Origin of the sequence: Pantoea sp. M_9 (assembly GCF_008631385.1) — a bacterium.
GTDB lineage: Bacteria > Pseudomonadota > Gammaproteobacteria > Enterobacterales > Enterobacteriaceae > Pantoea > Pantoea eucrina.
The window spans coordinates 172,537-230,207 of the sequence record NZ_VWUF01000003.1 but is presented as its reverse complement, the minus strand read 5'-3'; the positions used below and the strand labels follow the sequence as shown (position 1 = coordinate 230,207).

Here is a 57,671-nt window from a genome sequence, read left to right as displayed (position 1 = left end):
TGCCGCAGCATCTGCAGATTGCGGTCAAGACCATCTGCGGCATTCTGTTCTTTATCTATCTTTCGCTGTTCTTTACGGAAGTGCTGGAGATCATCAACATCTCCTATACCAAAAAGTCGCGGCGTAAAAATCACTCGATCAAAGGCTATATCCAGATCGGTAAGATTCTGGTGCACATTCTCTCCGCGATCATGATCCTGGCGATTATGTCGAATAAGTCGCCGGTAATTATTATTTCCAGTCTGGGTGCGGTGGCAGCCGTTCTGATGCTGGTATTTCAGCACACGCTGCTGTCGCTGGTGGCCAACATTCAGGTTTCATCAAATGATGTGCTGCAGCTCGGCGACTGGATTGAGATGCCGGATAACGGCATCAGTGGTGAGGTCATCGATATTGCGCTGCACACCATTACTATTCGCAACTGGGATAACACGCTGTCGCGTATCCCCACGAAAAATTTTCTGACTGAAACCTATACCAACTGGCAGGCGATGTTCTCCTCCGGCGCGCGGCGTATCATGCGCAGCTTCTATCTTGACCAGACCTCCATTCGCTTTCTGGACTATGAGCTGGTGCAGCAGATGATGCAGATACGCGGGGTCAGTGAGCAGCTTTCCGTGCTGATGGATGGACGTGAACCCAGCGCGCCAGGCGACCGCTGGTTTGCCGAAAATGGCCTGACCAATCTGACCCTATTTCGTAAATATCTGACCGCCTGGCTGACGCAGCGCGATGATATTAAGAAAGATATGTATATCGTGGTACGGGCACTTAAACCCTCACCGGAAGGGTTACCGGTGGAGGTCTACTGCTTTACCTCTTCCGTCATGTGGGCTGATTACGAAGATTCACAGTCAGCGATATTTGAGTATATCTATGCCATCGTCGGACAGTTTGCCCTGCGGATTTATCAGCATCCGGGCGGCCACGATTTCTGGCGCCTGTCGCAGGCGCGCGATGAGACGCTGCGTCAGAACGATACAACAGGCGAATAAAAAAACGGGAGCCACTGGCTCCCGTTTTGCGCTCTGCCTGAAGCAGATTACATGTTGCTGATGATCGCGTCACCAAACTCTGAACATTTCAGCAGCTTAGCGCCATCCATCAGACGTTCGAAGTCATAGGTCACGGTTTTAGCCGCGATTGCGCCTTCCATGCCTTTAACAATCAGGTCAGCCGCTTCAAACCACTCCATGTGGCGCAGCATCATCTCTGCAGACAGGATCACTGAACCCGGGTTCACTTTATCCTGACCCGCATATTTTGGTGCAGTCCCGTGCGTGGCTTCAAACAGCGCGCACTCGTCACCGATGTTTGCGCCAGGTGCGATACCGATACCGCCAACCTGTGCCGCCAGGGCGTCAGAGATGTAGTCGCCGTTCAGGTTCATACAGGCAATCACGTCATACTCTGCCGGACGCAGCAGGATCTGCTGCAGGAAAGCATCTGCAATCACATCCTTAACGATGATCTCTTTGCCGGTATTTGGATTGTTAAATTTCATCCACGGGCCACCGTCGATCAGCTCACCACCAAACTCCTCTTTCACCAGCTGGTAGCCCCAGTCTTTGAAAGAACCTTCGGTGAACTTCATGATGTTGCCTTTGTGAACCAGCGTCAGCGAATCACGATCGTTAGTGATGGTGTATTCAAGCGCCGCACGGACCAAGCGTTTTGTTCCCTCTTCCGAGCACGGCTTCACGCCGATACCGCACTGCTGCGGGAAGCGAATTTTCTTCACGCCCATCTCTTCACGCAGGAATTTGATCACTTTATCCGCTTCCGGCGTACCCGCTTTCCATTCGATACCGGCATAGATATCTTCGGAGTTCTCACGGAAGATCACCATATCGGTCTCTTCCGGACGTTTGACCGGGCTTGGCGTGCCCTTGTAGTAGCGTACCGGACGCAGGCAGACGTAGAGGTCCAGCTCCTGACGCAGTGCCACGTTCAGCGAGCGAATACCGCCGCCAACCGGGGTGGTCAGCGGGCCTTTAATGGCAACGCGATACTCTTTGATTAAATCCAGGGTTTCCTGCGGCAGCCAGACATCCTGGCCGTAAAGTTCTGTTGATTTCTCACCAGTAAAGATTTCCATCCAGGAAATTTTACGCTCGCCGTTGTAGGCTTTCTTCACGGCAGCATCAACCACTTTCAGCATGACCGGGGAAACGTCCACGCCGATACCATCACCCTCGATGTAAGGAATGATTGGGTTATGCGGGACATTCAGTTTGCCCTGATCAAGGGTGATTTTCTGACCTTCTGCCGGAACAACTACTTTGCTTTCCATTAACCTCTCCTTCGAGCGATTTTTTGTTAATGATTTGTAAGATGCGGGTCAATACTACTTGAATATTTCCCCTACGCCAATCACCGTAATTTCGCGTTATAATGCGCTGATTGTTACTTACTGCAAAGCTCATGCGAAAAACATCTCAGAAAATTCACCCACCTAAACGCACCGCGGCGTCACGCCACGCTGCGCGCCGCCCGGCACGCCCGACCGGCCCGCGCCGCGTGATTTTATTTAACAAACCCTTTGATGTCCTGCCGCAATTCAGCGACGACGCCGGACGCCGCACGCTGAAAGACTTTATTCCGGTCAGCGACGTCTACGCGGCAGGCCGTCTGGATCGCGACAGTGAGGGGCTGATGCTGCTGACTAACGATGGTGCGTTACAGGCGCAGCTTACTCAGCCCGGCAGGCGCACGGGGAAAATTTACTTTGTTCAGGTCGAGGGCGTGCCGCAGGAATCAGATTTATCCCGGCTGCGCAGCGGCGTTGAGCTTAACGACGGCATAACGCTGCCGGCGGGTATCGAAGCGGTCAGCGAGCCGGAGTGGCTCTGGCCGCGCACGCCACCGGTGCGTGAACGCAAAACCATCCCCACCAGCTGGCTGAAAATCACCCTGTATGAAGGGCGCAACCGGCAGGTACGACGCATGACGGCGCATATCGGTTTTCCGACCCTGCGTCTGATTCGCTTTGCGCTGGGAGAGCATCAGCTTAATGAGCTTGCTCCCGGCGAGTGGCGCGATATCAGCGCTGAGTTTCAATAACCGCAGGTTAATCAGAGCGAGCGAACGATGTTTAAACCTCATGTAACCGTCGCCTGTCTGGTACAGGCGCAGGGTAAACTGCTGGTGGTTGAGGAGCGTGTCGCCGGACGCGTGACCTGGAATCAGCCAGCGGGCCATCTCGAGGCGGATGAGACGCTGCAGGAAGCGGCGCTGCGCGAATTGTATGAAGAGACCGGCATCCATGCAGAGCTGCACTATTTTCTTGGCGTGCAGCAGTGGATTGCGCCGGATAATACACCTTTTGTGCGGTTTCTCTTTGGCGTTGATCTGCCAGCGCCGTGCGTGACCACGCCGCTCGACAGCGATATCGATTGCTGCTGGTGGCTGGCACCCGAGCAAATTCTTGCGTCCGATCAGCTACGTTCGCCGCTGGTCGCGGAGAGCGTGCGGCTGTGGCAACAGGGCGTGCGCTACCCGCTACAGCTGGTGGCGCCGTTTAACTGGCCGTTTCACAAGGGTGCGCATACCGTGACTCCATGATAGAATGCGCCGCCTGTTTTACTGTAATCAAGAGTGCGTCATGTCTGACAACAGCCAGAAAAAAGTAATCGTCGGAATGTCCGGCGGCGTCGATTCTTCCGTTTCCGCGTGGCTACTGCAGCAGCAGGGCTACCAGGTTGAAGGCCTGTTCATGAAGAACTGGGAGGAGGATGACGGCGAGGAGTATTGCACCGCCGCAGACGATCTGGCTGACGCACAAGCCGTGTGTGACAAGCTCGGCATAAAACTGCACAAAATTAATTTTGCCGCTGAGTACTGGGACAATGTGTTCGAGCATTTTCTCGACGAATATAAGGCGGGGCGCACGCCTAATCCCGATATTCTCTGCAATAAAGAGATCAAATTTAAAGCGTTTCTTGAGTTCGCTGCTGACGACCTCGGCGCAGATTATATCGCGACCGGCCACTATGTGCGTCGGGCCGATGTGGCGGGCAGAAGCCAGCTGCTGCGCGGACTCGACGGTAATAAAGATCAGAGCTATTTCCTCTACACCCTGAGCCACCAGCAAATCGCCCAGAGCCTGTTTCCGGTCGGTGAACTGGAGAAGCCGGAAGTGCGCCGCATTGCCGCAGAGCTGGATCTGATTACCGCAAAGAAAAAAGATTCTACCGGCATCTGCTTTATCGGTGAGCGTAAGTTTCGCGATTTCCTCGGCCGTTACCTGCCTGCGCAACCGGGCGAGATTGAGACGGTTGAGGGTGACATTGTCGGTGAGCACCAGGGGCTGATGTACCATACGCTCGGTCAGCGCAAAGGTCTGGGCATTGGCGGCCGTAAAGAGAGCAATGACGATCCCTGGTATGTGGTGGACAAAGATGTCGCACGTAACCGGCTGATTGTCGCCCAGGGCGGCGCCCACCCGCGTCTGATGTCTGTGGGCCTGATCGCCCAGCAGCTGCACTGGGTCGATCGTCAGCCTGTGACCTCTCCGCTGCGCTGCACGGTTAAAACCCGCTACCGCCAGAGTGACATCCCGTGTGAAATCCTGCCGCTTGGTGACGATCGCATTGAGGTGCGTTTCGATGAAGCGGTTGCTGCGGTGACGCCGGGCCAGTCTGCGGTGTTCTATCTGGGTGACGTCTGTCTCGGTGGCGGTATTATTGAGCAGCGCCTGCCGCTGCCTGAGGCGTAAAACAGCGCCGCTGATTTTTCTGCAGGAGTAGAGCGTGGCTAAAAATTTTTATGATATTACGCTGGCGCTGGCGGGCATTTGCCAGGCCACACAGCTGACGCAGCAGCTGGCGCATCAGGGCCAGTGCGACAGCGCGGCGCTGCAGGTATCCATACGCAGCCTGCTTGATCTCAATCCCGCCTCCACGCTGGCGGTGTATGGTAATGACGAAGCCAATCTGCGCCCCGGTCTGGAGACCTTAATGGCGGTGCTGAACAGCGGCAGCCGTCAGGGTGCCAGTGCGGAAGTGACGCGCTACACGCTGGGTCTGATGGTGCTGGAGCGCAAGCTCAGCGGCAACAAAACCGCACTGGCGGCGCTGGCACAGCGTATCGGCCAGCTCGACCGCCAGCTGGCGCACTACGGCCCCGAATCCGACACCCTTACCAGCGCCATGGCGGGCATCTATGTCGATATCATCAGCCCGCTGGGCCCGCGCATTCAGGTTACCGGCTCACCGCAGGTGCTGCAAAATACTCAGGTACAAAACAAAGTCCGCGCGGCGCTGCTGGCGGGGATCCGTTCAGCGGTGCTCTGGCAGCAGTGTGGCGGTGGCCGCCTGCAGCTGATGTTTTCGCGTCAGCGCCTGCTGAATGAAGCCAAAGCTATTTTATCCCGGCTGGGTCCGGCGTATTAAACGCCGCCCTGCCCTCATCTGTTAACGTTTCAGGAGTTGCACTGATGGAATTATCCTCTCTGACCGCCGTCTCACCCGTTGATGGCCGTTACGGCGATAAAGTCAGCCCGCTGCGCGCCATTTTCAGTGAGTTTGGTTTACTGAAATTCCGCGTGGAAGTGGAAGTTCGCTGGTTACAGAAACTGGCTGCGACCGCAGAGATCAGGGAAGTTCCTGCATTTGATGCTGACGCAAACGCTTTCCTTGACGCAATTGTCAGCAATTTTAATGAAACTGACGCTGCACGCATCAAAACCATAGAGCGCACCACCAATCACGATGTCAAAGCGGTTGAATACTTTCTGAAAGAGAAAGTGGCTGATGTGCCTGCGCTGCAGGCGGTCTCTGAGTTTATCCACTTCGCCTGCACCTCTGAAGATATCAACAACCTCTCCCATGCGCTGATGCTGGAAACGGCACGCCGCGACGTTATCACGCCCTACTGGCAGAAAATCATCGCTGCGGTGAAAGGGCTGGCGCAGGAGTATCGCGATATTCCGCTGCTCTCCCGTACGCACGGTCAGCCCGCTACCCCTTCAACCATGGGCAAAGAGATGGCCAACGTCGCCTACCGCATGGAGCGGCAGCTGCGTCAGCTGGGCAACATTGAGGTGCTGGGCAAAATCAACGGCGCCGTCGGCAACTACAACGCGCACATCGCCGCTTATCCGGAAGCGGACTGGCATCAGATCAGCGAAGATTTTGTCACCTCGCTTGGCATAACCTGGAACCCCTACACCACGCAGATTGAGCCGCACGACTACATCGCAGAGCTGTTTGACTGCATCGCGCGTTTCAACACTATCCTGATCGATTTTGATCGCGATATCTGGGGCTACGTTGCGCTGAACCACTTCAAACAGAAAACCATCGCGGGCGAAATTGGCTCCTCAACGATGCCGCACAAGGTCAACCCTATCGACTTTGAAAACTCTGAGGGCAATTTAGGTCTGGCAAACGCGGTGATGCAGCACCTCGCCAGCAAGCTCCCGGTGTCACGCTGGCAGCGCGATCTCACCGACTCAACCGTTCTGCGTAACCTCGGCGTCGGCGTCGGCTATGCGCTGATTGCCTATCAGTCCACGCTGAAGGGCATCTCAAAACTGGAGGTGAATCGCGATCGCCTGCTGGATGAGCTGGATCACAACTGGGAAGTGCTTGCCGAGCCGATTCAGACCGTAATGCGCCGTTACGGTATTGAAAAACCTTACGAAAAGCTTAAAGAGCTGACGCGCGGCAAGCGCGTGGACGCGGCGGGCATGCAGACCTTTATCGACAGCCTGGCGCTGCCGGAAGAGGAGAAAGTGCGCCTGAAGCAGATGACCCCGGCGAACTATCTGGGCCGCGCGGTGCAAATGGTCGATGAGCTGAAGTAATTCCGCCTGCACAGGCGCGCACCGCGCGCCTGTTGCGTTGTTCTCTGGTTTAGCTCCCTTCACGTATACTCACTTTATTATCACTGAGTTTGCAGGTAAGGAAAAAGTATGCGTGTTCTGGTTGTGGAAGATAATGCTCTGCTGCGCCACCATCTCGCCGTTCAGCTGCGTGATATGGGGCATCAGGTTGATGCCGCTGAAGATGCGAAAGAAGCTGACTACTTTCTTCAGGAGCATCTGCCTGACATTGCGCTGGTTGATCTTGGCCTGCCCGACGAAGATGGCATGTCGCTGATTCGCCGCTGGCGCAGCGACGCGGTGCGCCAGCCGATCCTGGTACTGACCGCGCGCGAAGGCTGGCAGGCAAAAGTTGAAGCCCTGGAAGCTGGCGCGGACGACTACGTTACCAAGCCTTTTCATATTGAGGAGGTTGCTGCCCGCCTGCAGGCGCTGATGCGGCGCAATAGCGGCCACGCATCGCAGATCATCTCCCTGCCGCCGTTTCAGGTCGACCTGTCACGTCGCGAGCTGGCGGTGAACGACGTGCCGGTGAAGCTGACAGCATTTGAATATACGATTGCAGAAACGCTGATCCGCAACGCGGGTAAAGTGGTCAGCAAAGATTCGCTGATGCTGCAGCTCTATCCTGATGCTGAACTGCGCGAGAGCCATACCATCGATGTGCTGATGGGCCGCCTGCGCAAGAAAATCCTTGCACTGCATCCGACCGAAGTGATCAACACGGTACGCGGTCAGGGCTACCGTTTCGATCTCTGACCTATGAACTGGTTTCGCCAGCTGCGCCCGCTCTCGCTCCGTACCCGCTTTCTGCTGGCGACCGCCGCCGTGGTCCTGTTTATCTCTCTCTCCTATGGCATGGTCGCGGTTATCGGCTATGTCGTGAGTTTCGATAAAAATACCTACCGCGTGCTGCGTGGTGAAAGTAACCTCTTTTTCACCCTGGCGCAGTGGCAGGATAACAAACTCACCATCGCGCAGCCGGAGCGCATGACGCTGAATTTCCCGACCCTGGTCTTTATCTACGATGAACGCGGCAAGCTGCTGTGGCAGCAGCGCGACGTGCCGGAGATCCGCGACAAGATCCAGCCCGAGTGGCTGCTGAAGCCTGACTTTTATGAAATTGACACCAGCAACCGCACCAGCCTGACGGCATTAGGCGATAACATCCAGGCGCAGCAGCAGCTGCACGCGCTGGACAGCAACAGTAACGACACCTTTACCCATTCGGTTGCGGTGAATCGCTACGATGCGACGGTTAATCTGCCGGCGATGACCATTGTGGTGGTGGATTCCATCCCACAGGAGCTGCAGCACTCAGACGTGGTCTGGTCATGGTTCAGCTATGTGCTGGCGGCTAACCTGCTACTGGTGATCCCGCTGCTCTGGCTGGCCGCTCACTGGAGCCTGCGCCCGATTGGCGATCTCACCGCGCAGGTGCGCGAGCTGGAGACCGGTCAGCGGGAAAACCTGGGCGACAACCCGCCGCAGGAGCTGAAAAGCCTGGTGCGCAACCTCAACCTGCTGCTGACCAACGAGCGCCAGCGCTATACCCGCTACCGCACCACGCTCTCAGATTTAACCCACAGCCTGAAAACACCGCTGGCGGTGCTGCAGAGTACGCTGCGATCGCTGCGCAACGGCAAATCGCTCACCATCGAACAGGCTGAGCCGGTGATGCTGGAGCAGATCAGCCGTATTTCACAGCAGACGGGTTACTATCTGCATCGCGCCAGCATGCAGGCCGATCACAATCCGCTGCAGCGCGATTTTCACTCGGTTTCCGCCCTGCTCGACAGCCTCTGCTCTGCGCTCAACAAGGTTTACCAGCGCAAGGGCGTAGAGATCACGCTCGACATCCCTCCCGAGCTGGTATTTGTCGGCGATCAGAACGATTTTATGGAAGTGCTCGGCAACGTGCTGGATAACGCCTGTAAATATTGCCTGGAGTTTATTGAAGTCAGCACGCGTCAGACTGACCAGGCGCTGCATCTGTTTATCGACGATGACGGGCCGGGTATTCCTGAAAGCAAGCGCGATCTGATTTTCGTCCGCGGCCAGCGGGCCGATACGCTGCGGCCGGGACAGGGGCTGGGACTGGCGGTGGTGCGGGATATTCTTGAACAGTATGCCGGAACCGTCAGCGCCTCTGCCAGCCCGCTGGGCGGCACGCGCATGGAAGTGGTGTTCCGGCGGCAGGAAGTTACACATCACCGCGAGTAGAACCGGCTGCGGACTGTTATACTTGCCAGCAATTATTGCTCCAACCGGAACGCTTCGTATGGATTATCAGCTCGATATCAACCAGACCGACTTTATTCAGCGCTACTGGCAGAAACGCCCGGTCGTGCTTAAGCGCGGCTTCAAAAATTTTGTGGATCCCCTCTCGCCGGATGAGCTGGCGGGACTGGCGATGGAGAATGAGGTGGACAGCCGCCTCGTCAGCCACCATAACGACAAATGGCAGGTCAGCCACGGCCCGTTTGAAAGCTATGACCATCTGGGTGAAAGCAACTGGTCGCTGCTGGTTCAGGCGGTTAACCACTGGCATGAGGGCTCTGCTGCTCTGATGCGCCCGTTCCGCTTTCTGCCCGACTGGCGCATTGACGATCTGATGATCTCGTTTTCAGTACCGGGCGGCGGTGTGGGTCCGCATTTCGACCAGTATGATGTCTTTATCATTCAGGGTACCGGCCGCCGGCGCTGGCGCGTGGGTGAGAAGGTTCCGATGAAGCAGCACTGCCCGCATCCCGATTTGCTGCAGGTTGCGCCGTTTGACGCCATCATTGACGAAGAGCTGGAGCCGGGCGATATTCTCTACATTCCGCCGGGCTTCCCGCACGAGGGCTACTCGCTGGAAAATGCGCTCAACTATTCGGTCGGGTTCCGGGCGCCAAATGGCCGCGAGCTGATCAGCGGCTTTGCTGATTATATGCTGGCCCATGAGCTGGGCAGCTATCGCTACAGCGATCCGGAAGTGCCTTCGCGCAGCTGCCCGTCGCAGATCCTGCCTTCAGAAGTTGAAGGCATTCGTCAGGTTATGCTGGACGTGATCAACCAGCCGGAGCAGTTCAGCCAGTGGTTTGGCGAATTTATTTCGCAGTCGCGCCATGAGCTGGACGTGGCGCCGCCGGAACCGCCGTATCAGCCGGATGAGATTTACGATGCGCTACAGCAGGGTGACACGCTGACGCGGCTTGGCGGCCTGCGCGTACTGACGCTGGGTGATGCCGTCTATGTTAATGGCGAGCAGATCACCAGCCAGCATCCGCAGGTACTGGCCGCGCTGGCGCACCAGCATGAGCTTGCTCTCGCAGATTTTGGTGACGCGCTGGATGACCCGTCACTGCTGGCGCAGCTGGCCGGTCTGGTAAACAGCGGCTACTGGTTCTTCGCTGATTAAAATCATGCGCCTCTCCCGCTTCCGGGAGAGGCGCTCTCCTGCGTTATGTCCGCTTCTCTGCCGCCAGCGCAGCGAGCCGCACAATCACTTCTGTCGCCTTTTGCATCACATTCAGTGAGGCAAACTCATGCTTGCCGTGGTAGTTATAGCCACCGGTAAAGATATTCGGACAGGGCAGCCCTTTCCACGACAGCGCGGAACCGTCAGTGCCGCCGCGAATCGGCTTCACGTCAGGCTCAATGCCGCAGTCGCGCATCGCCTGTAGCGCCAGCTCAATAATATGCGGATGCGGCTCCACTTTTTCGCGCATATTGCGGTAGCTGTCGCTGATCTCGACTTTAACCGAACATTCGCTCTGCAGCCCTTTGCCCACCCGCTGTCCGATGTTCTCCAGCAGCTGTTTGCGCTGTTCATAGCTGTCTGCATCAAAATCGCGGATCAGGTACATCAGCTCAGCGTGCTCCACCGTGCCTTTGATGGAGTGCAGATGGAAAAAGCCTTCGTAGCCGTCGGTAAACTGCGGCTTCTCCTGAGCAGGCAGCTCAGCGTGAAAGCGCATCGCCAGATCCAGCGCATTCACCATGACATTCTTTGCGCTGCCGGGATGAACGTTATTCCCGGTGATATAGACCATCGCGGTTGCGGCGTTGAAGTTCTCAAACTCAAACTCGCCGAGACCGCTGCCATCCATGGTGTAGGCCCAGTCAGCCGCAAATCCTTCCACGTCGAAGTGCGACGTGCCGCGGCCAATCTCCTCATCCGGCGTAAAGGCAACCCGGATAGCGCCGTGCGGCACGTCACCCTTTGCCAGCTCCGCCATCGCCGTCATAATCTCCGCAATGCCCGCTTTATCATCCGCGCCCAGCAGCGTTTTGCCGTCGGTCGTGATCAACGTATGTCCGGTCAGCTTATGCAGCACCGGGAACATCACCGGCGACAGCACGTCATCCCCGTTACCCAGCGCAATGTCGCCGCCGCGATAGTTCTCCACAATCTGCGGATTGACGTTTTTCGCCGTATAATCGGGCGAGGTATCCATATGAGAAATAAAGCCGATAACCGGCACTGGCCAGTCGACGTTGGCCGGTAGCGTACCCATTACGCAGCAGTGGTCGCTCAGCGATACATCGACAAAGCCCAGTGCAATCAGCTCTTCCTGCAGCTGACGCGCCAGGATCCACTGCCCCTCACTGCTCGGCACCTGCCGCGCCTGCGGTTTAGCCTGCGTCTCTATTGCTACGTAGCGCAGAAAGCGTTCCAGTAACTGTTCCATCTGTTATCCCCCTGTTTAAGCCAGTGTTATTATTGTGGCGGCAGCTGGCCGCCGTGTTGCGCGATATCACTCTTCTTTAGGTTAGCCTGCCTGCTATAGCGTGTACCAGGTAAATTATTGCCGGCTGATCTGTTACGCACAGTTCGGTAGTTTGCCCTCTTTTCCAGGTAATTCAGCGGTAAATTATGGCATTAGATAAATTTTCAGGTATTATCCCGCCTTCACTATGGCTCGCTGTCGCCGGCAGCGAGCCGCTATCCTGATCCCTTCAGACTGAGTGACAAAAATGACGCAAACATGCGCGCAACAGGCGCTGGTTACGCTTTCTGGCATCAGTAAAGCTTTCGATGGGAAAACCATCATCTCTGATTTCGACCTGCATATCGGACACGGGGAGTTTATTACTCTGCTGGGTCCTTCAGGCTGTGGAAAAACCACCATTCTGCGTCTGCTTGCCGGACTGGAAACCACCGACAGCGGCCGTATCACGCTGGATGGCAGCGATATTACCGATACGCCCGCCGAGCAGCGTCATATCAATACCGTGTTTCAGAGCTACGCGCTGTTTCCGCATATGTCCGTGTTCGAGAACGTCGCATTCGGTCTGCGCATGCAGAAGCGTCCCGCCGATGAGATTGTTCAGCGCGTTGATGAAGCGCTGGCCATGGTGCAGCTGGAGAGTTTCGCCGACCGGCGCCCGCGTCAGCTTTCAGGGGGACAGCAGCAGCGGGTCGCTATCGCCCGCGCCGTGGTTAACCGGCCAAAAGTCCTGCTGCTGGATGAATCTCTCTCGGCGCTGGATTATAAGCTGCGTCGTCAGATGCAGAACGAGCTGAAAGCGCTGCAGCGCAAACTGGGCATCACCTTTGTTTTTGTCACCCACGATCAGGAAGAGGCGCTCTCTATGTCAGATCGTATCGTGGTGATGCGCGACGGTCGCATTGAGCAGGATGGCACGCCGCGTGAAATTTATGAAGAGCCGGGCAACCTGTTTGTGGCGCGTTTTATCGGTGAAATCAACGTCTTTGACGCCGAGGTAATCGCGTGCGATCGCGCGCCCACCATCCGTGCTCGCGTTGAAGGCATCGCCTGCGATCTGCACTGCCCGTTTCCGGTAGCGCCCGGTGATAAACTGCACGTACTGCTGCGCCCGGAAGATCTGCGCGTTGAGGAGATCGCCCATGACAGCCGCAGCGAGTATCTGACCGGTTTTGTTCGCGACCGCAGCTATAAAGGCATGACCCTGGAGTCCTCGGTGGAGCTGGAGAACGGCAAGCTGCTGACGGTCAGTGAATTCTTCAACGAAGATGACCCCGATTTTGACCACTCGCTGAATCAAAAAATGGCTATCCGCTGGGTGCCGGACTGGGAGGTGGTACTGCCCTATGAAACTGATGCGTAATCGTCTGCAGAAAGCGATTGTTGCCCTGATTGTCAGCTGGCTGACGCTGTTTGTGCTGCTGCCCAATCTGATGATTATCGTCACCAGCTTTCTGACGCGCGATGATGCGCACTTTGTCAGCATGGTACTGACCTTTGATAACTACCGCCGCCTGCTCGACCCGCTCTATGCCAGCGTGCTGCTGCATTCACTGAATATGGCGTTTATCGCCACCCTGTGCTGTCTGCTGCTGGGCTATCCGTTTGCCTGGTGCCTCACCCGGCTCTCTCCCCGGCTGCGTCCGCTGATGCTCTTTTTGCTGATAGTGCCCTTCTGGACCAACTCGCTGATCCGCATCTATGGGCTGAAGATCTTTCTCAGCACCCGCGGCTGGCTGAACGACTTTCTGCTCTGGCTCGGCGTGACAGATAAACCTTTTCGCATCATGTTCACCTCTGAAGCGGTGATTCTGGGACTCATCTATATCCTGCTGCCGTTTATGGTACTGCCGCTTTACTCCAGCCTGGAGAAGCTCGATCGGTCGTACCTTGAAGCGGCGCGCGATCTCGGTGCCGGTAAGCTCCAGACGTTTGTACGCATTATTCTGCCGCTGACCCTGCCCGGCATTGTCGCGGGCTGCCTGCTGGTATTTATCCCGGCGATGGGCATGTTTTACGTTGCCGACCTTATGGGCGGCGCCAGAAATCTGCTGATCGGAAATATTATCAAAAGCCAGTTCCTGAACATTCGCGACTGGCCGTCAGGCGCAGCAACCAGCGTGGTGATGACGCTGCTGATGGGCATTATGCTGCTGTTTTACTGGCGGGCGGCGCGGCTGCTGAATAACCGGATGGATCTCTCATGATGGCGCGTCTGCTACGCGGCGGCTTTATGGCCGCAATCTATGCCTGGTTCTATATTCCGATGATTATCCTGATCGTAAACTCCTTCAACGCCTCGCGCTTTGGCATTAACTGGCAGGGATTCAGCACGCGCTGGTATCAGCTGCTGCTGAACAACGACAGTCTGATTCAGGCTGCGCAGCACTCACTTATCATGGGTGTGATCTCCGCAACCTGCGCCACGCTTATCGGCGCGCTTACGGCCGTCGCGCTCTACCGCTACCGTTTTCGCGGTAAGCCCTTTGTCAGCGGGATGCTGTTTGTGGTGATGATGTCGCCGGATATCGTTATGGCGATCTCCCTGCTGGTGCTGTTTATGCTGCTGGGGATCTCGCTCGGCTTCTGGTCGCTGCTGTTTTCGCATATCACCTTCTGCCTGCCTTTTGTGGTGATCACCGTCTACTCGCGGCTGAAAGGATTTGATGTGCGCATGCTGGAGGCGGCAAAAGATCTCGGTGCCAGCGAGGTGACGATTCTGCGTAAAATCCTGCTGCCGCTGGCGATGCCGGCCGTGGCAGCGGGCTGGCTGCTGAGCTTTACTCTCTCTATGGATGATGTGGTGGTCTCATCATTCGTTACCGGGCCGGGTTTCGAAATCCTGCCGCTGAAGATCTACTCCATGGTGAAAGTCGGTGTTTCACCCGAGGTGAACGCGCTGGCGACGATCCTGCTGCTGCTGTCGCTGCTGCTGGTGGCGATCAGTCAGCTACTGCTCCGTGATAAAACCCAATAGAGGATACCCCATGAAAAAACACGCTTGCTGGCTGATAGCGGGAGCAATGGCGCTGTGTATGCAGAGCGCACAGGCTGACAATAAAACGCTCTACTTCTACAACTGGACGGAGTATGTGCCGCCGGGTCTGCTGGAGCAGTTTACCAAAGAGACCGGGATCAAAGTGATCTACTCCACCTATGAATCCAATGAGAGCATGTACGCCAAGCTGAAAACCTGGAAAGATGGCGCCTACGATCTGGTGGTGCCTTCGACCTATTTTGTCGCCAAAATGCGTAATGAGGGGATGCTGCAGAAGATCGACAAATCGCAGCTGAGCAACTTTAGAAATCTCGATCCCGACCTGCTCAACAAGCCGTTCGATCCCAATAACGACTACTCCATTCCCTATATCTGGGGCGCGACCGCTATCGGTGTCAACAGCGATGAGATCGATCCTAAAACGATCACACGCTGGGCCGACCTCTGGAAGCCGGAATATAAGCAGAGTCTGCTGCTGACGGACGATGCGCGCGAAGTGTTCCAGGTGGCGCTGCGCAAGCTCGGTTATTCCGGTAATACGCAGGACCCGGCGCAGATCGCTGCCGCGTCGGAAGAGCTGAAAAAGCTGATGCCGAACGTGCTGGCGTTTAACTCCGATAATCCGGGTAACCCGTTTATGGAGGGTGAAGTCAACGTCGGCATGATCTGGAACGGCTCCGCTTACGTGGCGCGTCAGGCGGGCACGCCGCTGAGCATTGTCTGGCCGGAAGAAGGCGGCATTTTCTGGATGGACAATCTGGCAATCCCGGCCAATGCGAAAAACCGGGAGGGGGCGCTGAAGCTGATCAACTTCCTGCTGCGCCCTGATGTGGCAGCTCAGGTGGCGGAAACCATCGGTTACCCGACGCCAAATCTGGCGGCAAAAAAGCTGCTGCCTGCCGCCGTTGCGCAGGATCCGTCACTCTATCCGCCTGCTGACGTCATCAGAAAAGGCGAATGGCAGAATGATGTCGGGGCCGCCAGCGTACAGTATGAAACGCTGTTTCAGAAGCTGAAAGCGGGCCGCTGAAGGGCGTAACGGGCGCCGCGCAGGCGCCCGGTTTAGTGCTCCAGGCTCTGCAGCAGGCGCTGCACAAATGCCGGTACCTCTTCGCTCGCCAGGCCATATTTTCCTTCGGCAAACTCATTGCCCACCTGACTTGGCTCCAGGTTCAGCTCGACCGTATGCGCGCCCTGCAGCGTGGCTTCATGTACAAATCCGGCGGCAGGATAGACATGGCCTGAGGTGCCGATGGCGATAAACAGATCGACCTGCTGCATCGCCTCATAGATCTCTTCCATGCCGAGCGGCATTTCGCCAAACCACACCACGTGCGGCCGCAGCCGCGCCGGAAACTGGCAGCAGGTGCAGCGGTCGTCGGCGGTCACGTCGCGGTACCACGTCACCACCTGGCCACTCTCCTCACAGCGTACTTTCAGCAGTTCGCCATGCATATGCAGCACGCGCTGGCTGCCGGCACGCTCGTGCAGATTATCGATGTTCTGTGTGACCAGCAGAAAGTTATCGCCCAGCGCCTGTTCCAGCTCTGCCAGCGCCAAATGCGCGGCGTTAGGCTGGATCTCCGGCTGCTGCAGCTGCTGGCGGCGGATATTATAAAAGCGCTGCACCAGCGCCGGATCGCGGCGAAAGCCCTCCGGCGTAGCAACATCTTCAATACGGTGCTCTTCCCACAGGCCGTCGGAGGCGCGAAAAGTACGAATGCCCGATTCAGCAGAGATGCCGGCACCGGTCAGTACCACCACGCGCGGCAGCGGATGCGCGGCGAGTTCAGCGCTGCGATCGCGCTCAAAAATGCGCTGGCGAAAGCGCTGATGCACTTTACGGCGGTTTTTCCGGTCGCGGGCGAGCCGCAGGCGGCGGCGCTGTATGCGCATAAAAACTCCTTGATCTGCGGCGCAGTACGCCGTGTTTCGGGTGTTGTAGTGGGCAATGCTGTCCCGGTAATAGCGACTGCGCGGCCACACCGCCGTACGCAGTCGCTGAAACCGGACGCAGCCGCCGGAGCGGCTGCGTCAGGGCGGTTACTGACCGCTCAGCACGCGGGCCGGATCGAGGCGGCTGGCGCGACGCGCCGGGTACCAGCTGGCGATCAGGCTCAGCACGATAGCGGTTGCCAGTACAATGACAACATCCAGCCAGTGCAGTTCCGACGGCAGGAAGTCGATAAAATAGATATCGCCTGCCAGCAGCGTATGCCCGGTCAGATGTTCGATGCCGCGCATCACCGGCGTCAGATTCAGCGCCACCAGCACACCGGTAATAACACCGCTGACGCTGCCCAGCAGGCCCGCCAGCAGCCCGTACCAGATAAAGATAGCGCGGATAAGCCCATCTTTCGCCCCCAGGGTACGCAGCACGGCAATGTCTGCGCTCTTATCTTTGACTGCCATTACCAGCGTGGAAACGATATTAAAACAGGCAACGCCGATCACCAGCACCATCGCCAGATACATAATGGCGCGGATCATCTGGATATCGCGATACATATAGCCGTAGGTGCCAATCCAGCTTTTGATATAAACATAGGCGTGGGTTACCTCACCGGCCGTGCGCACCAGTTTTTGCGCCTGAAACGGATCGCTCATCTTCAGTGCGATACCGCTGACGCTGTCGCCCAGGCCCAGATAGCGCTGCGCATCCGCCAGCGGAACCAGCGCCAGGCTGTGATCGAGCATGCCGCTCAGCTGAAGAATGCCGCTGACCTGCAGCCGGATGCGCTTTGGCTGCTGCAGCTTATTATCCGCGCTGCTGTTCGGGATCATGATGGTGATCCAGCTGCCCTGCTTTACGTTCAGTGATTTGGCAATACCGCCGCCTAAAATAATCTGCTGCCTGCCGGCGGCAAACTGTGCCCAGGCGTCGCCAGCGACAAACTGCGGCAGTGCGCTGAGACGCGACTCCTGCTGCGGATCAACCCCTTTGACCTGCAGCGCCTGCAGCCTGGCTCCGCTCTCAATCAATCCGGTAAAATTAACGTAGGGGGCCGCCGCCGCGATGCCGGGCACCTGCTCCATCGGGGCGATCAGAGATTGCCAGTCGCGCAGCGGCCCTTCGACCGGCTCAATTTCACCATGCGGAACGACGGCCAGAATGCGGTTATTCAGCTCACGCTCGAAACCGTTCATGGCGCTGAGGCCGATGATCAGTACCGCCACGCCCAGCGCAATTCCCACGGTGGAGATCACTGAAATCAGCGATACCATGCCGCCGCGCCGCCGGCCCCGGCTGAAGCGCAGCCCCAGCAACAGCGAGAGTGAAGAGGTCATGCCTCTGCTCCCAGCGTCAGGCGATCGCTCAGCTGTCCGTCACGCATCTCCATCTGCCGCGTCAGCCGTTTTGCCAGCTGCAGATCGTGAGTCACCACCAGAAACGCCGTACCCTGACGCACGTTAAGCTCGCCCAGCAGCTCAAATATCGCGTCGGCGTTGCGTGCATCAAGATTGCCGGTAGGCTCATCCGCCATCACCAGACGCGGACGGTTGACCAGCGCCCGGGCAATCGCCACGCGCTGACGCTCGCCGCCTGAGAGCTCAGAAGGACGATGCGCGGCGCGCTTCTCCAGCCCGACCGCCGCCAGCATTTCGCGGGCGCGACTCTCAGCTTCCGCTTTGGCCGTTTTGCCAATCAGCAGCGGCATCGCCACGTTCTCCAGCGCGCTGAAGTCAGGCAGCAGGTGATGGAACTGATAGATGAAGCCCAGCTCGCGATTGCGCAGCTCCGCTTTTGCGGCGGCGCTCATGGCATTAAGCGAACGGCCATCAAACACCACGTCGCCCGAGGTCGGCGCATCCAGCCCGCCCAGCAGATGCAGGAGCGTACTTTTACCGGAGCCGGAGCTGCCGACAATCGCCGCCAGCTCGCCGGGTTGCAGGCTGAAAGCCACGTTGCGCAGCACATCGGTCTGCACGCTGCCTTCCTGATAGCGTTTGCACAGGTCGCGGCACTGCAACAAAGGGGTATTACTCATAACGTAAAGCCTCAGCGGGTTGAACGGCGGCAGCGCGCCAGGAGGGATAAAGGGTTGAGAGCAGCGCAACCGTCATTGAAATCAGGGCGATAATCACCACCTGCCAGGGATTGATGTCCACCGGCAGCGCCGCGCCATCGAGAAACAGGCCGATGACCGGCATCAGCGTGTTCAGCTGGCTGGCAAGCAGCACGCCAAGCAGCGCACCCAGCAGCGCGCCAATAATACCGGCACTGGCGCCCTGCACCATAAAGACCGCGACAATCTGCCGCCGGGTTAAGCCCTGCGTCTGCAGAATCGCCACTTCGCCCTGCTTCTCCATAATCAGCAGACCCAGCGAGGTAATAATATTGAACGCCGCTACGGCGATAATCAGACTCAGCAGCAGCCCCATCATATTTTTTTCCATGCGTACCGCCTGGAAAAGATCGCCTTTGCGCTCGCGCCAGTCTTTCCACACCGTGCCCTGCGGCAGCGGCTGGGTGCTCAGCGCATCCACGCTCAGCGGCTTTTCCAGCCAGAGCCGCCAGCCGGTGATGCTGCCTGCCGGATAGCGCATAACGCGTGATGCATCCTGCTGATTGACAAGGATCTGGTACCCATCTACTTCACTGTTTGCCGCGTAAGTGCCGGCAACGGTAAAGATGCGCTGGCTGGGCAGGCGCCCGACCGGCGTAAACTGGCTGACCGAAGGCACCATCAGACGCAGCGCATCGCCCCGCTTCACGCCGAGCTGTGCGGCGAGCTGCTCACCGAGGATCACATTATATTTGCCCGCCTGCAGCACCTGCTGCTGCGTGTTGACCAGGTAAGGCGTGAGCGGATCGGGTTCGTCCGGATTAACGCCCAGCATCACGCCGACCGAGACGTTGTGCGCACTCTGCAGCACCACATCGCCCGTGGTCAGGGGAGCGATGCGCGTGACGCCCTGCAGCTTCAGGCTGTCAGCCGGCAGCTGCTGCGGATCGATACTGCCTTTGTCGCTGGTGATAAGCGCCTGCGGCATCAGCCCCAGGATGTTCCCCTCCAGCTCACGCTCAAAGCCGTTCATCACCGACAGCACGGTCACCAGCGCCATCACGCCCAGGGTAATACCGATAGTTGAGAGCCAGGAGACGAAGCGACCGAAGCGGTCTGAAGCCCGTCCACGCATGTAGCGTAAACCGATAAATAGCGCAACTGGTTGATACATGAGTTCCGTTCTGGCCATTGCCTGATAATAAGGTAGAGGGATGATAATGGAGCCGCCTGCTTTATGAAACCTCTAACCCACTGAGTGTTGAGCGAAGTTGCATCAAAATGCGTCCCTGCCGCGCCACAGGAGAGATTTCTGTCACCGCAACGGTTCCGCCCCGCCGCGCGGCCGGATAAAAGCTGTACGAACGGTTGCCGCTGGCGGCGCGCGCATACCATCACTGGCATATCGGGACTATTATATCTCTCAGGCTGATAGCGCGGAGTCGCTGTCGCTCCCTTCCGGCCTGCCTGCGGGCACAATGGAGAGATGATCATCAGGGCGGTTTATGGAATGATGACGCCCTGAAATACAAGGAGAGCACGTCGAGACCCTATGTCGGAACAGCACCGTTATACCCTGCCTGCCAAAGCAGGAGACCATCGTCAGCTCGGCCAGCTGGTCGGCGCCGCACAGGCGGTTGAATGCGCCAGTATCACCGAACGCCATCAGGGTCCGGTGTTGATGATCACCCCGGATATGCAGTCCGCGCTGCGGCTGCAGGAGGAGATCCGACAGTTTACCGACCTGCCGGTAATTAATCTGCCGGACTGGGAAACGCTGCCTTACGACAGCTTTTCGCCCCATCAGGATATTATTTCTGCGCGCCTCTCTACGCTTTACCAGCTGCCGATGCTGGCCCGCGGTATGCTGATTCTGCCGGTCAATACGCTGATGCAGCGCGTCTGCCCGCACAGCTTCCTGCACGGGCACGCGCTGGTGATGCAACAGGGACAGAAACTGTCACGCGACGCGCTGCGCGAGCAGCTGGAGCAGGCGGGTTACCGCCACGTCGATCAGGTGATGGAGCATGGCGAATACGCCACGCGCGGTGCCCTGCTCGATCTCTTCCCGATGGGCAGCGACCAGCCCTATCGCATCGACTTTTTTGATGATGAAATCGACAGCCTGCGCCTGTTCGACGTCGACAGCCAGCGCACGCTGGAGTCAGTGGATGCGATCAATCTCCTGCCGGCGCACGAATTTCCCACAGATAAAGCGGCGATCGAGCTGTTTCGCACCCGCTGGCGCGAAATTTTCGACGTGCGCCGCGAGCCGGAGCATATCTATCAGCAGGTCAGTAAAGGCACGCTGCCCTCCGGCATCGAATACTGGCAGCCGCTGTTTTTTGAGCAGCCGCTGCCCACGCTGTTCAGCTACCTGCCCGCCAGCACGCTGGTGCTGAACTGCGGCGATCTGGCTGGCAGCGCGGAGCGCTTCTGGCAGGATGCGAACGCGCGCTTTGAAAACCGGCGCATCGATCCGATGCGCCCGCTGCTGGAGCCGGCCACGCTCTGGCTGCGGCCCGATGCGCTGCTCAGCGAACTGAAAGCCTGGCCGCGCATGCAGCTCACGGCAGAAACGCTGCCGGAAAAAGCCGCCAATGCCAACCTGGCTTATGAACCGCTGCCGGAGCTTACCGTGCAGGCCCAGGCGAAAGCCCCACTCGACCTGCTGCGCCAGTTTCTGGAGCAGTTCAGCGGCCAGGTGATTTTCTCGGTAGAGAGTGAAGGCCGCCGGGAAAGCCTGCAGGAGCTGCTGGCGCGCATTAAGCTACGCCCTCAGCCGGTTGAACACTTCAGCGAAGCGGCGGCTCAGCCGTACAGCCTGATGATTGGCGCCAGCGAGCGTGGCTTTATCGATACGCTGCGCGATCGCGCGCTGATCTGTGAAAGCGATTTGCTGGGCGAGCGCGTCAGCCGTCGCCGGCAGGATAATCGCCGCACCATCAATCCGGACGTTCTGATCCGCAACCTGGCGGAGCTGCATCCGGGGCAGCCGGTGGTGCATCTGGAGCACGGCGTCGGTCGTTATATCGGACTCACCACGCTTGAGGCTGGCGGTATTGTGGCGGAGTATCTGATGCTCTCCTACGCCGGCGACGCCAAGCTTTATGTGCCGGTCTCCTCACTGCATCTGATCAGCCGCTACGCTGGCGGCGCCGATGAAAATGCGCCGCTGCACAAGCTGGGCAGCGACGCCTGGTCACGCGCACGGCAGAAAGCGGCGGAAAAGGTACGCGACGTGGCGGCGGAACTGCTGGATATCTACGCCCAGCGTGCTGCGAAAAGCGGCTACGCCTTTAAGCACGATCGCGAGCAGTACCGGCTGTTCTGCGAGGGCTTCCCGTTTGAAACCACGCCGGACCAGGCGCAGGCAATTAACGCCGTGCTGAGTGATATGTGCCAGCCGCTGGCCATGGATCGCCTGGTGTGTGGCGACGTGGGCTTTGGTAAAACGGAAGTGGCGATGCGCGCGGCGTTTCTGGCCGTGGAGAACACCAGGCAGGTGGCGGTACTGGTTCCCACCACCCTGCTGGCGCAGCAGCACTATGATAACTTCCGCGATCGCTTTGCCAACTGGCCGGTGCGTATCGAGATGCTGTCACGCTTCCGCAGCGTGAAAGAGCAGGCACAGGTGCTGGAGCAGGCGAGCGAAGGCAAAATCGATATTCTGATCGGCACGCACAAACTGCTGATGAGCGATCTCAAATGGCGCGACCTCGGGCTGCTGATTGTGGATGAAGAGCACCGCTTTGGCGTGCGGCATAAAGAGCGCATCAAGGCGATGCGCGCCGACGTCGATATCCTGACGCTGACCGCTACGCCTATTCCGCGTACGCTGAATATGGCGATGAGCGGCATGCGCGATCTGTCGATTATCGCCACGCCGCCTGCCCGTCGCCTGGCGGTAAAAACCTTTGTGCGCGAGTATGACAGCCTGGTGGTGCGTGAAGCGATTCTGCGCGAAGTGCTGCGCGGTGGTCAGGTTTACTACCTCTATAACGACGTGGAAAACATTGAGAAAGCGGCGCAGCGGCTGGCGGATCTGGTGCCGGAAGCGCGTATCGCGATTGGTCATGGCCAGATGCGCGAGCGCGATCTGGAGCGGGTAATGAACGATTTCCATCATCAGCGTTTTAATGTACTGGTCTGTACCACCATCATTGAAACCGGTATCGATGTACCCAGCGCCAACACCATCATCATTGAACGTGCCGATCACTTTGGTCTGGCGCAGCTGCACCAGCTGCGCGGTCGCGTTGGCCGCTCGCACCACCAGGCCTACGCCTGGCTGCTGACACCGCACCCGAAAGCGATGACCACCGATGCCCAGAAGCGGCTGGAGGCGATCGCCTCGCTGGAAGATTTAGGCGCCGGCTTTGCGCTGGCGACGCACGACCTTGAAATCCGCGGCGCCGGTGAACTGCTGGGCGAGGATCAGAGCGGTCAGATGGAGAGCATCGGCTTTACGCTCTATATGGAGCTGCTGGAAAATGCGGTGGATGCCCTGAAAGCGGGACGCGAGCCGTCGCTGGAAGATCTCACCAGCAATCAGACTGAGATTGAACTGCGGATGCCGGCGCTGCTGCCCGACGATTTTATTCCCGATGTCAGCACCCGTCTTTCACTCTATAAGCGGGTTGCCAGTGCCGCCGACGAGCAGGATCTGGCTGAACTGCGGGTAGAGATGATTGACCGCTTCGGCAAACTGCCTGACGCCGCGCGCAATCTGCTGGATATTGCCGCGCTGCGCCTGGCCGCGCGCGAGCTGGGCGTGCGCAAAATTGAAGCCAGTGACAAAGGCGGCTTCTTTGAGTTTGCCCCACAGAATCAGATCGATCCCGGCTGGCTGATTAGCCTGCTGCAGAAAGATCCGGCACAGTGGAAGCTGGATGGCCCGACGCGGCTGCGCTTCACGCGCGATCTGGCTGAACGCAAGCTGCGCATGGAGTGGGTTCAGGACTTTATCACTGAACTGGCCAGGCACCGGCTGCCGGCGGGCTGATGCAAAAGAAAAAAGCGCCTTACGGCGCTTTTTTTATCTGGTTTGCTGTGAAATAGCTTTGCCCAATCAGGCCTGATTCGAATTCAGGATGAGCTGACCATTGCGGTCAAGCGGGATGCGGGTGCCAGGGTCATTCTCCATGCGGATTTTGCCCTGCTGGTCGCCTATTTTATAGGTCACATCATAACCCAGCATCTTTTCCTGTTTACTGTATACCGTTCTGCAGCGCTGTTCGCTGGTGGTGTAGGTGTCCCGCTCCTGCAGAGCGCCCTGCACCTGATTACCGCCGTAGCCGCCGGCCAGTGCACCCGCTACGGTAGCCACATCGCGACCGCGACCGCCGCCGAACTGATGACCCAGCACGCCGCCCGCGACGGCACCCAGCACCGAACCGGCAATGCGGTTCTCATCCTGTACCGGACGACGGTGCGTCAGCGTAACGTTACGGCACTCCTGACGCGGCTGTTTGATACTCTCTTTAATCGGGGTGGCTGACAGCACCTGAGCAAATTGCGGACCGCGATCAAACACGTTCATGCTGGCGACCGCCGCCACGCCCAGCGCTGCTGCTACACCGATTCCGATACCCGCAAGCATTGATTTATTCACAGGAATATCCTCCTGACAGTGTTACCGCGCATTCCCGTCGCTACAGGCTTGTAGCGGAGGCATAACCGGCGTGCGCGCCGCGCCGTGTTCCTGAAGATAAGTTTTGCAGATGGTCCGGAATTGCAACATCAGATTAATGGAAGAAACGCGGCGTAAGCGCAGCAGGGCCAGCTTTTAGGAGAGTTCCGAGCCGCGGGTTTGGGGCAGGTAATGTTGCGGTGAACTGATGATTATCAGCAGCTTATTGCGGGAGAAACAGGAGCGGGCGACATTATGTCGCCCGCTATTGATTAGTGCAGTTTAAGTCGCGGACGCAGTACGCGGTTCAGACTGCCAACCAGCATCATCAGTCCGGTCTTGAAGTATCCGTGGAGCGCAATCTGGTGCATACGATACAGAGAGATATAGACAAAGCGCGCAATGCGCCCTTCCACCATCATTGAGCCGCGCATCAGGTTACCCATCAGGCTGCCTACGGTGGTAAAGCGCGACAGCGAGACCAGTGAGCCGTGATCTTTATAGACGTACGCTTTCAGCGGCTTGCCTTTACGCTGTGCGAGAATGTTATCCAGCACCCGTGACGCCATCTGATGCGCCGACTGCGCGCGCGGCGGTACAAAGCCACCACCAGGCAGCGCACAGGAGGCGCAGTCGCCGAGCGCGTAGATATTTTCATCGCGCGTGGTCTGCAGCGTCTCTTTAACCACCAGCTGGTTAATACGGTTGGTCTCCAGACCGCCAATCTCTTTCATAAAGTCAGGCGCTTTGATGCCTGCTGCCCACACCATCAGATCGGCAGCAATATACTCACCCTCTTTGGTGTTAAGCCCTTTCGCATCGGCGCTGGTCACCATGGTCTGCGTCAGAACGCGCACGCCCAGTTTGGTCAGCTCCTGATGGGCCGCCGCAGAGATGCGCGGTGGCAGCGCAGGCAGGATGCGTTCACCCGCTTCCACCAGCGTGACGTTGAGCGCGCTGCTGTCGAGACCTTTGTAGCCGTAGCTGTGCAACTGCTTCACCGCATTGTAAAGCTCAGCAGAGAGCTCCACGCCAGTGGCGCCGCCGCCAACAATGGCGATATTGACCTTCTGCAGCTCGCCTTCGCTGGCAGAAAAGCGCAGAAACTGATTCAGCATCTCATTATGGAAACGACGCGCCTGATGCGGATTGTCGAGGAAGATGCAGTGATCTTTGACGCCCGGGGTGCCGAAATCATTGGAAGTACTGCCCAGCGCCACCACCAGACGGTCCCACGCCAGCTCACGCTGCGGCACCAGAATCTCGCCCTGAGCGTCGCGGATTTCCGCCAGCTCAATGGTTTTGCGATCGCGATGGATCTGCGTCAGCGAACCCAGCTGAAACTGAAAGCCGTGGTTGCGGGCGTGAGCCAGATAGCTCAGCGCGTCAATGCCCTCATCCATAGAGCCGGTCGCCACCTCATGCAGCAGCGGTTTCCAGAGATGACTATGGTTGCGGTCAACCAGAATAATCTCCGCTTTTTTGCTGCGCCCCAGCTTATGCCCCAGCTGCGTTGCCAGCTCCAGGCCACCGGCGCCTCCGCCAATTATGACGATCTTTTCCACGGTTGTAGTCAATGCAGACCCCCTCAAAGTTGTAAACCAAAAGTTAATTAACGGTTAAATAAAACCTTAATAAACATAGGGTTGGCGATGTTTAATCGCACGCTGAGGGCAGAATATCACGCCGGTCTAACCAGATCATAAGGAAATTGATGCAGATCAATCTTTCGCGGGGATTATCAGAATGTTACACGTTTTGTGAATAGCATCACACGACAAACGCCGCATTCATATAGGGAATGCGGCGCTTCACAACGCTTACTGCTGTGCAGTATGCGCCAGCCAGCGCGCCTGCAGATCGCTGAGCTGACGCTGATTCTGCCGCCAGCGCGCGCTGCTCTGCAGCTCATCCAGCGTATGCTGCCCGCGATGCCAGAGCCGCGTAATGCGTTCTGCCGGACCCGCCTGCAGATTATCCAGCACGCTGATGGCGCCCGCCCGCTGGTTGCAGACCAGAATCATATCGCAACCGGCATCCAGCGACTGCTGCGCCCGTTCGGCGTAGCTGCCCATCACGGCGGCGCCCTCCATTGAGAGATCGTCGGAGAAGATCACGCCGTCAAAGGCGAGCTCCTGACGCAGCACCTGCTGCAGCCAGTAAGGCGAGCCGCTGGCGGGCAGCGGATCAACCTGGCTGTAGATAACGTGGGCCGGCATTACCGCATTCAGCAGCTGTTCACTGATGAGCTGCTGAAAAATAGCCATGTCGTGCTGGCGCAGCGTGGCGGCATCGCGCGTATCGCGCGGTGTTTCTTTATGCGAATCCGCGCTGACCGCGCCGTGGCCAGGAAAGTGTTTACCGGTGGTTTTCATACCGGCTTCGCGCATGCCGTTAATAAAGCGCCGCGCGATCTGCAGCGCAATAGCCGGATCGGCATGAAACGCCCGATCGCCGATTGCGGCGCTGATGTGGCCGATATCAAGCACCGGCGCAAAGCTGATATCGATATCGAGCCCGGTGATCTCCGCCGCCATCTGCCAGCCCGCCTGCTGCGCCAGATCGCCTGCCGCAGCCAAATCGTGCAGGGCAGCAAAGGACTGCATTGCCGGCAGCTGCGTGAAGCCTTCACGGAAACGCTGCACGCGTCCGCCTTCCTGATCCACCGCCACCACCAGCCGGTTACGGGAAGCGGCGCGGATCTGACGCACCAGCTCGCGGAGCTGAGCAACGTCATGAAAGTTGCGCGTAAACAGAATAAGTCCGCCCACCAGCGGGTGCTGCAATATCTCGCGCTCTTCTGCGTCCAGCGTGTAGCCCGCCACGTCCAGCATCAGCGGGCCGGGTGCATTGATTGTCATAACTCGGTTCCTGAATTAAATATCCTGCCAGCTGGTCTGCGCCAGCTGCTGTAAAGTCGCCTCGCCGCTCTGCTCGGCGCGCAGCTGATACCAGCTCGCCATCAGCAGCTGCAGCCACGGCTGCCAGCGCGCGATCTGACGCGCCAGCACGGTCGCATCCATGTGCGTCCGTGCGGCATACTCTTCCGTCCACGCCGCTGCCTGCGTCGGCGCCCATGCGCAGATAGCAGCCAGCTCCAGCGCCACGTCGCCATCGGCCGCATACTCCCAGTCAATCAGCCTCAGCCCGGCTGGCGTCGCGATCACATTGCCTGGATGAACATCCATATGCAGCGGCGCAAGGCGCAGCGGGCGCGGCTCCCCCTGTCGCTGCAGCCGCTGCAGCCGCGCCAGCCAGCGCCAGTGCCGCTGACGGCAGCGCTGCCAGTAGAGCTGCAGCAGCGGCAGCAGCCGCAACGGATAGCCGGTCAGCGGCTGCCGGTGCAGCGTACTGACCAGCGCCACTATTGCGCTGCGCTGTGCGTCAAAGGCGGCAGGCGTCAGCGCCTCACCCGGCAGCCAGCGCTGCAGCAGCCAGGGAGAGCGCCAGCTGAGCGGCTTCGGCCCCAGACCGGCATTGCGCAGCTGGCGCAAAATACGGTATTCGCGCTGCCGGTTAACAAAAGGAATGGGCTGCGGAGGCGTGCGCCGGGCCAGCAGCGTCTCCTGCTCGCCGGCAATCTGAAAACTGTTGCCGCTCAGACCCGGCAGCGCGAAAAAATAGCCGGCGGCAGATGCCGTCGGCCACTGTTGCTGCACCAGGTCAACCAGTGCGGGATCAGGGTTGTGTTGCACCATTACCTGACCAGATGATTTCGCCGGTCTGCACCAGCATTAGCTGCATCTGCAGCGTGGGTGACTTCACCTCGCCTTTCGCATTGCTATAAAGCACATATTGCGCGTTTACGATGCGCGCCAGGCCGATCGCTTTGCTGCGCGAATTCAGACTATCTTCTGGTGAGAGGCCCAGCGTCTGGCGCGCCTGATTCAGCTGGTCATCAGACACCAGAGTAAATTTGCCGTTGTTCGCCAGCGCGCTCTGAATGGCACCGGTGGCTTTTTCGGTCTGCAGCGCGCCGTTAGTGCTGTTTTTAAGGCGATCGACCAGCAGTACGCTGCCCGGATTCACCCCGGCAGACTGCACCATATTGGCCACCAGCGGCGAGACGCTGGCGCTCCAGTTTATGGTTTTCAGCTTGGGCGGCTGCGGCACATTTTGCGGCGGCGGTACGGGTTGCGGCTCCGGCTGCGGTTCCGGCTGAACCGGAGTCGTCGGCTGCGTCGGTTCGACCGGTGCCGGCGTCTGCTGTTTTACCACACAGCCGGTAAGCATCAGCGCAAACAGTAGCGCGCCAGAACGTTGAACACTGCGGATCACGGGTTACTCCTTAGAGATAAAGATAAAGCCGCACTTTGCTGGCGGTGAGATTGCCCATTTGCGAAGCCACCATCACGCTGCCGTGTGCGGGAACAGTTTGCGTCTGTGCCGGCTCCTGCGGCTCAATTTCCAGTCCTTTATCGTCATACCAGTAGAAACGATAATGAACCGTAACAGGCGCTTCACGCAGATTCTGCAGCGTGCTGGCCGCCTGCAGCTGACCGTCGCGGCTGGTAAGCTGGGGCTCGTCAGTAATGATCCCCGCTGACAGCACGGATGACTCCATCACCAGCGATTGTGAAGTATTGATCATCGGTTTATCACTACTGCAGCCTGCCAGAGTCAATAATAGCAGGCCGCTCAGCCATCGACGCATATCAGGTCCGCCTGAGGTTAATAAGCAAGCATCGGGCCCAGGGGTTCACCACCCACCAGGTGCATGTGTATATGATAGACCTCCTGACCGCCGTGGCGATTACAGTTCATGATCAGGCGGTAGCCATCTTCAGCAATGCCTTCATCGCGGGCAATTTTTGCCGCCACGGTGATCATCCGCCCGAGCGCATGTTCATGCGCAGGCTTAACGTCATTGGTCGTGGGGATCAGGACATTAGGGATAATCAGCACGTGAGTGGGCGCTTTGGGTGCAATATCACGAAAGGCGGTGACCAGTTCATCCTGGTAAATAATATCGGCCGGAATTTCACGGCGAATGATTTTACTGAAAATAGTCTCTTCAGCCATGGTGCGGTTCCTTTTTACCTGAGTCAGTCTGGCAGTATGCGCGAGAAAATCCGCTTCTTTCAACCTTCTCCCGGCTTTTCTTCACTGACTGGCTGCTTTTACAGCGGCGCGCTGACAAACAAAAACCCCCTCGCGGGAGGGGGTTTTTAGCCACGGTGCACAATCCTGCTGCAAAGGCGTTACATGCTGCGGATGTAATCATCCATTTCCGTTTTCAGGTTATCTGATTTGGTGCCAAAGATAGCCTGCACACCGGAACCAGCAACCACCACGCCGCGGGCGCCCAGGTTTTTCAGCTCAGCCTGATCAACTTTTGCCACATCGGCCACGCTGACGCGCAGACGGGTAATACAGGCATCCAGATTGGTGATGTTCTCTTTGCCGCCAAAGGCGCTGACCAGCTTGCCCGCCATTTCGCTGCCGGTGGCGCTGCTCTGCTCAATCGCGGTATCTTCACGGCCCGGCGTTTTCAGATTCAGTTTTGCAATCAGCACGCGGAAAACGGTGTAGTAAACCAGGCCGTAGATGATACCGACAATCGGGAACAGCCAGATTTTGCTGCTGTTACCGCTCAGGACGATAAAATCGATCAGGCCGTGCGAGAAGCTGGTACCGTCACGCATACCCAGCAGGATACAGATAGGGAACGCCAGACCTGCCAGAATCGCGTGGATCACGTAGAGGATCGGTGCCACGAACATGAAAGAGAACTCAATCGGTTCGGTAATACCGGTCAGGAACGAGGTCAGGGCGGCAGAGATCATGATGCCGCCAACTTTGGCGCGGTTCTCAGGCTTCGCCGAATGCCAGATAGCAATAGCAGCAGCTGGCAGACCATACATTTTAAACAGGAAGCCGCCTGAGAGTTTACCGGCAGTCGGGTCTCCCGCCATGTAACGCGGAATATCACCGTGGAATACCTGGCCGGCCGCATTGGTGAACTCACCAATCTGCATCTGGAAAGGAACGTTCCAGATATGATGCAGGCCAAACGGCACCAGCGCACGCTCAATCACGCCGTAGATGCCGAAAGCGACAACCGGGTTCTGATACGCAGCCCACTGGGAGAAGTCCTGAATTGCCGTACCCACCGGTGGCCAGATAAATGAGAGCACAATACCGGTAAAGATAGCGGTCAGGCCAGAAATGATCGGAACAAAGCGTTTACCGGCGAAGAAGCCAAGGTACTCCGGCAGCTTGATACGGTAAAAGCGGTTAAACATATAGGCAGCGATCGCACCGGCAATGATCCCGCCCAGTACGCCGGTGTCCGCCAGATGTTTCGCTTCAATCTCTGCCGCAGGCAGATGCAGCACCAGCGGCGCCACGACCGCCAGCGTTTTAACCATAATGCCGTAAGCGACAACTGCCGCCAGCGCTGATACGCCGTCGTTATTGGTAAAGCCCAGCGCCACACCGATCGCAAAAATCAGCGGCATATTGGCGAACACTGACCCGCCCGCCTCGGCCATGACGTGGGAGACCACGGCCGGCAGCCAGCTGAAATTTGCAGAACCAACACCTAGCAAAATACCGGCAATCGGCAGAACCGATACCGGCAACATCAGCGATTTACCTACTTTTTGCAGGTTCGCAAATGCGTTCTTGAACATAGAAGCTCCTGAGTATGAGTGCATAGTTGCGCGATGCGCGTGGCAGCGGGGGAGGTTCCGCAGCCGGATGACGCTGAGCGTCTTTTGATTTATTACGAAGAGTAAAATAAATGGGGGCGCGTTACTTTGACGGCTATCACGTTTCCTCAATGAGAGCCGTCAGCTTTCAGCACTTTCTGACTGACCTGCCGGATAATAGCGCAATAAAACACTGCCTGCGTCGGGAATAACCTGACGCAGGCAGTTCATTACGGATTAATTACAGCGTTTGAAATAAAGGTCAGACACCCAGACGCGCCATGGGGATGTGAAACAGGCGGGAGAAATTCTGCGTGGTGGTCGCGGCCAGGGTTTCAATATCCACCCCTTTCAGCACCGCCATATAATCGGCCACGTCGCGGGTAAATGCAGGCTGGTTCTCTTTACCGCGATGCGGCACCGGCGCGAGATAGGGAGAATCTGTCTCTACCAGCATCCGATCCAGTGGCACAAAGCGCGCGGCATCGCGGATCTGCTCCGCATTGCGGAACGTCAGAATCCCGGAGAAGGAGATATAAAAGCCGAGATCCAGAAGTTTTGCTGCGGTTGCGCGATCTTCGGTAAAACAGTGCAGCACGCCGCCGCACTTTTCGACCTGCTCTTCACGCAGGATCGCCAGCGTATCGTCACGGGCGTCCCGGGTATGTACGATAATCGGCTTATTCAGCGCAATACCGGTGCGAATATGTTCGCGGAAGGCGGCCTGCTGCTGCGCTTTGGTCTCCTGCTGATAGAAGTAGTCGAGGCCGGTTTCACCCAGCGCTACCACCTGCTCTTCCGCTGCCAGGCGGCGAAACTCCGCCACATCCCAGGGTTCCTCCTGGTTCAGCGGGTGAACGCCGCAGGCCAGCGCAATATTCTGCCGCTCGCCAACCAGCGCTTTGATGCGATAGTAATCCGGCAGCGTGGTGGCAATTGCCAGCATAAATTTAACGTCGCGCGCGGCGGCTTTGGCGATAACGTCATCCAGGTCGCGGTGCTGACTTTCGTAGTCAAGGCCATCAAGGTGGCAATGGGAATCAACGATAAACATAATTTTCTCAGGTAATTACGGGCTGATGACAGGCGGTGCCAGTAAACGGCTCCACGCCAGCAGCCGGTCGGTCAGAATAAGTTCGCGGTTAAGCGATGCCACGTGCAGCAGCTGCTCACTACAGGCGAGCCACTGCTGTGCGCTGCTGTTCAGGGCATTGCTGTTCAGCTGCCGGGCCAGCGCGGTCACGACATCAGGCCGGTCACCATTGCTCAGCCACGCCGCAGCACCCTGCTGCATTTTCATGGCGTCCACCAGCAGCGAGATAAGCCAGCTGAGGCGATCGGCCACGTCATCACTGTTCAGCGCAGGCAGCAGCTGCAGAATGTCATCATTCAGCGCCGCGATCAGCGTATCGCACAGCGTCTGACGCGTCTGCCAGCGCGCGGGCTGCAGCAGCGCCAGCGCTGCGCCGGGCGCACCGCCGCTCAGACGCAGCGCAGCGCGCCGCGCCGCTTCCGGCTGTGTTACTTCACGGCCCAGCCAGGCGAGGCTCTGCGACTCCTCCGGCGGGATCAGTGGCCAGCTGAGACAGCGGCTGCGCAGCGTAGCCAGCAACCGGGAGGACTCACGCACGCTGAGAAAAAACCAGCAGTTTGCCGGTGGCTCCTCCAGCGTTTTCAGCAGCGCATTGGCAGCCGCTTCCGTCAGCTGCGCGGCGTCCGGCAGCCAGACCACTTTCGCACCGCCCTGCTGCGCAAAATGATAGAGTTTTTCCGTGACGTCGCGCACGGCATCCACGCCCAGCGACGCCTTTCCTTTTTCTGCTTCCAGCCGATACCAGTCCGGATGCGTATGCGCCTGCATCAGTTCACAGCCGTGGCACGTGCCGCAGCTTTTAGCGCCTTCCCGCCGCTGACACATCAGCCAGCGGCTAACGCCCCATACCAGCGCATCATCCCCCATCCCTTCAGCTGCCTGCAGCAGCAGCGCATGATGCGCTGCGCCCTCCTGGTGACGGGCAATAATCTGCCGGTAGGGCTGGTTCAGCCACGGATACCAGTTCATGGGCGCTGCCCGGCCAGCCAGCGATGCAGGGCCGCCTTGAGTGACGTTGTCACCTCATCGATAGCCTGCGTTGCATCAACAGTGACGATGCTGGCGTCCGCCTGCGCCAGCGCCAGATAGCGCGCGCGGGTCCGCTCGAAAAAGCGCAGCGACTCCTGCTCAATGCGGTCCAGCGCGCCGCGCGCGCGGGCGCGCTGCAGTCCGATTTCCGGCGTCACATCGAGATAAAGCGTGAGATCGGGGCGGAAATCGCACAGCACCGCATCACGCAGCGTGGTCATCAGCGCGGCATCCATCTCACGGCCGCCGCCCTGGTACGCCTGCGAAGAGAGATCGTGACGATCGCCTACCACCCATGCACCACGCGCCAGCGCCGGTTTGATCACGTTCTCCACCAGCTGCACCCGGGCGGCGTAGAGCATCAGCAGCTCCGCTTTGTCGGTAACCCGTTCGCCTTCAATACCCTGCTTTACCAGCACCCGCAGCTGTTCCGCCAGCGGCGTACCGCCCGGCTCGCGGGTAAAGACGATGTCATGGATACCGTGCTGCTGCAAAACTTCCACCACCGCCTCACGCGCGGTGGTTTTGCCGGCGCCTTCCAGCCCCTCAATGACAATAAACTTACTCTTCATTTTTTTCCTTCAGCGCCTGACGATAAGCCTGTACCGCCCGGTTATGGCTGGCAAGGTTGGTGGTAAAGGTATGCCCGCCCTTGCCATCCGCAACAAAATAGAGATAGCTGCTTTTTTCCGGATGTGCAGCGGCTTCCAGCGAGGCGCGTCCGGGCATCGCAATCGGTCCCGGCGGCAGGCCGCTGATGCTGTAGGTATTATAGGCGGTCGGCGTGTCGAGATCGCTGCGCGTCAGCGTGCCGTTATAGCGCTCACCCATCCCGTAGATAACGGTGGGATCGGTCTGGAGCTTCATTCCGGTACGCAGTCGATTGATAAATACCGATGCTACCCGCGCGCGCTCCTCGCTCACGCCGGTCTCTTTCTCGATGATTGACGCCATCGTCACCAGATCCCGCGGCGCTTTGTAGGGCAGATTCGCCATGCGCGTCTGCCAGACCTCATCAACCAGCTTGTTCATGCGGATATGTGCCCGGGTCAGCACCGCGACGTCCGTGGTATTAGCAGTATAGAGATAGGTGTCGGGATAGAAGCTGCCTTCAAGCTGCGCCGCGTCCAGCTTCAGCGCCGCCGCTACGCTGGCAAAGCTGTCGTCCGCCAGCGTATGCTTCAGATAAGGCGCTTTACGCAGCTCGCTCAGCCACTCACTGAGGCGTGAACCCTCGATAAAACGGAGCGGAAACTGCGCCTCTTTACCGCTGGCCAGCAGCTGCAGCAGCTGACGCACGGTCATGCCCTGTTCCAGCCGGTAGGTGCCCGCTTTAAACTCTGCCAGCTCCGGCTGCAGCCTGAGCAGCGGCCCAAACCAGATGCTACGCGGAATAATATGCTGGCTCTCCAGCTGCGCTTCCAGCACAACGCGTCCGCTCCCGGCTGGCAGCGTATAGAGCGTTTCCTGGTGAATGGTCAGCGGCGTGTCTGCCAGGCGCTCTGTCTGCCAGTAGCTAAACGCGGCAGCGGCGGCAGCGATGACTGCCGCGCCCGCAATTATTTTTTTGATTCGACTCATGTTACGTCCATTTTCTGGCAACAGGTAAAAAGTTGCTGGTACAGCGTGCGTTCACTGAAAATAATGTTATCGATTTGCCGCACCGGCAGCACCGGCATCAGTGCATTACAGATCACGACTTCATCTGCGCCGAGTACGCTTTCGCGCGGCGCGCTGATTTCCTGACAAGCCTGGCCGCTGGCCGCCAGCTGCGCCATCAGAAAACGGCGCATAATGCCGTTTACGCCCGCCTGGTCAAGGTGAGGCGTAAAAATCTGGTTGCCGCGGCGCCAGAAGAGATTGGCAGCGCAGCATTCTACCACGCATCCCGCGGTGTCCAGTACCAGCGCCTCATCAGCCTCCGTTTCATCAAGGTGGTGGCGAATCATCACCTGCTCCAGCCGGTTGAGATGTTTGATGCCCGCCAGCAGCGGATTGCGCGCCAGCGGCACCGGACTGGTAATCAGCCTCACCCCCTGCTGCTGCAGCGCGGCGTAATGGTGCGGCCAGGGGGAGAGCGAGAGGATGCGCACCGGGTCCTGACAGCCGCGCCGGCTGTAGCCGCGTCCGCCAGCTCCCGGCGTCAGGATGATCTTCATCACTGCCCGCTCGTGACCCTGCGCAATGCAACGCATTTCATCCGCCAGCAGCGTCAGGTCGGGCAGCGGCAGCAGAAGCTGCCTGCACCCCTGCTCCAGGCGCTGCAGATGCGCTTCAGCCATCACGACGCGGCCGTTACGCACGGCGGCCGTGGTAAAACAGCCGTCGCCAAACTGGACAGCGCGATCGCTGGCCGGCAGCATTGTTTGCGGGATACCGTTAATCCACACCGCGGCTCCTCAGGCCCTCAGCCCTGAAATGATCTCACCTGCCCGGCCAGTTGTGCTGAAGAGCAGATCAGAAAAAAGGCCCGCATTGCGGGCCTCTGTTCGGCAGAATAGCGATTATACCTTGCGGAAGATCAGCGAGCCGTTGGTGCCGCCAAATCCAAAGGAGTTACACAGTGTGTACTCCAGACCGCTAACCTGACGCGCCGTATGCGGCACAAAGTCAAGATCGCAACCCTCATCCGGATTATCCAGATTGATGGTTGGCGGTACAACCTGGTCGCGCAGTGCCAGAACCGAATAGATCGCTTCTACGGCACCGGCAGCACCCAGCAGGTGACCCGTCATCGATTTGGTCGAGCTGACCATAACGCTGTGCGCTGACGCACCAAATACGGATTTCACCGCCTGCGCTTCAGCTTTATCACCGGCTGGCGTAGAGGTGCCGTGCGCGTTAACATAGCCGATCTGAGCCGGGTCGAGTCGGGCATCACGCAGCGCGTTGACCATCGCTGCAGCGGCGCCTGAGCCATCTTCCGGCGGTGACGTCATGTGGTAAGCATCGCTGCTCATGCCAAAACCAACGATTTCAGCATAGATTTTCGCACCGCGCTTTTTGGCGTGCTCATACTCTTCCAGTACCACAATACCGGCACCGTCACCCAGTACAAACCCGTCACGATCTTTATCCCACGGACGGCTGGCCGCCTGCGGATTGTCGTTTCGTGTTGAGAGCGCACGCGCCGCGCCAAAGCCGCCGACGCCCAGAGGCGTACTGGCTTTCTCCGCGCCACCTGCCAGCATTACATCAGCATCATCATACGCGATGATACGTGCAGCGTGGCCGATGTTATGTACGCCTGAGGTGCAGGCCGTTGCAATCGAAATACTCGGGCCTTTCAGGCCATACATAATAGTGAGATGACCGGCGACCATATTAACAATGGTGGAAGGTACAAAGAACGGGCTGATTTTGCGCGGGCCGCCTTTAACCAGCGAGCTGTGGTTCTCTTCAATCAGACCCAGTCCGCCAATACCTGAACCAATAGCCGCGCCGATACGTCCGGCATTCTCATCAGTTACGACCAGACCGGAGTCCGCCATAGCCTGAATGCCAGCCGCGATACCATACTGGATGAAATCGTCCATCTTGCGCTGATCTTTCCGCGAGATGTACTCATCACAATTAAAATCTTTCACCAGGCCCGCAAAACGCGTTGCATAAGCACTGGCATCAAAATGGTCGATCAGGGTAATGCCGCTCTGACCGGCAAGGAGAGCACTCCAGGTAGACTCTACGGTATTGCCGACAGGAGACAACATGCCAAGACCGGTCACAACTACACGACGCTTAGACACGTTCGTCCTCCAGGGAGGGAAAAATAACGCTATGTGGGGCAAACATAAAACTCAGGCGGTCATATGACCGCCTGAAGATATTCATTAGCCTTGATGGCTAGTGACGTAATCGATCGCTGCCTGAACGGTAGTGATTTTCTCAGCTTCTTCGTCTGGAATTTCAGTATCAAACTCTTCTTCCAGAGCCATTACCAGCTCAACGGTGTCAAGAGAATCTGCACCCAGGTCTTCAACGAAAGAAGCAGTGTTAACCACTTCGTCTTCTTTAACGCCCAGCTGCTCAGCTACGATTTTCTTAACGCGTTGTTCGATATCGCTCATACTATTTAATTTCCTATCAAAACTCGCTTTCGCGATGGTTTTCGTAGTGTATAAAATGGTGAAAAAGATGCAACAAAATCCCGGCTGGTCGAACCACGATTTTGCGCTATTCTGCGGTGTTTACCGCAAATAATGCAAATGATTTCGTGATTATCAGACCATGTACATGCCGCCATTGACGTGCAGCGTTTCACCTGTGATGTAGGCTGCTTCGTCAGAGGCTAAGAATGCAACAGCATTGGCAATTTCCTGCGGGTCGCCTAAACGGCCTGCAGGCACTTCTGCCAGAATGCCCGAGCGCTGATCTTCATTCAGTGCACGCGTCATGTCCGTCTCAATAAAGCCCGGAGCCACGACGTTTACGGTAATGCCACGTGACGCGACTTCACGCGCCAGTGATTTGCTAAAGCCAATTAACCCCGCCTTTGCTGCAGCGTAGTTAGCCTGGCCCGCGTTACCCATGGTTCCAACTACAGAACCGATGGTGATGATACGGCCCACACGTTTTTTCATCATGGCACGCATGACCGCCTTAGAGAGGCGGAAAACTGATGTCAGGTTGGTATTAAGAATATCATCCCACTCATCATCTTTCATGCGCATCAGCAGATTGTCACGCGTGATGCCTGCATTATTGACTAAAATATCCACTTCGCCAAATTCAGCGCGCACTTTTGCCAGCACGTCGTCGATAGAGGCTGCATCCGTCACGTTCAGCGCCAGGCCTTTGCCGTTGTCGCCAAGATAGGCGCTGATGGCTTCAGCCCCGCTTTCGCTGGTTGCTGTGCCGATAACTTTTGCGCCGCGCGCCGCCAGTGTCTCTGCAATGGCCCGGCCAATACCGCGGCTTGCGCCCGTTACCAGCGCAACTTTACCTTCAAAATTCATGATTTTCCTCTTATTCCTGAGAGAGTGCCGCAGAGAGCGACGCAGGATCGTTCACGGCAGTAGCCGTCAGGTTATCAGCAATCCGCTTAGTCAGACCGGTCAGGACTTTGCCTGGCCCCATCTCCAGCAGCTGAGTCACACCCTGTTCTGCAATAAATTGTACTGATTCGGTCCAGCGTACCGGACTATAAAGCTGACGTACCAGCGCGTTGCGGATAGCCGCAGCATCGTTTTCGCATTTGACATCAACGTTATTCACTACCGGCACATCTGGCGCATTAAAGGCGATCTCTTCAAGCGCAACAGCAAGCTTGACTGCAGCAGGTTTCATCAGCGCACAGTGCGATGGCACGCTGACCGGCAGTGGCAGCGCACGTTTCGCGCCGGCCGCTTTACAGGCAGCGCCAGCACGCTCAACCGCGTCTTTGTTACCGGCAATCACCACCTGGCCAAGCGAGTTAAAATTCACCGGCGAGACCACTTCACCCTGCGCACTCTCTTCACAGGCTTTACGGATCGCCTCATCATCAAGACCGATAATTGCCTGCATAGCTCCCGTCCCTTCCGGGACCGCCTCCTGCATCAGCTTGCCGCGCAGCTCTACCAGCTTGATGGCATCTGCAAACGCCAGTACGCCTGCGCAAACCAGCGCCGAGTACTCACCCAGGCTGTGGCCTGCCAGCAGCGCCGGCTGTGCGCCCTGTTTCTGCTGCCAGACGCGATAGATAGCGACTGAAGCTGCCAGCAAAGCGGGCTGCGTCTGCCAGGTTTTGTTCAGCTCTTCAGCCGGTCCCTGCTGTACCAGCTGCCACAGATCGTAGCCCAGCGCATCAGACGCTTCGCGAAACGTTGCTTCAACCTGAGGGTTGTCAGCAGCGAGTTCAGCCAGCATGCCAACGGTCTGAGATCCCTGTCCCGGGAAAACAAAAGCTAATTGCGTCATCTGTCCTTCCTGTCAATCAAAAGCGTACCAGCGCAGAACCCCAGGTAAAACCACCACCAAAGGCTTCCAGCAAAATCAGTTGTCCCGGCTTGATGCGGCCGTCACGCACCGCTTCATCCAGCGCGCTCGGCACTGAAGCCGCAGAGGTATTTCCATGACGATCGAGCGTAACCACAACTTTGTCCATGCCCATGCCGAGTTTGCGGGCAGTTGCGCTGATAATGCGCAGATTTGCCTGATGCGGCACCAGCCAGTCGAGCACGCTGCGATCGAGATTATTTGCCTGCAGCGTCTCATCAACGATGTGCGCCAGCTCGGTTACCGCCACTTTAAAGACTTCGTTACCCGCCATAGTCAGATAGGCAGGTTCATCCTGACGCGCGCGATCCTGATAAGGCAGGGTAAGCAGCTGGCCATAGCGGCCATCGGCATGCAGATGGGTTGAGAGGATACCCGGCTCGCTGCTCTGGCCCAGCACCACGGCGCCCGCACCGTCGCCAAACAGAATAATTGTCCCGCGATCGCTGGGATCAAGCGTACGCGCCAGCACATCAGCACCAATCACCAGCGCATGCTTAACCGCCCCGTTTTTAATATATTGATCGGCAACGCTCAGCGCATAAGTAAAGCCGGCACAGGCGGCACCGAGATCGAAGGCGGCGCAGTCGTTGATCTCCAGCATCTGCTGAATCATACATGCGGAGCTGGGAAACGCGTGGCTGGATGAGGTGGTGGCAACGATAATCAGACCAATGTCGCTGGCGGCAACGCCGGCCATTTCCAGCGCGCGCTGTGCGGCGTTAAAGCCCATGCTGGCAACCGTTTCATCCGGTGCAGCAATACGGCGCTCGCGAATGCCGGTACGGGTGACAATCCACTCGTCTGAGGTTTCCACCATTTTTTCCAGATCGGCATTGGTGCGGATCTGCTCAGGCAGATAGCTGCCTGTTCCGATAATTTTGGTATACATCTACGCTTTGTCACTCCTGGCTAATACAGCGTCAAGGCGCGCGGCAATTCTTTCGGGAACTTGCTTACGCACCGCCTGCTCTGCCTGTTCTATCGCCACAGCGAATGCCTGAATATTGGCCGCGCCGTGGCTTTTGATCACTGTTCCGCGCAATCCTAACAGACAAGCGCCGTTATACTGGTCGGGGTTTAGATGACCGAAACGCCTGATCATACGCTTTTTCAGCCAGCGTCCCAGCAGTTTCAGCCACCACGTCCCTTTATTACCTTCGCCTGACGATTTCAGCAGCGACAGAAACAGCCGCACTACACCTTCCATCGTTTTCAGCGTTACATTACCGGCAAAGCCATCGCACACCAGCACGTCTGTTTTGCCGGTCAGCAGGTCGTTACCTTCAAGATAACCAATATAGTTGATCTGAGGGGTTGCCCGCAGAACCGCAGATGCGGCGCGAATCGACTCAAGCCCTTTAGTCTCTTCCTGACCAATATTGAGCAGCGCAACGCGCGGTTGCCGGATCTCCAGCACCTCTTCCGCCATGACAGCGCCCATGATGGCAAACTGCACCAGCATATCGCTGTCAGAATCGACGTTAGCCCCCAGATCAAGAATGACCGTTTTGCCCTGCTGCTGATGGGGCAGAACGGTCATCAGCGCCGGACGTGCAATGCCGTCCAGCGGTTTTAACAGGAGTTTAGCCAGCCCCATCAGCGCACCGGTATTACCGGCACTGATACAGGCCTGCGCCTTACCGGCCACAACCAGCTCCAGCGCCACGCGCATAGAACTGCCGCGGCTCTGACGGATGGCCTGTGAAGGCTTCGCATCACTTGCAATAACCGATTCGGCAGGAATAACCTGCACACGCCTCAAAAGTGAGGAATCCGCTTTGGCAAGAAATGACGAGATTGTGTCGGGATCGCCGACCAGAAGAAGAACCAGCTGCGAATGAGAGGCCAGTGCCTGCAAGGCTGCAGGCACTGTCACGCAGGGACCGAAATCCCCGCCCATGGCATCAACTGCCAGGGTCAAACGTGTCAAGGTATCGCCTTGCGTAACCGCAAAGAATTACTTGGTGATAACCTTGCGACCGCGGTAGTAACCATCCGCAGTGATATGGTGACGCAGATGAGTTTCGCCAGAAACTTTATCTACTGACAGAGTGGCAGTGGTCAGAGCATCGTGCGAACGACGCATGCCACGCTTGGAACGGGTTGGTTTATTCTGTTGTACGGCCATGGACCTTACTCCTATTACTTACGCTTTAAACTGGCTAATACGGCAAATGGATTTGGTTTTTCTGCCTCTTCAGGCAGCTTACCAAAGACCATGTCCGCGTCGGACACTTCACAGTGTTCAGAATCATGCACCGGAACCACCGGCAGTGCGAGGATGAGCTCATCTTCTATCACTGCCAGCAGGTCGATCTCACCAAAATCGTTGACATCAACCGGCTCGTAGGCTTCCGGTAGTGCCTCAGCCTGGTCGTCAGAAGAGACCGGACTAAAGCAATAGCTTACGTGTACAGCTTGCGGAAATGGCTGGTTGCAGCGTTGACACATTAACGTCACCTGCACATCCGCCGTTCCTTGCAGAACCGCGAGGCGCTGGTTGTCAACCGCAAACGACATGGCACATTCCACATCACTGTCCACACTCACGACCGTTTCGGCCAGGCGCGCCACCAATTCAGGTGCATAAACACCATGATAATCCAGGCGTTTTTGCGCGGCGCGGACCGGATCGAGCGTCAGGGGTAATTTTACCTTTTGCATAGGGCGCGCATATTAACTTTGTAACGTCTTAGAGTCAAAGAAAAAGGCCGTTTTACAGCATCTTTCACCTGCTATTCGCATCCAGTGCGGCGCATAGTTTAAAATGCCCGTCATGTTTACGCTATCTATTCTGTAAAAAAATGATGATGCCACTGGTTTTAGCCTCAACTTCCCCGTTTCGTCAGGCGCTTCTCAGCAAGCTTGGCGTGCCGTTTGTGACCGCTGCGCCTGACTGCGACGAGACCCCGCAGCCCGAAGAAACAGCGCCTGAACTGGTGCAGCGCCTGGCGCTGGCCAAAGCGCAGGCGCTGGCTGCGCAGTTTCCGGATCGCTGGATTATCGGCTCCGACCAGGTGTGCGTGCTGGAGGGCGCTATCACCGGCAAGCCGCACACCCGCGAAAACGCCTGCCGCCAGCTGGCTCAGGCGAGCGGAAAAGCGATTGTGTTTTATACCGGGCTGGCGCTGCTGCAGCCCGACAGCCGGCAGCAGTTTGTGCTGTGTGAGCCCTTTACGGTGCACTTCCGCACGCTGAGTCGGGAGGAGATCGCGCGCTACGTTGAGCTGGAGCAGCCGCTGGCGTGCGCCGGCAGCTTTAAAAGCGAAGGATTAGGCATTTGTCTGTTCGACAGGCTTGAGGGGCGCGATCCGAATACGCTGATCGGGCTGCCGCTGATTGCTCTTAACCAGCTACTGATCAAGGCCGGCATCAACCCGCTGGGCTGATGCCGGTATCGTCAGCTTTTCTTCTGCCGCAGTCTGGTCAGGCAGTGTCTGAGTGCCGCATCCAGCGGCGCCTCCATGCGTAATGTCTCGCCGGTGGCGGGATGCGTAAACGTCAGCGCTGCCGCGTGCAGAAACAGGCGCGATAACCCTGTGTCAGCCAGCTGACGATCAAATTCGCGATCGCCATAGCGATCGTCAAAGGCGATTGGATGGCCACCATGCAGGGTATGCACGCGGATCTGATGCGTGCGTCCGGTCACCGGGCTGGCTTTAACCAGCGTCGCCAGCTCAAATCGCTCTTCCACTTTGAACCGGGTTTCTGAAGGTTTGCCTTCCGCGCTGACGCGCACTACCCGCTCTCCGCTCTGCAGAATGTTTTTCAGCAGCGGAGCCTGCACCACTTTCAGATGAGAAGGCCAGTCGCCGCGTACCAGCGCCAGATAATCTTTCTGCATCCCCTTCTCACGCAACTGCTCATGCAATGAGCGCAGCGCCGAACGCTTCTTAGCCACCAGTAATACGCCTGAGGTGTCGCGATCCAGCCGGTGTACCAGCTCCAGGAAACGCGCCTCCGGACGCAGCGCGCGCAGCCCTTCAATAACACCAAAGCTCAGGCCGCTGCCGCCGTGCACCGCCGTACCGGACGGCTTATTCAGCACCAGCAGATGATCGTCTTCATACAGAATGGCATCCGCTAACGCCGCAACTTTATCAAGCTTTGGCGATACGGCCTGCTCTTCCCGCTCTGCAACCCGCACCGGCGGTACGCGCACTTCGTCGCCATCCTCAAGCTTATATTCAGGCTTGACGCGTTTTTTATTTACCCGCACTTCGCCTTTACGCAGAATGCGGTAAATCATGCTCTTTGGCACCCCTTTAAGCTGGGTGCGCAAAAAGTTGTCTATACGTTGTCCGGCATTTTCAGCCGTGATGGCGACAAAATGTACGCCGGGATTCTCTGTTTTCATGCCGGCGATTCTAAATAGTGTCCCCTGATAGCGCCACCCCTTTTTCTGTGCTTAACTCTCTCTTGTTTCAGGCGTCTGACCGCTCAAAACGGTGGCTTTTTCAGCAAACTGCCGATTAGCCCCGCAAATGAACAGGTTAAGGGCGTACAAACTTCACAGCTCAACAAAAGTCGCCTTGCTATATGCGGGTGAGCAGTGGAATAATGCTGCTGTTTCTGCGCCAGAAAGATTCGGGCAGAAAAAGAGCGAAATTAAGGTAATTTGCCGGATAAAACGAGCACGCTGCAATGGCGTAAGACGTGATGCTTTATCAGGCACTTAGCGGGCTGCGGGTTGCGGCCTGGACAACAGACTGGGATGTGTGGATTTTCAAAAATTTTGTATTATTTCCACCTTCAGGCGCTGGTTTTCCTTATGAAAAGCAGGCCACCGACAAGATTTGCGCCCCTTTAGCCGCCGACAACCGTGAGGTTGACGTCAGTGCATGCAGACACGGGGCCATCGGTTGATTCTCGTCCAGGGTAACGATGCCCGCAGCTTTATCACTCATGTGAGAATAACGAGTAAGTCACGATGAAAAGAATGTTAATTAACGCAACTCAGCAGGAGGAGTTGCGCGTTGCCCTTGTTGACGGTCAGCGTCTGTACGATCTGGATATCGAAAGTCCCGGACACGAGCAGAAAAAAGCCAATATCTACAAAGGTAAAATCACCCGCGTTGAACCCAGCCTTGAAGCGGCATTTGTCGATTATGGCGCTGAGCGTCACGGTTTCCTCCCTCTGAAAGAAATTTCCCGCGAATACTTCCCAGCTAACTACAACGCGCATGGCCGTCCTAACATCAAAGATGTGCTGCGTGAAGGCCAGGAAGTGATTGTCCAGATTGATAAAGAAGAGCGCGGCAATAAAGGCGCTGCACTTACTACCTTTATCTCTCTCGCAGGCAGCTACCTGGTTCTGATGCCAAACAACCCGCGCGCCGGAGGCATCTCTCGCCGGATTGAAGGCGATGACCGCACGGAACTGAAAGAGGCGCTTTCCGCGCTGGAATTGCCGGAAGGCATGGGCCTGATTGTACGCACCGCAGGCGTGGGGAAATCAGCTGAGTCGCTGCAGTGGGATCTGAGCTTCCGTCTCAAGCACTGGGAAGCGATCAAAAAAGCGGCAGAGAGCCGTCCCGCACCCTTCCTGATCCATCAGGAAAGCAACGTTATCGTACGCGCTTTCCGCGACTACCTGCGTCAGGACATTGGTGAAATTCTTATTGATAACCCTAAAGTCCTGGAGCTGGCGCGTCAGCATATTGCTGCGCTGGGCCGCCCTGATTTTAGCAGTAAGATCAAACTCTACACCGGCGAAATCCCGCTGTTCAGCCACTACCAGATTGAGTCGCAGATCGAGTCCGCCTTCCAGCGTGAAGTCCGTCTGCCTTCTGGCGGCTCAATTGTTATCGACAGCACCGAAGCGTTAACCGCGATCGACATTAACTCCGCGCGTGCAACCCGCGGCGGCGATATCGAAGAGACTGCTTTCAATACTAACCTTGAAGCAGCCGATGAGATTGCCCGCCAGCTGCGCCTGCGCGACCTCGGTGGCCTGATCGTTATCGACTTTATCGATATGACGCCGGTCCGTCATCAGCGCGCCGTGGAGAACCGACTGCGCGAAGCGGTACGTCAGGATCGTGCACGCATTCAGATTAGCCATATCTCCCGTTTTGGTCTGCTGGAGATGTCGCGTCAGCGTCTCAGCCCGTCACTGGGTGAGTCGAGCCATCACGTCTGCCCGCGCTGTAGCGGTACGGGGACCATCCGCGATAACGAATCACTGTCACTCTCTATTCTGCGTCTGATTGAAGAAGAAGCGCTGAAAGATAACACCAAAGAAGTACACGCCATCGTGCCGGTGCCGGTTGCTTCCTATCTGCTGAACGAAAAACGTGAAGCGGTCAGTGCGATTGAGAAGCGCCAGGGTGGCGTACGCGCCATTATCGTGCCTAACGATCAAATGGAAACGCCGCACTACTCCGTACTGCGCGTGCGCAAAGGTGAAGAGACACAAACGCTCTCTTATCATCTGCCGAAGCTGCATGAAGCTGAAATGGCGCTGCCATCAGAAGAAGAGCACGCCGAGCGTCGTCGTCCGGAGCAGCCTGCGCTGGCTGCCTTTGTCATGCCGGACGCCCCGCCTGCACCGGTTGAAGTTACTGCCGAAAAACCTGCCGCGAAGAGCGAGCCAAACGCACAGGCTACAGCGCGTTCTGCTGCTGCGCCTGCCACCGTCAGTACGGGTCTGGTGGGTCGCCTGCTTAACGGTCTGAAAAAGCTGTTTGCGGGTGATACGCCGGCAGCAGCTCCAACGGAAGCACAACCTCAGCAGGTAAGTAAGCCGGCAGAAAATGAAAGCAGCACGCAGCAGCGTGGTGAACGTCGTAACCGCCGCAACAATAATCGTCGCGACCGCACGCCGCGCAATGGTGAGCAGGCTCTGAACCGTGAGCCGCGTGAAGCACGCGAGCCACGTGAAGCGCGCGAGCCGCGTGAAGCCCGTGAGCCACGTGAAAACCGTGAACCGCGTGACAACCAGGAGAACCGTCGCAACAAGCGTCAGAACGAGCCGCGTGCCGAGCGCCCGGTTCTGACTGAAGAGCAGCAGCAGCAGCGCGATGAACAGCAGCAGCAGCGCCGCGAGCAGCGTGCCGAGCGTCAGCGTCGTCGTCAGGAAGAGAAGCGTGCTCAGCAGCAGGAAGAGAAAGCCGTTGAGTCCGTTGCAACCGAAGAGATCCCTGCAGTTGACGCAGCGGTACAGGAAGAAGAACGCGTTCAGGTCATGCCACGCCGTAAGCCGCGTCAGCTGACTCAGCGCATCCGCAGTGGCGAGGTTGTGGAAGCATCACCAGCCGCAGCGCAGCCGGAGCCAGCAGCGGAGATTGCACCGCCGGTTAACACCGCTGAGCAGCCGGAAATGAGTGATGAGCAGGATGATAACGAGAACCGTGAAGGCGCGAACATGCCACGCCGTTCACGCCGCTCTCCGCGTCACCTGCGCGTCAGTGGTCAGCGCCGCCGTCGCTATCGCGATGAGCGCTATCCCCTGCAGTCGCCGATGCCGCTTGAAGCTGCAGCCGCCTCGCCAGAGATGGCATCAGGTAAAGTCTGGGTTTCCTATCCGGTTACGCAGACGCACGAGCATTTCACCTCTCAGGCGCCGCTGAACGAAATGACCGAATATGGTTATCAGGATTCAGCAGACGCGCTGCCGGTGGCTGCCGAAGCCGCCTCAGCGGGCGTGCCGCAGCCTGAAACGTCAGAGGTTGTGCATCAGGCTGAACCGCAGGCGCACACCGAAGTGCCGGTGGTAAACACCGATGACCTGACCCCTGTTGCCGCGCCGGTTGATCATGAGCCTGCGGTTATCTCTGCAGCCGATGAAGCGGTGGCGCAGGAGACGGCGGCGGAAGCCGAGCCTGCGACCGTGACTGAGACCGTGTCAGAAGAGGCGCCGCAGCCTGCTGTGCAGGACGCAGTACAGCCAGCGGTAACCGAAGCCGCTGCTGCTGCAGAACAGGCACCGGGGGATGTGACTCCTGCTGTCGAAACGCAGGTTGAAAAGGTGCTGTCAGCGCCGGTCGCAGCGGAAGCCCCTGCCGCGCCAGTGACTGAACCTCATGCGCCGGTTCCGGCACGCGATGTGTCAGTTGAGCAGCCAGAATCACGCTTTAAGCTGCACGCCACGGCACCAATGACCCGCGCGCCAGCACCCGCCTGGGAGCCGGAGCCGGCACGTCACAGCGACTGGGTACGTCCGCCGTTCAGCTTTGAAGGCCGCGGCTCTGCCGGTGGTCACAGCGCGACGCATCAGGCTACCGCACCGGCAACCCGTCCGGACAGCGTGTAACCTGCGCAGATAAAAAAACAAAACCCCGGCTGGTCCGGGGTTTTTTATTGCCTGCTGTTTACCGAAAGCGGCCTGAATCGCAGCCAAAAAAAACCCACCGCCCGCGAAGGCGATGGGAAAAACAAGCGAACCCGGTTAAGTACGCTGAACGTCAGGTCAGTTACGAATTAAGCTGGAACAGCGACATCTTTGACATATCACTAAAGGTTTTATATGACGCCTGCAGGGCCGTCTGCTGCATGGTGTAGCTGGAGATCGCCTGGGTGTAATCAACCTGTACCAGATCGCTCATCTGCGTGGTCATGATGGTATTGCGATCGTCACCCTGCTGGTTCAGCGCACCCACCTCAGCCATCTGGATCCCCACAGCAGAACGTACCGTCAGTACGTTATTAAGTGAGTTGCTCAGCCCGCGGTTGGTTTTATCCATTGCGGCCTGAAACGCCTGTTTTGTGGCATCGTCCGCGTTATCCTGCGGCGTTTTCAGCGCGGCAATCGCGCTGTCGAGCATGCTGAACAGGCTGGTCTCGCTGGTACCGTTATCAGGCTCTGGCTTTGCGTTGCTGGTAATCGCCATAAACACGGACTTACCGGTGCTGCCCACCTGCATGGTGCGGCTTTCGTCGACTTTCTGCGTAATCGGCTCATCCCCGCCCACGTAGGTCACGCCGGTGCTGCTGTCGCTGAACGGCGGCATATCGGTCTTATAGCCGGCAAAAATGTAGCGCCCGTTACCATCCTGACTGTTCGCCTGGTTCAGCAGCTGCGCGCGCAGCCCTTCCAGCTGCGTGGCCAGGGAGCCACGATCGTCATCACTCAGGGTGCCGGTGGAGGCATTTACGATGGTGGTCTGCGCATCCTGGATGGTACTGATCACGCTGGAGAGCGCATTCTCTTCCATCGAGAGGCTCTGATTAGCAAAACTGCGTGCCGTGGCATACTGGCTGCTTTTTACCTGCGACTGTGACAGCACAACCGCGCGTGAAGCTGCGATAGGATCGTCAGAGGGGTTGCTGACCCGCAGCCCGGTTGCCAGCTGCTGGCCTACCTTCAGCCAGGAGGATTGCGAGTCGGTGATCCCGCGCACCTGCTGGTCAAAAATCATACTTGAGCTAAGACGCACTTTCTTCTCTCCTCTGCTTAGCTGCGAATGCCCATCAGCGCATTAAACACCGCGCTGGCGGTCTGCAATACCTGCGCATTCGCCATATAAAACTGCTGATACTTCGTCAGGTTGGCGTACTCTTCATCAAGGTTGACGCCGGAGACAGACTGCTGCCGGTTACTCAGCTGCGTGACCACGTTTTTCTGCGTGGTGCTGGCGGTTTCCAGCGAGTTGGTTTTGTTGCCCACGCTGCTGACAAGGCTGGCATAAGCCTGCGCAATCGTTGCATTTCCGTTAACCAGCTTGCTGTCCTGCAGATCAAGCAGCTTCTGTGCGTTGCGGTTGTCGCTTTCGCCGCTGCCTTTCGCTGCTGCTGCTGCGATCTCTGACTCGCTGGTGATGGCCACCGACATGCCGCCAATCACATTCTGTACCGGCTTAACCAGAAAACTGTCACCGCTATTCGCGCTGCCGCTGACCGTCAGCTGCAGACCATCAAAATTCAGCGTGCCGTCGGCCGCCGGCGCTACGTCAAAACGCACGTTATCGGCAGCACGGGTAACGGACCAGGTGCCGCTCTCATAGCTAACGGTATAGTTGGACGCTTTCAGGGCGCTGGCGTCACTCCAGCTGGCGCTGACCGATGCCGTTGAGGTGTTTTTCAGGTTACTGACCACATCCGGACTGCCGATGGTAAAGAACGCTTTTCCTGCGTTGCCTTCACTGTCAAAACCGCCCTGATGCACGTCGTTGAATGCGGTGGTAAACGCTGCGGCCAGCTGGCCCAGCTGGTTCTGGGCGCCGTCCAGATCCTGTGTACGAAACGCCAGCAATCCACCCAGCGAGCCGGTGGTCAGCGTTTTTTCCGGGATCGCTACGTTGCCGGCCTGTTTGTCGCTGTAGCCAACGGTAAGGCGCGTGGAGTCGGCGCAGGAAGGCATCGCCACCAGGCTGGTCGCATTCCGGCCGTTAACCAGGGTGATATTGCCTGCTGAGACGATATAGCTGCCATCCTGCTGCGCAACTTTCACGCCCACCACATTGTTCAGGCTGTTGACCAGCTGATCGCGCTGATCCATCAGGTCGTTAGGGGCAGCGCCACCGCCGGTGGTGAGCTTTGCAATCTGCGTATTAAGGTCGGCAATCTGGCGCGTAAAGGTATTGACCTGATCGACGCTGGCAGCGATATCGGTATTCACGCTGGTCTGCATGTTATTAAGGTATTGCGACGTGGTCTGGAACTGATTAACCAGCCCCTGCGCATAACTCAGCATAGACTGACGCGCTGACGGATCGTTGGCGTTACTGACCACGTTCTGTACGTTAGTAAAAAAGCTCTGTATCGATGTTGAGAGGCTGGTGGTAGACGTAGAGAGCAGATCGTCAATATTGGAGATCTGATTATGCTGGGTATTGACCGCGCTGTAGCTGGCGCTGGAGCCACGCAGCTGCGTCGTGATGAACTCATCATACTCACGCTGTACGCCGCTGACATTCACGCCGTTGCCATAATAGCTGTTGCCCTGCAGCGTGCTGTTAGCCTGCGACAGCAGAATAGTCTGCCGCGAGTAGCCCGCCACGGTGTAGTTACTGATGTTATTGCTGGTGGTGCTTAATGCGGCCTGTGCGGCGCTCAGCCCGCTCATTGCGGAGTTAATTATACTGGACATCTCGGTTCCTTTCTTTCCCGTTAACCGGGCTGGCAGTCATCAGTGCAGTTGTGCGGACGGCAGGCGCCCGCAACATATAAATGTTATCGGCGTGCTTAAGGGAAACTTGAGGCTAAGACGTCAGAACAGATCGGTGATATCCTGGCCATAAGCTTTTACGACTTTTTCGCCCATGTTTTTGAATTGCTGGATCATTCCTACCAGTTTTTGCGCATACTTCGGATCGGTGGCGTACCCCGCCGCCTGCAGCGCGCGCGCGCCCTGTTCCGCACTCGGCGCGCTGGTGACCGCCGCATAGCGCGGATTTTTCGACAGCAGGCGCACATAGTCGGTCAGCGCCTCAAGGTAGGAGCCATAGACGCGGAAGCTGGCGCGCACTTTCTTCGCCTCGCCCGCCTCATACTCGGTGGTCATGATATCCGTGGTGTCGCCTTTCCAGTCGCCGCTCGCCTTGATACCAAACACGTTATAGCTCGGCTTGCCGTCGCGGGTCAGGATCTGACGCTGGCCCCAGCCCGACTCCAGCGCCGCCTGCGCCAGGATCAGGTGGTGCGGAATACCACTCTGCTGGCTGGCGAGTTTCGCCGGCTGCGCCAGCTGGGCGATAAACTCACTGCTGTCAGAAGGCAGGTTTACAGGCGCAACCGGCAGACGCGGTACGGCTTTACGCACAATCTGTTCCAGCTGCATCGGCACGCTGTTGTTGCTGCTGTAGATGAAGCTGTTATCCAGCTTCATCGGGAGCGTGCCGGCCCGCTCATCCGGCGCCTGCGCGGGCTGCATCTGTTTGACAATCGTGTCAGCCAGACCCAGTCCGCGTTTGCCTATCTCCTGCGCAATCTGCTGATCGTAGAGCGAGGTGTAGAGTCGCGTCTGATCGTTGCTCAGCGCGCCATCCTGCGGCAGCGCGTCGCGCATGCTTTTCAGCATCATCTGCACGAACATGCCCTCTACCTGTTTCGCCACCTGCAGCGCTTTTCCTTTGGGATCGGCAGCGGCCTGGCGTTTCAGCTCGTTCAGCGAGCGGCTGTCATACGCCGCATTGTTCAGCGATTGCATATCGGTCATCAGATGATTTCCAGCTTCGCGCGCAGACAGCCTGCGCTCTCCATCGATTGCAGAATCGACATCAGCTCTATCGGCGTTGCACCCAGCGCATTCAGGGCACGCACCACATTGTTCAGATTTGCGCTGGCGTTGACGCGCTGCAGTGCGCCACCGCTCTGCCGCAGATCGATCTGCGTCTGCGTTGTCGCCACCGTCTGTCCACCGGCCAGCGGCGTATCGGGCTGGCTGACGTTCTGCTGCTGATTCACCGTGACCGACAGATTCCCCTGCGCCACTGCACAGCTGTTCAGCGTAACCTCGCGGTTCATCACCACCGTGCCGGTGCGTGAGTTGACGATCACTTTGGCATCTTCCAGCGGCACAGAGACATCAATGTTCTGGATCTCCGCCAGCGCCCGCACCTGAGAGCTGTTGTTGGGTGAGACGCGGATCTGTACAGTGCGCGCATCCAGCGGCAGTGCCGACCCGATGCCGCGACTGTTGATGGCATCCGCAATGCGCTGCGCCATGGTGAAATCTTCATTATTCAGCTGCAGGTTAATGGTGTTCTGGCTGCCAAAGTTGCTCTGCAGCTCGCGCTCAACGGTCGCGCCGCCGGTAATACGGCCGCCGTTAAGCTGGTTAACCTGTACGCTGCTGCCGCCGGCCGACGCGCCCGCGCCGCCGACCAGAATATTTCCCTGCGCCAGCGCATACACCTGATTATCCACCCCTTTCATCGGCGTCATCAGCAGCGTACCGCCGCGCAGGCTTTTGGCGTTACCCAGCGAAGAGACCACAACGTCCAGCGTCTGTCCCTGACGGGCAAACGAAGGGAGTTTCGCTGTGACCATTACTGCCGCCACGTTTTTCAGCTGCATATTGGTGCCAGCCGGCACGGTGATCCCCAGCTGGGAGAGCATGTTGCTGACCGTCTGGGTGGTGAATGGTGTCTGAGTGGTCTGGTCTCCGGTGCCGTCCAGTCCCACTACCAGCCCATAGCCAATCAGCTGGTTTTCGCGCACGCCCTGGATGCTGGTCAAATCGCGAATGCGATCTGCCTGCGCCATCAGACTGCTGACAGCGAGCAGTAAACCGAGACCCGCGCGCAGCAAAATACTTTTTTTCATCATAACCTCTTACATCGGCGAGATGTTCAGGAAGAAGCGCTGGAACCAGCCCATAGTCTGCGCCTCATTGATATAACCGTTACCTACGTACTCAATGCGCGCATCGGCCACCTGAGTAGAGAGCACGGCGTTGCTGGCACTGATGGTGCGCGGATTCACCACGCCAGAGAAACGAATAAATTCGGTGCCCTGATTGATCTCAATCTGTTTCTCACCCACGACGCGCAGGTTGCCGTTAGAGAGCACCTGATTCACGGTCACGGTGATGGTGCCGGTAAAGGTGTTGTTGGCGGTGGCGCCCCCTTTACCTGCAAAATCATTTTTGCCGCCGGCGCTCAGTGCGGCTTTCTCACCGCCTGCGCCCAGCAGGCCTTCCAGCCCGGTCGGCACGCCGGTTACGCCAAAGCTGTTGCTGCCATTGCGGTTAGCGCTGGCGGAGGAGCTTTTGCTCGCGCTGACGTTCTCCTGCAGCGTGATGGTCAGCGTGTCACCAATATTGCGTGGGCGACGATCCTCAAACAGCGGCTGGTAGCCGTAGTTCAGCGGCGCAACGCCCTGAAAAATAGAGCCGTTCACCACCGGTGGCGCAGACGGCGTAGGCTCTGCCGTGGTTACCCCTTGTACCAGTGGCGTGCGCGGCACCAGCGCACAACCGTTGAGCGTCAGTAGCAGCGTCGCTACTAACCAATGACCAGGCTTGAGAATCGCTTGCTTCGCCACGGAGTTCTGACCTTCTGTATGTTCTTAATCGGGCCAGCGGAGTGGCCCAACGATCCCGGCATTAAAGCTGGGTGAGTTTCTGCAGCATCTGATCGGAAGTACTGATCGCTTTGCTGTTAATTTCATACGCGCGCTGCGTCTGGATCATGGTCACCAGCTCTTCCGCCACGTTGACGTTTGAGGTTTCCACATATCCCTGATAGAGCAGGCCTGCGCCGTTCTGACCAGGCGTGCTCTCAGTAGGCGCGCCGGACGCCTGCGTCTCCTGATAGAGGTTCTCGCCGACGCTGTCGAGACCGGCATCGTTCATAAAGGTGCTCAGCGTGAGCTGACCCACCTGTGCGGGCTGCGCCTGCCCCTGCTGCGTCACCGTAACCACACCATCGCGGGCAATCGTAATACTGGTGGCGTTTGCCGGGATCGTGATACCCGGCTGTACCGGGAACCCGGCGTTGGTCACCAGCTGACCATTCTGATCCACCTGGAAAGAGCCATCACGCGTATAGGCAGAGGTGCCATCCGGCATCTGCACCTGAAAATAGCCCTGTCCGTTTACCGCCACATCTTTTGAGTTGCTGGTCTGCGACAGGTTGCCCTGGTTATGCAGACGCTCAGTGGTGACCGGGCGTACACCGGTACCGATCTGCAGACCAGACGGCAGCGTAGTCTGCTCAGAGGATTGCGCCCCAGGCTGACGCAGCGTCTGATACATCAGATCTTCGAAGACCGCGCGCGAACGCTTAAAGCCGTTGGTGCTGACGTTTGCCAGGTTGTTGGCAATGACGTCCATATTGGTTTGCTGTGCGTCAAGACCGGTTTTCGCGATCCATAAAGAACGAATCATTCTGTTTTCCTTACGCCTTAGCTGCTCATATTGAGCAGCTGATTAGCGCGCTGTTCGTTTTCATCAACGTTTGAGATCACTTTCATCTGCATCTCAAACCGTCGGGCGTTGGCGATCATATCGACCATGGTTTCAACCGGCTTGACGTTGCTGCCTTCCAGCACGCCCGGCATCACCTGTACCGTCGCGTCGTTAGCCAGTGCAGCACCGCGCTGCGCCTGGGTCGCCGCGCTGGGACGAAACATGCCGTCATCACCGCGCGTCAGCTCCTGCCCGGTGGCGCGCACCAGCTTGAGCCGGCCCAGCTGAACCGTGGCGTTAGGTGCATCGCCCGCATTGAGCGCGGTGATAGAGCCATCTGCCGCGATGGTGAGCTGTGCACCCTGCGGCACCGCAATCGGTCCGCCGTCACCCATGACGGGATTGCCCTGAATGGTCAGCTGACCGGTGGGGCTGATCTGCATATTCCCGTTACGGGTATAGGCTTCACTGCCATCGGCGGTGCGTACGGCCAGCCAGCCATCCTGCTGTACCGCCACATCCAGCGGACGCTCGGTGTAGTCGAGCGAACCCTGCGTCATATCGGCACCCGGCGTTGAGGCGGCTACCAGCGTGCGCGTTGGCAGAGACCAGCCGCTGACCGGCACCGCGCGCAGCGCATTCAGCTGCGCCCGGAAGCCCGGTGTCGAAGCATTGGCGAGGTTGCTGGCGGTAACAGACTGCTGCTCCATCGTCTGACTGGCCGCGCCCATCGCGGTATATATTGCGTGATCCATAAAGCAATCCCGTTAGCGTATTAACGAAGGTTAACCAGGGTGTTAAGGATCTGATCCTGGGTCTTAATGGTCTGGCTATTCGCCTGGTAGTTACGCTGTGCCACGATCATGTTCACCAGCTCTTTACTCAGATCGACGTTAGAGGCTTCCAGCGCGCCAGAGGTGAGGCTGCCGTAGGTGCCGGTACCGGCCAGACCGATCGCGGCCTGACCCGATGAGCTGGAGGCGGACCAGACGTTATCCCCTTCTGACTTCAGCCCTTCCGGGTTGGAGAAGCTGGCCAGTACGATCTGACCCAGCAGCTGGGTTTTACGGTTGGAGTAAGTCCCGCTGATGGTGCCGTCATCGTTAATGGTGTAGCCGGTGAGGTCGCCTGGCGCATAGCCATCCTGCGTCGGGTTACCAAAGTTGGTCGCGCCGGTGTTCTGCTGCAGGCTGCCCAGTACGCTCAGATCAACCCGCTGGTTCGCTGCGGCGCCGTTAGAGCCATCAATGGTCAGACGGATAGTGCTAGCGGAGGTCAGCTTGCCGCTGGTGTCAAAGGTCATCGTAAAGTCACCGGCGGCTTTACCGGTGGTAGAGTCGATCGCGTGCACCGCCCAGGTATTATCCGCGCTCTTGGCGTAGTAGAGATCCAGCGCATGATCGTTACCCTGCGAGTCATACACGGTCACGGTGCTTTTCGCGTTATAGCTGTCCACTTTGCTGGTATCAAACGGCGTGACGGTCGGGATCGCATCGGTTGAGTTCAGGTTTGACACCAGGGTCGCCGCGGTAGTGGCGCGCGCTGACATCTGCGTGGTGGGAATGCTCAGCGCAATCGGGTTCGCACCGTTCTGAATGGTCGGCGGGGTGCCGTTTGCCGGGTAGCCGGTCACTTTCATCCCCTGGGTGTTCACCAGGTTACGGTTTTCATCCAGCGTAAACTGACCGTTGCGTGAGTAGAACACGCCGCCGCTGGCGTCGGTCATACGGAAGAAGCCGTTACCGCTCAGCGCCACATCCAGCCCGCGGCTGGTTGAGGTGGTGGTGCCGTCGTTGAAGTTCTGGATCACCGCCGCCACTTTGGTTCCCATACCGACGTTAGAGCCTGCGAACATGTCGGCAAACGCGATGGTGCTCGACTTAAAGCCCGCCGTGGCGGAGTTGGCGATGTTGTTACCAATGACATCAAGGTTGCTGGAAGCAGCACCCAGGCCGCTCACCGCTTGTGAAAAAGACATGTAATCTCTCCTGCTAAGGGGTTAGTCAGAGAATCTGACGAATTTCATCGAGGGTCGCGGAGCCCATGGTGCCGAGATCCAGTTTTGCGGTGTTGTTCACGGTGCTGACGCCATTGACATAGGCGTAGTTCAGCGGCTGTGCCACCAGCTGTGTGCTGCCATTGCTGGCGGCGAGTGCTACAGAATATTTGCCATCTGGCGCGACGCTGCCGTCATCGAGCTTGCCATCCCAGGAGAAGGTGTGTACCCCTGCGGTCAGGCCGCCCAGATCGATGTTACGTACCACGTTGCCGTTGGCATCTTTAATGGTCACGCCGGTGCCGGTTGACGCCGTACCCAGCTCCACACCAAACGGCGTCGTGGTGCCTTTGCCGACCAGTACCTGATCGCCTTTGACCATCACGCCATGCCCAATCAGCGTTGAGCTCTGCAGTGACTGGCTGGTGCTGATCTGGCCGGAGATCGATCCCAGCGTGGTGTTCAGCTTCTCAATCCCGCTCAGGGTGTTGATCTGCGCCAGCTGCGTGGTGAGCTGGCTGTTATCCATCGGATTGGTCGGATCCTGATTCTGCATCTGCGTTACCAGCATGTTCAGAAACTGGTTCTGCAGCTCCTGCGCGCTGTTGCCGGTGCCGGCCGAGCCGGAACTCAGGATCGTCGGGTCGAGATTGTCTTTAATGCCTACGGTTAAGCTCATCGTATCTCTCCGTTACTGCCCGATGGTGAGCGTTTTCATCATCATCGACTTCACTGTGTTCAGGACTTCGACGTTGGCCTGATAGCTGCGCGACGCAGACATGGTGTTGACCGTTTCAGCCACCACATCCACATTGGGCATTTTTACGTAGCCTTTCTGATCGGCCATCGGATTGCCCGGGTCATAGACCAATTTTGCGGGCGTAGGATCGTTGACCACGCCAGCCACTTTGACGCCGCCGGTGGCTGCGCCCTGGGCGGCATTGGTCTGGAAAATAACCTGCTTTGCCACATAAGGCTGTCCATCCGGTCCGGTTACGCTGTCGGCGTTAGCCAGGTTACTGGCGCTGACGTTAAGCCGCTGCGACTGTGCGGTCATCGCCGAGCCGGCGATATCAAAAATATTCAGCAATGCCATGCTTATTGCCCCTGCAGTACGCTCATCATGCCTTTGATCTGGCTGCTGATGAGGGTGAGATCGGTTTGATACTTCAGGCTGTTATCGGCGAACTGCGTACGTTCGCGATCCATATCGACCGTGTTGCCATCTGCAGCGGGCTGGTCAGGAATGCGATACAGCAGATCCATCGCGGGCTGCGCCTGCGTTTGTGCTTCAATATGGCGCGATGAGGTCACATTCAGCGCCAGACCGCTGCCCTGCGCGCGGCCGTTCTGCATCACTTTGTTCAGCTGGCTGGCAAAGTCGATATCGCGCGCCTGATACCCTGGGGTATCCGCATTCGCAATATTTGACGCCAGAATCTCCTGACGCTGTGCACGCAGGTTTAACGCTTCGGTACCGAATCGCAGTGCGGCATCGAGTTTGTCGAGCATGCTTCCTCCGCGAATGAAAATTTTGAGCTGACAGCTTAATCGGGGGATTGCAAGGGCGATCGTCTGAATAACAGCAAAAATCACGGCTATTTTTACCCTTGATTTTTTTTTGCAGCGGGTAGACTCATCAGCAACTTTCAGTGGGAGGCGTTATGCGCAGAGCAACACATGGGCTGATTCTGGCGGTACTGCTGCTGGCGCTGCCAGGCTATGCAGCCGATCTGAACGCGCAGCTGACATCCTATTTTAAAGCGCGCGATCCGCAGCACGCCGCTGGCATGGTGGTCATTGTTCGTACCCCATCCGCACAGTGGCCCGCCTGTGAGACGCCGCAGCTGCAGCTGCCCGGTAACAGCCGCCAGTGGGGTAATCTGAGCATTGCCGCCAGCTGCGGACAGAATCGCCGCTATCTGCAGGTGCAGGTCCAGGTGACCGGTGAC

Annotated in this window: 57 protein-coding genes (2 of these 57 only partly in view); 18 read left to right on the top strand and 39 right to left on the bottom strand. The window is 57.8% G+C overall.

Translation table 11 applies throughout. The annotated features are described in order from the left end of the window. Positions 1-995: the 3' portion of a mechanosensitive ion channel family protein gene (locus F3I15_RS07900; RefSeq protein WP_150017359.1), read on the top strand. Its footprint begins 262 nt before the window's first position; the window shows 995 of its 1,257 coding nt (coding positions 263-1,257); its start codon lies beyond the left edge, outside the window; its stop codon occupies positions 993-995. A 47-nt stretch (positions 996-1,042) separates the two neighbouring features. Here F3I15_RS07900 and icd read toward each other — a convergent pair whose 3' ends face one another. Next, entirely contained in the window at positions 1,043-2,293 is a 1,251-nt protein-coding gene (gene icd, locus F3I15_RS07895) for an NADP-dependent isocitrate dehydrogenase (protein ID WP_039383903.1), read from the bottom strand. 131 nt (positions 2,294-2,424) lie between these two features. Between icd and rluE the strand changes: the two genes are divergently transcribed. The 8 genes from rluE (at position 2,425) to F3I15_RS07855 (ending at position 10,229) form a co-directional block, all read left to right on the top strand. Further along, positions 2,425-3,063 (top strand): 23S rRNA pseudouridine(2457) synthase RluE, encoded by a 639-nt coding sequence (rluE, locus tag F3I15_RS07890; RefSeq protein WP_370513339.1) that lies wholly within the window; start codon positions 2,425-2,427, stop codon positions 3,061-3,063. Positions 3,064-3,090: 27 nt separating this feature from the next. Continuing rightward, a complete protein-coding gene (locus F3I15_RS07885; protein WP_150017357.1) occupies positions 3,091-3,564 on the top strand; it encodes an NUDIX domain-containing protein in 474 nt (157 codons plus the stop codon). Positions 3,565-3,604: 40 nt separating this feature from the next. Then, a complete protein-coding gene (gene mnmA / locus F3I15_RS07880; RefSeq protein ID WP_150017356.1) occupies positions 3,605-4,717 on the top strand; it encodes a tRNA 2-thiouridine(34) synthase MnmA in 1,113 nt (370 codons plus the stop codon). A gap of 34 nt (positions 4,718-4,751) precedes the next feature. Then, a complete protein-coding gene (hflD, locus tag F3I15_RS07875; RefSeq protein ID WP_108569259.1) occupies positions 4,752-5,393 on the top strand; it encodes a high frequency lysogenization protein HflD in 642 nt (213 codons plus the stop codon). 44 nt (positions 5,394-5,437) lie between these two features. Continuing rightward, positions 5,438-6,808 carry an adenylosuccinate lyase gene (gene purB / locus F3I15_RS07870; RefSeq protein ID WP_150017355.1) on the top strand — a complete coding sequence of 457 codons (1,371 nt, stop codon included), beginning with the start codon at positions 5,438-5,440 and terminating at the stop codon, positions 6,806-6,808. 108 nt (positions 6,809-6,916) lie between these two features. Further along, the gene (phoP, locus tag F3I15_RS07865) at positions 6,917-7,585 is read left to right on the top strand and encodes a two-component system response regulator PhoP (RefSeq protein ID WP_039383893.1); all 669 of its coding nucleotides are present in this window, start codon (positions 6,917-6,919) and stop codon (positions 7,583-7,585) included. Between the two features lie 3 nt (positions 7,586-7,588). Next, the gene (gene phoQ, locus F3I15_RS07860) at positions 7,589-9,049 is read left to right on the top strand and encodes a two-component system sensor histidine kinase PhoQ (RefSeq protein WP_150017354.1); all 1,461 of its coding nucleotides are present in this window, start codon (positions 7,589-7,591) and stop codon (positions 9,047-9,049) included. A 58-nt stretch (positions 9,050-9,107) separates the two neighbouring features. Further along, a complete protein-coding gene (locus F3I15_RS07855; protein WP_094112135.1) occupies positions 9,108-10,229 on the top strand; it encodes a cupin domain-containing protein in 1,122 nt (373 codons plus the stop codon). A 43-nt stretch (positions 10,230-10,272) separates the two neighbouring features. Here the strand turns inward: F3I15_RS07855 and pepT are convergent, their stop codons facing one another. Beyond that, complete coding sequence (gene pepT / locus F3I15_RS07850; RefSeq protein ID WP_150017353.1) at positions 10,273-11,502, bottom strand: peptidase T; 1,230 nt, start codon at positions 11,500-11,502, stop codon at positions 10,273-10,275. A gap of 286 nt (positions 11,503-11,788) precedes the next feature. Between pepT and potA the strand changes: the two genes are divergently transcribed. From potA to potD, 4 genes are read left to right on the top strand one after another with little or no spacing between them, the layout of a single operon-like run. Then, positions 11,789-12,904 (top strand): spermidine/putrescine ABC transporter ATP-binding protein PotA, encoded by a 1,116-nt coding sequence (gene potA, locus F3I15_RS07845; RefSeq protein ID WP_150017352.1) that lies wholly within the window; start codon positions 11,789-11,791, stop codon positions 12,902-12,904. Then, complete coding sequence (gene potB / locus F3I15_RS07840) at positions 12,888-13,748, top strand: spermidine/putrescine ABC transporter permease PotB (protein WP_150017351.1); 861 nt, start codon at positions 12,888-12,890, stop codon at positions 13,746-13,748. The genes potA and potB overlap by 17 nt, the downstream gene beginning before the upstream one ends. Then, a complete protein-coding gene (gene potC / locus F3I15_RS07835) occupies positions 13,745-14,518 on the top strand; it encodes a spermidine/putrescine ABC transporter permease PotC (protein ID WP_108569256.1) in 774 nt (257 codons plus the stop codon). The genes potB and potC overlap by 4 nt, the downstream gene beginning before the upstream one ends. Positions 14,519-14,528: 10 nt before the next feature. Further along, positions 14,529-15,569: a spermidine/putrescine ABC transporter substrate-binding protein PotD gene (potD, locus tag F3I15_RS07830; RefSeq protein ID WP_150017350.1), complete on the top strand. Its 1,041-nt coding sequence runs from the start codon at positions 14,529-14,531 to the stop codon at positions 15,567-15,569. Between the two features lie 32 nt (positions 15,570-15,601). Here potD and cobB read toward each other — a convergent pair whose 3' ends face one another. From cobB to lolC, 4 genes are all read right to left on the bottom strand, one after another. Continuing rightward, positions 15,602-16,435 (bottom strand): Sir2 family NAD+-dependent deacetylase, encoded by an 834-nt coding sequence (gene cobB, locus F3I15_RS07825; RefSeq protein WP_150017349.1) that lies wholly within the window; start codon positions 16,433-16,435, stop codon positions 15,602-15,604. A 147-nt stretch (positions 16,436-16,582) separates the two neighbouring features. Continuing rightward, positions 16,583-17,827, bottom strand: coding sequence for a lipoprotein-releasing ABC transporter permease subunit LolE (gene lolE / locus F3I15_RS07820; protein WP_150017348.1), 1,245 nt, complete (start codon positions 17,825-17,827; stop codon positions 16,583-16,585). Beyond that, positions 17,824-18,528, bottom strand: a complete 705-nt coding sequence (gene lolD / locus F3I15_RS07815) for a lipoprotein-releasing ABC transporter ATP-binding protein LolD (RefSeq protein WP_150017347.1) — start codon at positions 18,526-18,528, stop codon at positions 17,824-17,826. Before lolD ends, lolE begins: the two co-directional genes overlap by 4 nt. After that, on the bottom strand, positions 18,521-19,720 hold the full coding sequence (gene lolC / locus F3I15_RS07810) for a lipoprotein-releasing ABC transporter permease subunit LolC (RefSeq protein ID WP_150017346.1): 1,200 nt from the start codon (positions 19,718-19,720) through the stop codon (positions 18,521-18,523). Before lolC ends, lolD begins: the two co-directional genes overlap by 8 nt. Positions 19,721-20,098: 378 nt before the next feature. Here lolC and mfd point away from each other — a divergent pair, with 378 nt between their 5' ends. Beyond that, positions 20,099-23,551 (top strand): transcription-repair coupling factor, encoded by a 3,453-nt coding sequence (mfd, locus tag F3I15_RS07805; RefSeq protein WP_150017345.1) that lies wholly within the window; start codon positions 20,099-20,101, stop codon positions 23,549-23,551. 66 nt (positions 23,552-23,617) lie between these two features. On the opposite strand, the gene F3I15_RS07800 is transcribed toward mfd, so the two are convergent. The 21 genes from F3I15_RS07800 to yceD form a co-directional block, all read right to left on the bottom strand. Further along, complete coding sequence (locus tag F3I15_RS07800; RefSeq protein WP_039383872.1) at positions 23,618-24,160, bottom strand: glycine zipper 2TM domain-containing protein; 543 nt, start codon at positions 24,158-24,160, stop codon at positions 23,618-23,620. Positions 24,161-24,450: 290 nt separating this feature from the next. Further along, complete coding sequence (locus F3I15_RS07795) at positions 24,451-25,755, bottom strand: NAD(P)/FAD-dependent oxidoreductase (protein WP_150017344.1); 1,305 nt, start codon at positions 25,753-25,755, stop codon at positions 24,451-24,453. A 243-nt stretch (positions 25,756-25,998) separates the two neighbouring features. Beyond that, complete coding sequence (gene nagZ, locus F3I15_RS07790) at positions 25,999-27,039, bottom strand: beta-N-acetylhexosaminidase (protein ID WP_150017343.1); 1,041 nt, start codon at positions 27,037-27,039, stop codon at positions 25,999-26,001. 15 nt (positions 27,040-27,054) lie between these two features. After that, the gene (thiK, locus tag F3I15_RS07785) at positions 27,055-27,876 is read right to left on the bottom strand and encodes a thiamine kinase (protein WP_150017342.1); all 822 of its coding nucleotides are present in this window, start codon (positions 27,874-27,876) and stop codon (positions 27,055-27,057) included. Further along, on the bottom strand, positions 27,857-28,456 hold the full coding sequence (gene lpoB, locus F3I15_RS07780; protein ID WP_150017341.1) for a penicillin-binding protein activator LpoB: 600 nt from the start codon (positions 28,454-28,456) through the stop codon (positions 27,857-27,859). The genes thiK and lpoB overlap by 20 nt, the downstream gene beginning before the upstream one ends. Positions 28,457-28,466: 10 nt before the next feature. Continuing rightward, entirely contained in the window at positions 28,467-28,832 is a 366-nt protein-coding gene (locus F3I15_RS07775) for a YcfL family protein (protein WP_039383863.1), read from the bottom strand. Positions 28,833-28,849: 17 nt separating this feature from the next. After that, complete coding sequence (gene hinT / locus F3I15_RS07770) at positions 28,850-29,200, bottom strand: purine nucleoside phosphoramidase (RefSeq protein WP_039383861.1); 351 nt, start codon at positions 29,198-29,200, stop codon at positions 28,850-28,852. Positions 29,201-29,379: 179 nt separating this feature from the next. After that, positions 29,380-30,813: a PTS glucose transporter subunit IIBC gene (gene ptsG, locus F3I15_RS07765; protein WP_150017340.1), complete on the bottom strand. Its 1,434-nt coding sequence runs from the start codon at positions 30,811-30,813 to the stop codon at positions 29,380-29,382. A gap of 280 nt (positions 30,814-31,093) precedes the next feature. Continuing rightward, a complete protein-coding gene (locus F3I15_RS07760; protein WP_150017339.1) occupies positions 31,094-31,885 on the bottom strand; it encodes a metal-dependent hydrolase in 792 nt (263 codons plus the stop codon). Positions 31,886-31,900: 15 nt separating this feature from the next. Beyond that, positions 31,901-32,893 (bottom strand): DNA polymerase III subunit delta', encoded by a 993-nt coding sequence (gene holB / locus F3I15_RS07755; RefSeq protein WP_150017338.1) that lies wholly within the window; start codon positions 32,891-32,893, stop codon positions 31,901-31,903. Further along, positions 32,890-33,525, bottom strand: a complete 636-nt coding sequence (tmk, locus tag F3I15_RS07750; RefSeq protein ID WP_150017337.1) for a dTMP kinase — start codon at positions 33,523-33,525, stop codon at positions 32,890-32,892. The genes holB and tmk overlap by 4 nt, the downstream gene beginning before the upstream one ends. Further along, positions 33,515-34,534, bottom strand: a complete 1,020-nt coding sequence (mltG, locus tag F3I15_RS07745) for an endolytic transglycosylase MltG (protein ID WP_150017336.1) — start codon at positions 34,532-34,534, stop codon at positions 33,515-33,517. Before mltG ends, tmk begins: the two co-directional genes overlap by 11 nt. Next, positions 34,531-35,343: an aminodeoxychorismate lyase gene (gene pabC / locus F3I15_RS07740; RefSeq protein WP_150017335.1), complete on the bottom strand. Its 813-nt coding sequence runs from the start codon at positions 35,341-35,343 to the stop codon at positions 34,531-34,533. The genes mltG and pabC overlap by 4 nt, the downstream gene beginning before the upstream one ends. 114 nt (positions 35,344-35,457) lie before the next feature. Further along, complete coding sequence (fabF, locus tag F3I15_RS07735) at positions 35,458-36,699, bottom strand: beta-ketoacyl-ACP synthase II (RefSeq protein ID WP_039383844.1); 1,242 nt, start codon at positions 36,697-36,699, stop codon at positions 35,458-35,460. An 84-nt stretch (positions 36,700-36,783) separates the two neighbouring features. Beyond that, entirely contained in the window at positions 36,784-37,020 is a 237-nt protein-coding gene (acpP, locus tag F3I15_RS07730) for an acyl carrier protein (protein WP_039383843.1), read from the bottom strand. A 153-nt stretch (positions 37,021-37,173) separates the two neighbouring features. Beyond that, positions 37,174-37,908: a 3-oxoacyl-ACP reductase FabG gene (gene fabG / locus F3I15_RS07725; protein WP_039383840.1), complete on the bottom strand. Its 735-nt coding sequence runs from the start codon at positions 37,906-37,908 to the stop codon at positions 37,174-37,176. Positions 37,909-37,918: 10 nt separating this feature from the next. Next, on the bottom strand, positions 37,919-38,851 hold the full coding sequence (gene fabD / locus F3I15_RS07720) for an ACP S-malonyltransferase (RefSeq protein ID WP_150017334.1): 933 nt from the start codon (positions 38,849-38,851) through the stop codon (positions 37,919-37,921). Positions 38,852-38,867: 16 nt separating this feature from the next. Next, positions 38,868-39,821, bottom strand: coding sequence for a beta-ketoacyl-ACP synthase III (locus F3I15_RS07715; RefSeq protein ID WP_150017333.1), 954 nt, complete (start codon positions 39,819-39,821; stop codon positions 38,868-38,870). Then, positions 39,822-40,862 (bottom strand): phosphate acyltransferase PlsX, encoded by a 1,041-nt coding sequence (gene plsX / locus F3I15_RS07710; protein WP_150017332.1) that lies wholly within the window; start codon positions 40,860-40,862, stop codon positions 39,822-39,824. Positions 40,863-40,889: 27 nt separating this feature from the next. Further along, positions 40,890-41,060, bottom strand: coding sequence for a 50S ribosomal protein L32 (gene rpmF, locus F3I15_RS07705; protein WP_017348070.1), 171 nt, complete (start codon positions 41,058-41,060; stop codon positions 40,890-40,892). A 14-nt stretch (positions 41,061-41,074) separates the two neighbouring features. Further along, positions 41,075-41,596: a 23S rRNA accumulation protein YceD gene (gene yceD / locus F3I15_RS07700; RefSeq protein WP_065649597.1), complete on the bottom strand. Its 522-nt coding sequence runs from the start codon at positions 41,594-41,596 to the stop codon at positions 41,075-41,077. Positions 41,597-41,736: 140 nt separating this feature from the next. Here yceD and F3I15_RS07695 point away from each other — a divergent pair, with 140 nt between their 5' ends. Then, entirely contained in the window at positions 41,737-42,321 is a 585-nt protein-coding gene (locus F3I15_RS07695; RefSeq protein WP_150017331.1) for a nucleoside triphosphate pyrophosphatase, read from the top strand. A gap of 11 nt (positions 42,322-42,332) precedes the next feature. Here the strand turns inward: F3I15_RS07695 and rluC are convergent, their stop codons facing one another. After that, positions 42,333-43,289 carry a 23S rRNA pseudouridine(955/2504/2580) synthase RluC gene (rluC, locus tag F3I15_RS07690; protein WP_150017330.1) on the bottom strand — a complete coding sequence of 319 codons (957 nt, stop codon included), beginning with the start codon at positions 43,287-43,289 and terminating at the stop codon, positions 42,333-42,335. Positions 43,290-43,588: 299 nt separating this feature from the next. Between rluC and F3I15_RS07685 the strand changes: the two genes are divergently transcribed. Next, positions 43,589-43,798, top strand: coding sequence for a hypothetical protein (locus F3I15_RS07685; RefSeq protein WP_139074200.1), 210 nt, complete (start codon positions 43,589-43,591; stop codon positions 43,796-43,798). Positions 43,799-43,862: 64 nt separating this feature from the next. Continuing rightward, entirely contained in the window at positions 43,863-47,186 is a 3,324-nt protein-coding gene (gene rne / locus F3I15_RS07680) for a ribonuclease E (RefSeq protein ID WP_150017329.1), read from the top strand. A 160-nt stretch (positions 47,187-47,346) separates the two neighbouring features. On the opposite strand, the gene flgL is transcribed toward rne, so the two are convergent. The 11 genes from flgL to flgB all read right to left on the bottom strand — a co-directional run bounded on the left by flgL (position 47,347) and on the right by flgB (position 57,231). Further along, positions 47,347-48,309, bottom strand: a complete 963-nt coding sequence (gene flgL, locus F3I15_RS07675) for a flagellar hook-associated protein FlgL (protein WP_150017328.1) — start codon at positions 48,307-48,309, stop codon at positions 47,347-47,349. 17 nt (positions 48,310-48,326) lie between these two features. After that, a complete protein-coding gene (gene flgK, locus F3I15_RS07670; RefSeq protein ID WP_150017327.1) occupies positions 48,327-49,961 on the bottom strand; it encodes a flagellar hook-associated protein FlgK in 1,635 nt (544 codons plus the stop codon). A gap of 120 nt (positions 49,962-50,081) precedes the next feature. Beyond that, positions 50,082-51,029, bottom strand: a complete 948-nt coding sequence (flgJ, locus tag F3I15_RS07665; RefSeq protein ID WP_150017326.1) for a flagellar assembly peptidoglycan hydrolase FlgJ — start codon at positions 51,027-51,029, stop codon at positions 50,082-50,084. After that, positions 51,029-52,078, bottom strand: a complete 1,050-nt coding sequence (locus F3I15_RS07660; RefSeq protein ID WP_255474550.1) for a flagellar basal body P-ring protein FlgI — start codon at positions 52,076-52,078, stop codon at positions 51,029-51,031. The genes flgJ and F3I15_RS07660 overlap by 1 nt, the downstream gene beginning before the upstream one ends. 69 nt (positions 52,079-52,147) lie before the next feature. Next, a complete protein-coding gene (locus F3I15_RS07655) occupies positions 52,148-52,858 on the bottom strand; it encodes a flagellar basal body L-ring protein FlgH (protein WP_039383804.1) in 711 nt (236 codons plus the stop codon). 61 nt (positions 52,859-52,919) lie between these two features. Beyond that, positions 52,920-53,702 carry a flagellar basal-body rod protein FlgG gene (gene flgG / locus F3I15_RS07650; RefSeq protein WP_039383803.1) on the bottom strand — a complete coding sequence of 261 codons (783 nt, stop codon included), beginning with the start codon at positions 53,700-53,702 and terminating at the stop codon, positions 52,920-52,922. 17 nt (positions 53,703-53,719) lie between these two features. Beyond that, positions 53,720-54,478 (bottom strand): flagellar basal body rod protein FlgF, encoded by a 759-nt coding sequence (locus F3I15_RS07645; RefSeq protein WP_039383802.1) that lies wholly within the window; start codon positions 54,476-54,478, stop codon positions 53,720-53,722. A 20-nt stretch (positions 54,479-54,498) separates the two neighbouring features. Continuing rightward, positions 54,499-55,701: a flagellar hook protein FlgE gene (flgE, locus tag F3I15_RS07640; protein ID WP_150017325.1), complete on the bottom strand. Its 1,203-nt coding sequence runs from the start codon at positions 55,699-55,701 to the stop codon at positions 54,499-54,501. A gap of 25 nt (positions 55,702-55,726) precedes the next feature. Next, complete coding sequence (flgD, locus tag F3I15_RS07635) at positions 55,727-56,398, bottom strand: flagellar hook assembly protein FlgD (RefSeq protein WP_071668728.1); 672 nt, start codon at positions 56,396-56,398, stop codon at positions 55,727-55,729. A 12-nt stretch (positions 56,399-56,410) separates the two neighbouring features. After that, positions 56,411-56,815: a flagellar basal body rod protein FlgC gene (flgC, locus tag F3I15_RS07630; RefSeq protein ID WP_039383794.1), complete on the bottom strand. Its 405-nt coding sequence runs from the start codon at positions 56,813-56,815 to the stop codon at positions 56,411-56,413. A 2-nt stretch (positions 56,816-56,817) separates the two neighbouring features. After that, the gene (flgB, locus tag F3I15_RS07625) at positions 56,818-57,231 is read right to left on the bottom strand and encodes a flagellar basal body rod protein FlgB (protein WP_039383791.1); all 414 of its coding nucleotides are present in this window, start codon (positions 57,229-57,231) and stop codon (positions 56,818-56,820) included. A gap of 152 nt (positions 57,232-57,383) precedes the next feature. Here flgB and flgA point away from each other — a divergent pair, with 152 nt between their 5' ends. Continuing rightward, a protein-coding gene (flgA, locus tag F3I15_RS07620; RefSeq protein ID WP_150017324.1) for a flagellar basal body P-ring formation chaperone FlgA crosses the window boundary here: on the top strand, positions 57,384-57,671 show its 5' portion. The gene runs 372 nt beyond the window's last position; 288 of the gene's 660 nt are visible here — the first part of the coding sequence; its start codon is at positions 57,384-57,386; its stop codon lies beyond the right edge, outside the window.

Bases quoted from the DNA above. Each gene is read 5' to 3' on its own strand.
- icd (WP_039383903.1), bottom strand. From the start codon at position 2,293: ATGGAAAGCAAAGTAGTTGTTCCGGCAGAAGGTCAGAAAATCACCCTT.
- rluE (WP_370513339.1), top strand. From the start codon at position 2,425: ATGCGAAAAACATCTCAGAAAATTCACCCACCTAAACGCACCGCGGCG.
- F3I15_RS07885 (WP_150017357.1), top strand. From the start codon at position 3,091: ATGTTTAAACCTCATGTAACCGTCGCCTGTCTGGTACAGGCGCAGGGT.
- mnmA (WP_150017356.1), top strand. From the start codon at position 3,605: ATGTCTGACAACAGCCAGAAAAAAGTAATCGTCGGAATGTCCGGCGGC.
- purB (WP_150017355.1), top strand. From the start codon at position 5,438: ATGGAATTATCCTCTCTGACCGCCGTCTCACCCGTTGATGGCCGTTAC.
- phoP (WP_039383893.1), top strand. From the start codon at position 6,917: ATGCGTGTTCTGGTTGTGGAAGATAATGCTCTGCTGCGCCACCATCTC.
- phoQ (WP_150017354.1), top strand. From the start codon at position 7,589: ATGAACTGGTTTCGCCAGCTGCGCCCGCTCTCGCTCCGTACCCGCTTT.
- F3I15_RS07855 (WP_094112135.1), top strand. From the start codon at position 9,108: ATGGATTATCAGCTCGATATCAACCAGACCGACTTTATTCAGCGCTAC.
- pepT (WP_150017353.1), bottom strand. From the start codon at position 11,502: ATGGAACAGTTACTGGAACGCTTTCTGCGCTACGTAGCAATAGAGACG.
- potA (WP_150017352.1), top strand. From the start codon at position 11,789: ATGACGCAAACATGCGCGCAACAGGCGCTGGTTACGCTTTCTGGCATC.
- potB (WP_150017351.1), top strand. From the start codon at position 12,888: ATGAAACTGATGCGTAATCGTCTGCAGAAAGCGATTGTTGCCCTGATT.
- potC (WP_108569256.1), top strand. From the start codon at position 13,745: ATGATGGCGCGTCTGCTACGCGGCGGCTTTATGGCCGCAATCTATGCC.
- potD (WP_150017350.1), top strand. From the start codon at position 14,529: ATGAAAAAACACGCTTGCTGGCTGATAGCGGGAGCAATGGCGCTGTGT.
- cobB (WP_150017349.1), bottom strand. From the start codon at position 16,435: ATGCGCATACAGCGCCGCCGCCTGCGGCTCGCCCGCGACCGGAAAAAC.
- lolE (WP_150017348.1), bottom strand. From the start codon at position 17,827: ATGACCTCTTCACTCTCGCTGTTGCTGGGGCTGCGCTTCAGCCGGGGC.
- lolD (WP_150017347.1), bottom strand. From the start codon at position 18,528: ATGAGTAATACCCCTTTGTTGCAGTGCCGCGACCTGTGCAAACGCTAT.
- lolC (WP_150017346.1), bottom strand. From the start codon at position 19,720: ATGTATCAACCAGTTGCGCTATTTATCGGTTTACGCTACATGCGTGGA.
- mfd (WP_150017345.1), top strand. From the start codon at position 20,099: ATGTCGGAACAGCACCGTTATACCCTGCCTGCCAAAGCAGGAGACCAT.
- nagZ (WP_150017343.1), bottom strand. From the start codon at position 27,039: ATGACAATCAATGCACCCGGCCCGCTGATGCTGGACGTGGCGGGCTAC.
- thiK (WP_150017342.1), bottom strand. From the start codon at position 27,876: ATGGTGCAACACAACCCTGATCCCGCACTGGTTGACCTGGTGCAGCAA.
- F3I15_RS07775 (WP_039383863.1), bottom strand. From the start codon at position 28,832: ATGCGTCGATGGCTGAGCGGCCTGCTATTATTGACTCTGGCAGGCTGC.
- hinT (WP_039383861.1), bottom strand. From the start codon at position 29,200: ATGGCTGAAGAGACTATTTTCAGTAAAATCATTCGCCGTGAAATTCCG.
- ptsG (WP_150017340.1), bottom strand. From the start codon at position 30,813: ATGTTCAAGAACGCATTTGCGAACCTGCAAAAAGTAGGTAAATCGCTG.
- F3I15_RS07760 (WP_150017339.1), bottom strand. From the start codon at position 31,885: ATGTTTATCGTTGATTCCCATTGCCACCTTGATGGCCTTGACTACGAA.
- holB (WP_150017338.1), bottom strand. From the start codon at position 32,893: ATGAACTGGTATCCGTGGCTGAACCAGCCCTACCGGCAGATTATTGCC.
- tmk (WP_150017337.1), bottom strand. From the start codon at position 33,525: ATGAAGAGTAAGTTTATTGTCATTGAGGGGCTGGAAGGCGCCGGCAAA.
- mltG (WP_150017336.1), bottom strand. From the start codon at position 34,534: ATGAGTCGAATCAAAAAAATAATTGCGGGCGCGGCAGTCATCGCTGCC.
- acpP (WP_039383843.1), bottom strand. From the start codon at position 37,020: ATGAGCGATATCGAACAACGCGTTAAGAAAATCGTAGCTGAGCAGCTG.
- fabG (WP_039383840.1), bottom strand. From the start codon at position 37,908: ATGAATTTTGAAGGTAAAGTTGCGCTGGTAACGGGCGCAAGCCGCGGT.
- fabD (WP_150017334.1), bottom strand. From the start codon at position 38,851: ATGACGCAATTAGCTTTTGTTTTCCCGGGACAGGGATCTCAGACCGTT.
- F3I15_RS07715 (WP_150017333.1), bottom strand. From the start codon at position 39,821: ATGTATACCAAAATTATCGGAACAGGCAGCTATCTGCCTGAGCAGATC.
- rpmF (WP_017348070.1), bottom strand. From the start codon at position 41,060: ATGGCCGTACAACAGAATAAACCAACCCGTTCCAAGCGTGGCATGCGT.
- yceD (WP_065649597.1), bottom strand. From the start codon at position 41,596: ATGCAAAAGGTAAAATTACCCCTGACGCTCGATCCGGTCCGCGCCGCG.
- F3I15_RS07695 (WP_150017331.1), top strand. From the start codon at position 41,737: ATGATGATGCCACTGGTTTTAGCCTCAACTTCCCCGTTTCGTCAGGCG.
- rluC (WP_150017330.1), bottom strand. From the start codon at position 43,289: ATGAAAACAGAGAATCCCGGCGTACATTTTGTCGCCATCACGGCTGAA.
- rne (WP_150017329.1), top strand. From the start codon at position 43,863: ATGAAAAGAATGTTAATTAACGCAACTCAGCAGGAGGAGTTGCGCGTT.
- flgK (WP_150017327.1), bottom strand. From the start codon at position 49,961: ATGTCCAGTATAATTAACTCCGCAATGAGCGGGCTGAGCGCCGCACAG.
- flgJ (WP_150017326.1), bottom strand. From the start codon at position 51,029: ATGACCGATATGCAATCGCTGAACAATGCGGCGTATGACAGCCGCTCG.
- F3I15_RS07660 (WP_255474550.1), bottom strand. From the start codon at position 52,078: ATGGCGCAGGCAGATCGCATTCGCGATTTGACCAGCATCCAGGGCGTG.
- flgG (WP_039383803.1), bottom strand. From the start codon at position 53,702: ATGATTCGTTCTTTATGGATCGCGAAAACCGGTCTTGACGCACAGCAA.
- F3I15_RS07645 (WP_039383802.1), bottom strand. From the start codon at position 54,478: ATGGATCACGCAATATATACCGCGATGGGCGCGGCCAGTCAGACGATG.
- flgE (WP_150017325.1), bottom strand. From the start codon at position 55,701: ATGTCTTTTTCACAAGCGGTGAGCGGCCTGGGTGCTGCTTCCAGCAAC.
- flgD (WP_071668728.1), bottom strand. From the start codon at position 56,398: ATGAGCTTAACCGTAGGCATTAAAGACAATCTCGACCCGACGATCCTG.
- flgC (WP_039383794.1), bottom strand. From the start codon at position 56,815: ATGGCATTGCTGAATATTTTTGATATCGCCGGCTCGGCGATGACCGCA.
- flgB (WP_039383791.1), bottom strand. From the start codon at position 57,231: ATGCTCGACAAACTCGATGCCGCACTGCGATTCGGTACCGAAGCGTTA.